The sequence below is a fragment of the Plantibacter auratus genome, from assembly GCF_050587365.1.
GTDB classification, from domain to species: domain Bacteria; phylum Actinomycetota; class Actinomycetes; order Actinomycetales; family Microbacteriaceae; genus Plantibacter; species Plantibacter auratus.
The window spans coordinates 1252144-1309814 of record NZ_JBOBFV010000001.1; the positions used below are offsets into that span (position 1 = coordinate 1252144).

Annotated in this window: 47 protein-coding genes and 1 pseudogene (2 of these 48 only partly in view); 1 reads left to right on the forward strand and 47 read right to left on the reverse strand. The window is 68.5% G+C overall.

Going from position 1 to position 57671, the window contains the following annotated elements; all coding sequences use genetic code 11:
* The 41 genes and pseudogenes from rplE to ACQ3HE_RS06075 all read right to left on the reverse strand — a co-directional run.
* Positions 1 to 31, reverse strand: the start of a protein-coding gene (gene rplE, locus ACQ3HE_RS05875) for a 50S ribosomal protein L5 (protein ID WP_056008119.1). It extends 554 nt beyond the left edge of the window; 31 of the gene's 585 nt are visible here — the first part of the coding sequence; the start codon lies at positions 29 to 31; its stop codon lies off the left edge, out of view.
* The gene (rplX, locus tag ACQ3HE_RS05880; RefSeq protein WP_056008121.1) at positions 31 to 390 is read right to left on the reverse strand and encodes a 50S ribosomal protein L24; all 360 of its coding nucleotides are present in this window, start codon (positions 388 to 390) and stop codon (positions 31 to 33) included. Before rplX ends, rplE begins: the two co-directional genes overlap by 1 nt.
* 3 nt (positions 391 to 393) lie before the next feature.
* The gene (gene rplN / locus ACQ3HE_RS05885) at positions 394 to 762 is read right to left on the reverse strand and encodes a 50S ribosomal protein L14 (RefSeq protein ID WP_064296696.1); all 369 of its coding nucleotides are present in this window, start codon (positions 760 to 762) and stop codon (positions 394 to 396) included.
* A 31-nt stretch (positions 763 to 793) separates the two neighbouring features.
* Positions 794 to 1114 (reverse strand): 30S ribosomal protein S17, encoded by a 321-nt coding sequence (gene rpsQ, locus ACQ3HE_RS05890; RefSeq protein WP_056008125.1) that lies wholly within the window; start codon positions 1112 to 1114, stop codon positions 794 to 796.
* A 2-nt stretch (positions 1115 to 1116) separates the two neighbouring features.
* Complete coding sequence (gene rpmC / locus ACQ3HE_RS05895; RefSeq protein ID WP_079705264.1) at positions 1117 to 1452, reverse strand: 50S ribosomal protein L29; 336 nt, start codon at positions 1450 to 1452, stop codon at positions 1117 to 1119.
* Entirely contained in the window at positions 1452 to 1871 is a 420-nt protein-coding gene (gene rplP / locus ACQ3HE_RS05900) for a 50S ribosomal protein L16 (RefSeq protein ID WP_056008131.1), read from the reverse strand. The genes rpmC and rplP overlap by 1 nt, the downstream gene beginning before the upstream one ends.
* A 2-nt stretch (positions 1872 to 1873) precedes the next feature.
* Positions 1874 to 2662, reverse strand: a complete 789-nt coding sequence (rpsC, locus tag ACQ3HE_RS05905) for a 30S ribosomal protein S3 (protein ID WP_064296699.1) — start codon at positions 2660 to 2662, stop codon at positions 1874 to 1876.
* Positions 2662 to 3054 carry a 50S ribosomal protein L22 gene (gene rplV / locus ACQ3HE_RS05910; protein ID WP_056008137.1) on the reverse strand — a complete coding sequence of 131 codons (393 nt, stop codon included), beginning with the start codon at positions 3052 to 3054 and terminating at the stop codon, positions 2662 to 2664. The genes rpsC and rplV overlap by 1 nt, the downstream gene beginning before the upstream one ends.
* Positions 3055 to 3080: 26 nt before the next feature.
* Positions 3081 to 3362, reverse strand: coding sequence for a 30S ribosomal protein S19 (rpsS, locus tag ACQ3HE_RS05915; protein ID WP_064296700.1), 282 nt, complete (start codon positions 3360 to 3362; stop codon positions 3081 to 3083).
* Positions 3363 to 3374: 12 nt separating this feature from the next.
* Complete coding sequence (gene rplB, locus ACQ3HE_RS05920) at positions 3375 to 4214, reverse strand: 50S ribosomal protein L2 (protein ID WP_064296701.1); 840 nt, start codon at positions 4212 to 4214, stop codon at positions 3375 to 3377.
* Between the two features lie 28 nt (positions 4215 to 4242).
* Entirely contained in the window at positions 4243 to 4542 is a 300-nt protein-coding gene (gene rplW / locus ACQ3HE_RS05925) for a 50S ribosomal protein L23 (protein WP_056008147.1), read from the reverse strand.
* Entirely contained in the window at positions 4539 to 5204 is a 666-nt protein-coding gene (gene rplD, locus ACQ3HE_RS05930) for a 50S ribosomal protein L4 (protein WP_079705263.1), read from the reverse strand. Before rplD ends, rplW begins: the two co-directional genes overlap by 4 nt.
* A gap of 4 nt (positions 5205 to 5208) precedes the next feature.
* Complete coding sequence (gene rplC / locus ACQ3HE_RS05935; protein ID WP_056008154.1) at positions 5209 to 5862, reverse strand: 50S ribosomal protein L3; 654 nt, start codon at positions 5860 to 5862, stop codon at positions 5209 to 5211.
* Positions 5863 to 5886: 24 nt separating this feature from the next.
* Positions 5887 to 6195 (reverse strand): 30S ribosomal protein S10, encoded by a 309-nt coding sequence (gene rpsJ, locus ACQ3HE_RS05940; protein ID WP_005050520.1) that lies wholly within the window; start codon positions 6193 to 6195, stop codon positions 5887 to 5889.
* Positions 6196 to 6664: 469 nt separating this feature from the next.
* Positions 6665 to 8485 (reverse strand): DUF4012 domain-containing protein, encoded by a 1821-nt coding sequence (locus ACQ3HE_RS05945; RefSeq protein WP_430891669.1) that lies wholly within the window; start codon positions 8483 to 8485, stop codon positions 6665 to 6667.
* A 170-nt stretch (positions 8486 to 8655) separates the two neighbouring features.
* Positions 8656 to 9846 (reverse strand): elongation factor Tu, encoded by a 1191-nt coding sequence (gene tuf / locus ACQ3HE_RS05950; RefSeq protein WP_064296705.1) that lies wholly within the window; start codon positions 9844 to 9846, stop codon positions 8656 to 8658.
* A 141-nt stretch (positions 9847 to 9987) separates the two neighbouring features.
* Entirely contained in the window at positions 9988 to 12102 is a 2115-nt protein-coding gene (gene fusA, locus ACQ3HE_RS05955; RefSeq protein WP_079705261.1) for an elongation factor G, read from the reverse strand.
* An 87-nt stretch (positions 12103 to 12189) separates the two neighbouring features.
* Positions 12190 to 12660 carry a 30S ribosomal protein S7 gene (gene rpsG, locus ACQ3HE_RS05960; protein ID WP_064296707.1) on the reverse strand — a complete coding sequence of 157 codons (471 nt, stop codon included), beginning with the start codon at positions 12658 to 12660 and terminating at the stop codon, positions 12190 to 12192.
* Positions 12660 to 13034, reverse strand: coding sequence for a 30S ribosomal protein S12 (gene rpsL / locus ACQ3HE_RS05965; RefSeq protein ID WP_056008169.1), 375 nt, complete (start codon positions 13032 to 13034; stop codon positions 12660 to 12662). The genes rpsG and rpsL overlap by 1 nt, the downstream gene beginning before the upstream one ends.
* 347 nt (positions 13035 to 13381) lie before the next feature.
* Positions 13382 to 14848 (reverse strand): hypothetical protein, encoded by a 1467-nt coding sequence (locus tag ACQ3HE_RS05970; protein ID WP_430891671.1) that lies wholly within the window; start codon positions 14846 to 14848, stop codon positions 13382 to 13384.
* Between the two features lie 120 nt (positions 14849 to 14968).
* Positions 14969 to 15610 (reverse strand): spermidine/putrescine ABC transporter substrate-binding protein, encoded by a 642-nt coding sequence (locus ACQ3HE_RS05975; protein WP_079705259.1) that lies wholly within the window; start codon positions 15608 to 15610, stop codon positions 14969 to 14971.
* 37 nt (positions 15611 to 15647) lie between these two features.
* The gene (locus ACQ3HE_RS05980) at positions 15648 to 18101 is read right to left on the reverse strand and encodes a transglutaminase-like domain-containing protein (RefSeq protein ID WP_430891673.1); all 2454 of its coding nucleotides are present in this window, start codon (positions 18099 to 18101) and stop codon (positions 15648 to 15650) included.
* Positions 18098 to 19477 carry a DUF58 domain-containing protein gene (locus tag ACQ3HE_RS05985; RefSeq protein ID WP_192018638.1) on the reverse strand — a complete coding sequence of 460 codons (1380 nt, stop codon included), beginning with the start codon at positions 19475 to 19477 and terminating at the stop codon, positions 18098 to 18100. Before ACQ3HE_RS05985 ends, ACQ3HE_RS05980 begins: the two co-directional genes overlap by 4 nt.
* On the reverse strand, positions 19474 to 20442 hold the full coding sequence (locus ACQ3HE_RS05990) for an AAA family ATPase (protein WP_079001701.1): 969 nt from the start codon (positions 20440 to 20442) through the stop codon (positions 19474 to 19476). The genes ACQ3HE_RS05985 and ACQ3HE_RS05990 overlap by 4 nt, the downstream gene beginning before the upstream one ends.
* A 48-nt stretch (positions 20443 to 20490) precedes the next feature.
* Positions 20491 to 25749: an Ig-like domain-containing protein gene (locus ACQ3HE_RS05995; protein WP_430891675.1), complete on the reverse strand. Its 5259-nt coding sequence runs from the start codon at positions 25747 to 25749 to the stop codon at positions 20491 to 20493.
* Between the two features lie 102 nt (positions 25750 to 25851).
* Entirely contained in the window at positions 25852 to 26613 is a 762-nt protein-coding gene (locus ACQ3HE_RS06000) for a hypothetical protein (RefSeq protein WP_079705255.1), read from the reverse strand.
* A 39-nt stretch (positions 26614 to 26652) separates the two neighbouring features.
* On the reverse strand, positions 26653 to 28296 hold the full coding sequence (locus ACQ3HE_RS06005) for a serine/threonine-protein kinase (protein WP_430891676.1): 1644 nt from the start codon (positions 28294 to 28296) through the stop codon (positions 26653 to 26655).
* A gap of 1 nt (position 28297) precedes the next feature.
* Positions 28298 to 29656, reverse strand: coding sequence for an FHA domain-containing protein (locus ACQ3HE_RS06010; protein WP_139382412.1), 1359 nt, complete (start codon positions 29654 to 29656; stop codon positions 28298 to 28300).
* 10 nt (positions 29657 to 29666) lie between these two features.
* Complete coding sequence (locus ACQ3HE_RS06015; protein WP_159877938.1) at positions 29667 to 30488, reverse strand: PP2C family protein-serine/threonine phosphatase; 822 nt, start codon at positions 30486 to 30488, stop codon at positions 29667 to 29669.
* Positions 30485 to 30886, reverse strand: a complete 402-nt coding sequence (locus tag ACQ3HE_RS06020) for a hypothetical protein (protein ID WP_164486925.1) — start codon at positions 30884 to 30886, stop codon at positions 30485 to 30487. Before ACQ3HE_RS06020 ends, ACQ3HE_RS06015 begins: the two co-directional genes overlap by 4 nt.
* Positions 30887 to 31026: 140 nt before the next feature.
* Complete coding sequence (locus ACQ3HE_RS06025) at positions 31027 to 32685, reverse strand: hypothetical protein (protein WP_079705250.1); 1659 nt, start codon at positions 32683 to 32685, stop codon at positions 31027 to 31029.
* Entirely contained in the window at positions 32682 to 33626 is a 945-nt protein-coding gene (locus ACQ3HE_RS06030) for a hypothetical protein (RefSeq protein WP_430891677.1), read from the reverse strand. Before ACQ3HE_RS06030 ends, ACQ3HE_RS06025 begins: the two co-directional genes overlap by 4 nt.
* Positions 33626 to 34123: pseudogene (locus tag ACQ3HE_RS06035) on the reverse strand (putative T7SS-secreted protein); the annotation flags it as partial. The pseudogene ACQ3HE_RS06035 and the gene ACQ3HE_RS06030, both read right to left, overlap by 1 nt.
* A 119-nt stretch (positions 34124 to 34242) precedes the next feature.
* On the reverse strand, positions 34243 to 34539 hold the full coding sequence (locus ACQ3HE_RS06040; protein ID WP_056008215.1) for a WXG100 family type VII secretion target: 297 nt from the start codon (positions 34537 to 34539) through the stop codon (positions 34243 to 34245).
* 121 nt (positions 34540 to 34660) lie between these two features.
* Positions 34661 to 39181 carry a type VII secretion EssC family protein gene (locus ACQ3HE_RS06045; protein ID WP_430891678.1) on the reverse strand — a complete coding sequence of 1507 codons (4521 nt, stop codon included), beginning with the start codon at positions 39179 to 39181 and terminating at the stop codon, positions 34661 to 34663.
* Between the two features lie 65 nt (positions 39182 to 39246).
* Positions 39247 to 39930 carry a hypothetical protein gene (locus tag ACQ3HE_RS06050; RefSeq protein WP_430891679.1) on the reverse strand — a complete coding sequence of 228 codons (684 nt, stop codon included), beginning with the start codon at positions 39928 to 39930 and terminating at the stop codon, positions 39247 to 39249.
* Positions 39930 to 42254: a hypothetical protein gene (locus ACQ3HE_RS06055; RefSeq protein ID WP_430891680.1), complete on the reverse strand. Its 2325-nt coding sequence runs from the start codon at positions 42252 to 42254 to the stop codon at positions 39930 to 39932. The genes ACQ3HE_RS06050 and ACQ3HE_RS06055 overlap by 1 nt, the downstream gene beginning before the upstream one ends.
* Positions 42254 to 42529, reverse strand: coding sequence for a hypothetical protein (locus tag ACQ3HE_RS06060; protein WP_079705244.1), 276 nt, complete (start codon positions 42527 to 42529; stop codon positions 42254 to 42256). The genes ACQ3HE_RS06055 and ACQ3HE_RS06060 overlap by 1 nt, the downstream gene beginning before the upstream one ends.
* A 135-nt stretch (positions 42530 to 42664) precedes the next feature.
* Positions 42665 to 43987 carry an FHA domain-containing protein gene (locus ACQ3HE_RS06065; protein WP_430891682.1) on the reverse strand — a complete coding sequence of 441 codons (1323 nt, stop codon included), beginning with the start codon at positions 43985 to 43987 and terminating at the stop codon, positions 42665 to 42667.
* 129 nt (positions 43988 to 44116) lie between these two features.
* Positions 44117 to 44605, reverse strand: a complete 489-nt coding sequence (locus ACQ3HE_RS06070; protein ID WP_411557984.1) for a DUF6121 family protein — start codon at positions 44603 to 44605, stop codon at positions 44117 to 44119.
* Between the two features lie 2 nt (positions 44606 to 44607).
* Entirely contained in the window at positions 44608 to 45642 is a 1035-nt protein-coding gene (locus ACQ3HE_RS06075) for a hypothetical protein (RefSeq protein ID WP_426737289.1), read from the reverse strand.
* Between the two features lie 261 nt (positions 45643 to 45903).
* Here ACQ3HE_RS06075 and ACQ3HE_RS06080 point away from each other — a divergent pair, with 261 nt between their 5' ends.
* Positions 45904 to 46899, forward strand: coding sequence for an amidase domain-containing protein (locus ACQ3HE_RS06080; protein ID WP_430891683.1), 996 nt, complete (start codon positions 45904 to 45906; stop codon positions 46897 to 46899).
* A 14-nt stretch (positions 46900 to 46913) separates the two neighbouring features.
* Here the strand turns inward: ACQ3HE_RS06080 and ACQ3HE_RS06085 are convergent, their stop codons facing one another.
* The 6 genes from ACQ3HE_RS06085 to ACQ3HE_RS06110 form a co-directional block, all read right to left on the reverse strand.
* The gene (locus tag ACQ3HE_RS06085) at positions 46914 to 47681 is read right to left on the reverse strand and encodes a hypothetical protein (RefSeq protein WP_430891684.1); all 768 of its coding nucleotides are present in this window, start codon (positions 47679 to 47681) and stop codon (positions 46914 to 46916) included.
* 142 nt (positions 47682 to 47823) lie between these two features.
* Positions 47824 to 51705, reverse strand: a complete 3882-nt coding sequence (locus ACQ3HE_RS06090) for a DNA-directed RNA polymerase subunit beta' (protein ID WP_079705238.1) — start codon at positions 51703 to 51705, stop codon at positions 47824 to 47826.
* A gap of 45 nt (positions 51706 to 51750) precedes the next feature.
* Entirely contained in the window at positions 51751 to 55242 is a 3492-nt protein-coding gene (gene rpoB / locus ACQ3HE_RS06095) for a DNA-directed RNA polymerase subunit beta (protein WP_079705237.1), read from the reverse strand.
* Positions 55243 to 55478: 236 nt separating this feature from the next.
* Complete coding sequence (locus tag ACQ3HE_RS06100; RefSeq protein WP_430891685.1) at positions 55479 to 56348, reverse strand: 5-oxoprolinase subunit C family protein; 870 nt, start codon at positions 56346 to 56348, stop codon at positions 55479 to 55481.
* On the reverse strand, positions 56345 to 57040 hold the full coding sequence (locus ACQ3HE_RS06105) for a 5-oxoprolinase subunit B family protein (protein ID WP_430891686.1): 696 nt from the start codon (positions 57038 to 57040) through the stop codon (positions 56345 to 56347). Before ACQ3HE_RS06105 ends, ACQ3HE_RS06100 begins: the two co-directional genes overlap by 4 nt.
* Positions 57034 to 57671, reverse strand: the 3' portion of a protein-coding gene (locus ACQ3HE_RS06110; RefSeq protein ID WP_430891687.1) for a LamB/YcsF family protein. 151 nt of this gene lie beyond the right edge of the window; only the last 638 of its 789 coding nucleotides appear in the window; the start codon falls outside the window, past its right edge; the stop codon is at positions 57034 to 57036. Before ACQ3HE_RS06110 ends, ACQ3HE_RS06105 begins: the two co-directional genes overlap by 7 nt.

A 57671-nucleotide genomic window follows, 5' to 3' on the forward strand; every position in this document is an offset into this window, starting at 1 on the left:
TTTTGCCAGTCGCCACTTCTGTGTCGGTCATTACAGGTCCTTACCTGACTTCTTGGCGTAACGAACGCGGACCGTCTTGGTGACGCCGTCCTTCGTGACTTCCTCGTTGCGGTGGCCGACCTTGGTCGGGCCCTTGGTCTCCGGGTCGACGAGCGCGACATTGGAGATGTGGATCGAAGCCTCGACGGTCTCGATGCCGCCGGTCTTCGTTCCACGCTGGGTCTGGCCGACACGGGAGTGCTTCGTGACGTAGTTGACGCCCTCCACGATCACCCGGTTCTTGTCCGCCAGGACCTCGATGACGCGACCCTGCTTGCCGCGGTAACCACCGCGGTCCTGCTTCGGGCCGGAGACGACCTGAACCAGGTCGCCCTTCTTGATCTTTGCCATGACTTAGATAACCTCCGGCGCCAACGAGACGATCTTCATGAACTTCTTGTCACGAAGCTCGCGGCCGACCGGTCCGAAGATGCGGGTACCACGGGGGTCCCCGTCAGCCTTCAGGATGACAGCGGCGTTCTCGTCGAACTTGATGTACGAACCGTCGGAACGACGGGTCTGCTTGCGGGTGCGGACGATGACCGCCTTGACGACGTCGCCCTTCTTGACGTTGCCACCGGGGATCGCGTCCTTGACGGTCGCGACGATGGTGTCACCGAGGCCCGCGTAGCGGCGGCCGGAGCCACCGAGCACGCGAATGGTCAGGAGCTCCTTGGCGCCGGTGTTGTCGGCGACCTTGACTCGTGATTCTTGCTGAAGCATTGTTCGCTTTCCTCTCAGTAAGCCGCGAGGCCTACTTGGCCTTCTCGAGAATCTCGACCAGACGCCAGCGCTTGGTGGCGCTGGTGGGGCGGGTCTCGCTGATCAGGACGAGGTCGCCGATGCCGGCGGAGTTCGCCTCGTCGTGAGCCTTGACCTTGGAGGTGCGGCGGATGACCTTGCCGTAGAGCGGGTGCTTCACGCGGTCCTCGACCTCGACGACGATGGTCTTCTCCATCTTGTCGCTGGTCACCAGACCACGGCGGGTCTTGCGGTAGCCACGAGCAGCGGCGTCCTTGACGTCGTGCTCGGCCGACTCGTGACCCTCGGGGGCCTTGTCAGTAGCGGTAGCCATGTCTAGGCCTCCTTCGTGGTCTCGGCGTCGGCTGCAGCGGTGTCCTCGGACTTCGGTGCGGCCTTGGCCTTCTTGGTCTTCTTCTCAGCCTTGGCCTCGACGACCTCGACGGTCGGCGTGGCACGGATGCCGAGCTCGCGCTCACGGATGACCGTGTAGATGCGAGCGATGTCGCGCTTCACGGCGCGCAGGCGGCCGTGGTTCTCGAGCTGCCCCGTGGCCGACTGGAAGCGCAGGTTGAACAGCTCTTCCTTGGCCTTGCGGAGCTCCTCGAGGAGGCGCTGGTCTTCAAAGGTGTCGAGCTCGACGGGGGTGAGCTCCTTGGATCCGATCGCCATTATGCGTCGCCCTCCTCGCGCTTGATGATGCGTGCCTTGAGGGGCAGCTTGTGGATTGCACGGGTGAGCGCTTCGCGGGCCAGGGTCTCATCGACTCCGGCGACCTCGAACAGCACACGACCCGGCTTGACGTTCGCGACCCACCACTCGGGCGAACCCTTACCGGAACCCATGCGGGTCTCGGCGGGCTTCTTGGTCAGCGGACGGTCGGGGTAGATGTTGATCCACACCTTTCCGCCACGCTTGATGTGACGCGTCATGGCGATACGAGCGGACTCGATCTGACGGTTGGTCACGTAAGCGGGCGTCAGGGCCTGGATACCGTACTCACCGAACGACACCTTGGTGCCACCGGTCGCCTGGCCGGAACGGCCGGGGTGGTGCTGCTTCCGGTGCTTGACTTTGCGTGGGATCAACATGGTTATGCCTCAACTCCTGCGGCGGCGGGCGCCTCAGCAGCTGCCTTGGGGGCGCTGCTCGGACCGGCGTTCCGACGGGGGCGGTCGCCACCGTCGCGACGTTCCGGACGCGTCGACTTCTGGTTGGCCTGCTCGCGAGCAAGCTCCTTGTTGGTGATGTCGCCCTTGTAGATCCAGACCTTCACGCCGATGCGGCCGAACGTGGTCTTCGCCTCGTAGAAGCCGTAGTCGATGTTCGCGCGGAGCGTGTGCAGCGGCACACGGCCTTCGCGGTAGAACTCGGAACGGCTCATCTCGGCGCCGCCGAGGCGGCCGGACACCTGGATGCGGACACCCTTGACGGTGGACGTGCGCTGAGCGCCCTGCAGGCCCTTACGCATCGCGCGGCGGAAGGCCACACGTGCGGAGAGCTGCTCGGCGATGCCCTGCGCGACGAGCTGTGCGTCGGCCTCGGGGTTCTTTACCTCGAGGATGTTCAGCTGGATCTGCTTCTTCGTGAGCTTCTCGAGGTCGGCGCGGATGCGCTCGGCCTCGGCGCCACGGCGACCGATCACGATGCCCGGACGGGCGGTGTGGATGTCGACGCGGACGCGGTCACGGGTGCGCTCGATCTCGATGCGACTGACACCAGCGCGGTCGAGCGAGGTCGCCAGCAGACGGCGGATCTTGACGTCTTCCGCGACGAAGTCGCTGTAACGCTGACCCTTCTTCGTGCTGTCGGAGAACCAACGCGACACGTGGTCGGTCGTGATTCCCAGACGGAAGCCGTATGGATTGACTTTCTGACCCATTACTTGCTCACCTTCTTGGCCTTGGCAGCGCCGGCAGTCTCATCAGGCGTCGAGAGCTCGACGGTGATGTGGCTGGTGCGCTTGAGGATGCGGAACGCGCGGCCCTGTGCGCGGGGACGGAAACGCTTGAGGGTTGCACCCTCATCGACGTACGCCTTCGCGATGTACAGGTCCTGCTCGTCAAGGAACACGTTGTCCTTGTCGGCCGTGACGCGAGCGTTCGCGATGGCCGAGGCAACGAGCTTGTAGATGGGCTCGCTGGCGCTCTGTGGTGCGAACTTCAGGATGGCCAAGGCCTCCTGAGCCTGCTTGCCACGGATGAGCGCGACGACACGACGGGCCTTCTGGGGGGTGACGCGGATGTGTCGCACGCGGGCGATCGACTCCACCATTTCTCTTCCTCCTTCACGTCACCGCGTTAGCGGCGACGGCCCTTCTTGTCGTCCTTCACGTGTCCACGGAAGGTGCGGGTGGGCGCGAACTCGCCGAGCTTGTGCCCGACCATCGTCTCGGTGACGAACACCGGGATGTGCTTGCGACCGTCGTGGACGGCGATGGTGTGACCCAGCATCGCCGGGATGATCATCGATCGACGCGACCAGGTCTTGATCACGTTCTTGTTGTTGGCCTCGTTCGCCGTGACGACCTTGCGGAGCAGGTGGTCGTCGACGAAGGGGCCCTTCTTGAGACTGCGTGGCATCTTCTCTTACTCCTACTTACGCTTCTTGCCGGCGGTACGACGACGAACGATGAGCTTGTCGCTTTCCTTGTTGGGGTGGCGCGTGCGGCCTTCCTTCTGGCCCCACGGGCTGACCGGGTGACGTCCACCGGAGGTCTTGCCCTCACCACCACCGTGCGGGTGGTCGATCGGGTTCATCGCGACACCACGGACGGTCGGGCGGACGCCCAGCCAGCGCTTACGGCCGGCCTTGCCCCAGTTGATGTTCGACTGCTCGGCGTTGCCGACTTCACCGATGGTGGCGCGGCAGCGCAGGTCGACGTTGCGGATCTCACCGGACGGCAGACGGAGCTGCGCGTACGGGCCGTCCTTCGCGACGAGACGCACCGATGCACCCGCGGAGCGGGCCATCTTCGCGCCGCCGCCGGGACGGAGCTCGATCGCGTGGATGACCGTACCGGTGGGGATGTTCTTCAGCGGCAGGTTGTTCCCGGGCTTGATGTCCGCGCCGGCACCCGACTCGACCACGTCGCCCTGGCTGAGCTTGTTCGGAGCGAGGATGTACCGCTTGGTGCCGTCCACGAAGTGGAGCAGCGCGATACGCGCGGTGCGGTTGGGGTCGTACTCGATGTGAGCGACCTTGGCGTTGACGCCGTCCTTGTCGTTGCGACGGAAGTCGATCAGACGGTACTGGCGCTTGTGGCCACCACCGATGTGACGCGTCGTGATGCGGCCCTGGTTGTTGCGACCACCGGTCTTCGACAACGGACGAAGCAGCGACTTCTCCGGCGTGGTGCGGGTGATCTCCGCGAAGTCCGCGACAGACGAACCGCGACGACCAGGAGTCGTGGGCTTGTACTTACGAATAGCCATTTCTTATTCCTCTTCGTTCCCGGCCGTCTTAGCCAACAGCCGTGAAGATGTCGATGGAACCCGACTTGAGCGACACGATGGCGCGCTTGGTGTCCTTGCGCTTGCCGGTGCCGAACTTGGTGCGACGGGTCTTGCCCTGACGGGTGAGGGTGTTGATCGAAGCGACCTCGACACCGAAGATCTTCTCGATGGCGAGCTTGATCTCGGTCTTGTTCGAGCGCGGGTCGACGAGGAAGGTGTACTTGCCCTCGTCGATCAGGCTGTAGCTCTTCTCGGAGACGACCGGCGCGAAGATGACGTCGCGGGGGTCCTTGTTGATCGCGGTCATGCCGAGACCTCCTCGGTTGCGGCCGTGTTGCCGGTCTTGCTGGCGACGAATGCCTCGAAGGCGGCCTTGGTGAAGACGATGTCGTCGGAGACGAGCACGTCGTATGCGTTCAGCTGGTCGTACGACAGCACGTGCACGTTCTGCAGGTTGCGGACGCTGCGGAGGCTGACCTCGTCGTCGCGCTGGAGGACGATCAGGACGTGCTTCGAGGAAGCGACGTTCGTCAGGTACTCGGACACGGCCTTCGTCGACGGCTTCTCACCGATCGAGAGGGAGTCGACGACGTGCAGGCGGCTGCCGCGTGCGCGGTCGGAGATGGCGCCGAGGAGAGCCGCGGCGATCATCTTCTTGGGGGTGCGCTGTGCGTAGTTGCGGGGCACTGGACCGTGGACGATGCCACCGCCGGTCATCTGAGGTGCACGGATGGAGCCCTGACGAGCGTTACCCGTACCCTTCTGCTTGAACGGCTTGCGGCCGGCACCGGACACTTCGCCGCGGCGCTTGGTCTTGTGCGTCCCCTGGCGGGCGGCAGCGAGCTGCGCGACGACCACCTGGTGGATGAGCGGGATGTTGGTCTGAACGTCGAACACCTCGGCAGGAAGGTCGACGGTGCCGGCCTTCTTGAGCTTGGTGTCGAGCACGTCGAGAGTAGCGATAGCCATGGAACTACGCTCCCTTCACTGCGGTGCGGACGAATACGATGCGGCCACGAGCGCCGGGAACGGCACCCTTGACGAGCAGCAGGCCCTTCTCGGCGTCGATGGCGTGAACCCGGAGGTTCAGCACGGTGACGCGCTCGCCACCCATACGACCGGCCATGCGCATGCCCTTGAAGACACGGCTCGGGGTCGAGGAGGCGCCGATGGAGCCCGGCTTGCGGTGGTTGCGGTGAGCACCGTGAGATGCGCCCGTTCCCTTGAAGTTGTGACGCTTCATGACACCGGCGAAACCCTTACCCTTCGAAGTGCCGACGACGTCGACCTTCTGGCCGGCCTCGAAGACACCGTCGACGGTGAGCTCCTGGCCGAGCGAGTACTCGGATGCGTCGGCGGTGCGGACCTCGGTGAGGTGACGACGCGGCGTCACGCCGGCCTTGTCGAAGTGACCCGCGTCAGGCTTGCTGACCTTGCGGGGATCGATCTGGCCGTACGCGATCTGCACGGCGTCGTAGCCGTCGACCTCGGGGGTGCGAACCTGCGTGACCACGTTGGGCGTGATCTCGATGACGGTGACGGGAACGAGCTTGTTGTTCTCGTCCCACACCTGGGTCATGCCGAGCTTGGTGCCGAGCAGACCCTTGCTGGTCTTCGTGTTAGACATGTCTTCCTTCCGTCTCTACCGAGCTCAGAGCTTGATCTCGATGTTGACGTCCGCCGGCAGGTCGAGACGCATGAGCGAGTCGACGGCCTTCGGGGTCGGGTCGATGATGTCGATCAGACGCTTGTGGGTGCGCATTTCGAAGTGCTCCCGGCTGTCCTTGTACTTGTGCGGCGAACGGATCACGCAGACCACGTTCTTCTCCGTCGGAAGCGGCACGGGGCCGACGACGGTTGCGCCTGCACGGGTGACCGTGTCGACGATCTTGCGCGCCGAAGTATCGATGACCTCGTGGTCATACGACTTCAGTCGGATGCGGATCTTCTGTCCCGCCATGTGTGACTCACTCTCTGTCTCGCGTCGTGCGGATCGCTCCGTATTGGACGCATATCGTGCGCTTTGCAACGTTCGGTTGCTCCGCGCCATTGGCACTACTGGTGTCGCACCACTGTTCTGCTGTCAACGACCACTCGTGTCTTGCGACCCTCGTGGTCATCCACCGGCATCCACCCCGACTCGTGGTCGGCGCTGGGCGTAGCACTGCTACGACCTGGATTGCGATGAAGTGATTGGTGTTCTGCTACCCGCGGCCTAGGCTCGATCCCTGTCGCGTTGCCGCGTCTGGGAGCTCCTATGCACTACCTGGCAGTGATCCGCCGGAGCGCGCACAGGCACGCTCGTCCGAAATACTGAACTGGACTAGTTTGCCACGGATCCACCATGCGTGCAACCCGGGCGTGTCGCGGTCGGCGGATGGTCAGGATCCGCCCAGTCTCGGGCGTCGTGAGCACCGAGTCGCGGCTGTTCAGCAGGGCTCGACGACGTTGTCGACCTCGACCGCACGCACCCCCGGGGTGCCCTCGAACCGCACCGCGTCGACCGTCGCGCCGGACACGTCCGCATCGACGTCGAGCGTCACCGTCGCGCCCGGCGCGATCGCCACCACCACATAGGCCACCGGGCGTCCGTCGTCCGATCCGGCCGCGTACGGGACCTCGACGCCGTCAACCCGGACCGAGCGGATGACGGCGCCGTCGGGCGCGTAGGCCATGACCCGCAGGCGCATCCAACCACGTGGGAGCCCCTCACGCTCGTGGAACCCCGCGATGTAGTCGAACGCCTCCGTGTCGAGCTCCGGCTCCGTGTCGATCGTGTTGGAGAGTTCCGACGTGACCATCACCGTGCGGGTTCCGTCGACGTCGCACGACCCCGCACGGACACGGACCTGCTGTCGGAGGTAGTACTCGAGTTTGGACCCGACCGCGTCCGAGAGGTACAGCCCGAACGGCACCGAACGAGACGAACGCTCAGGCAGGGCTCCGCCGACCCCGGCGAGCACCAGCGCCCGCTCCTCGACGCGGTCGGGACTCCAGGCGAGCAGACGCCGGTCGTCGACCGCCTGGACCCAGCCGTCGATCGCCCGGGGCACCTCCATGGACCCCGCCTGCAGCTGCGACGTGAGCGCCTGCACGACGGCGGTGAAGGTCGCGTCCTGGGCCCGGTTCGCCTCGTCGCTGAGACCGGGGTGGTCTCGGTACACGCCGTTCAGGAGCTCGTCGACCACCGTCTTGCTCGACACCTCCGTGCCGTCGGCCAGCTCCACGGGGCCGGTCGCTCGCAGCAGGTGGGACAACGCGACCGGATCCACGGCCAGCACCAGGTCCGGTACGACGCCCTGGCTCTCCTCCCACAGCCGCGAGGCCACCTGCGCACCGTACGGGAAGTCCGGCCGCGCCGTCACCTCATGGATGGAGGTGCCTGCGGCGGCGTAGCCCTCGGTCCGATAGAGCGCGTCGGCATCGGCCGGAAGGGGCACCACCGGATCGGCGTGCGACACGAAGTCCGCGCCGCCGAGGGTCCTGGTCACGCTGAGCACCCCCTCCTCGACGTGCACGAGCACCGAAGCTCCTGCGATGCCGCCGAGGGCCCGGCTCTCCGCCGAGTTCTGGAACAGCACGACAACGTCTCGCGGACCCTCCTCCCCCAGGAACCCGGGCAGCGCCCGAAGCACCGGTGCGAGCCGCGCGGCGAGCGATGAGGCCTCGCGCAGCGGTCCGTCGAGTCCACCGAGCGCCGACACCACCTGCGGCAGGAGCACCGAACGGTCGAGACGGTCGAGGCGCGCCACCTGCTCCTCGAGTCGCTCGAGCGCACGCGCCGAGCTCCGGGCGAGTCTCCCCACCCGCTCCGTGTCCAGTCGCCCGTCGACCGCCAGTCCGTCGAGGGATAGGGCGAGGACCGGCTCGACGACCTCGTCGACGACCACGTGCGCCGCCTCGACGGCCGTGCGCACCGCCTCGAAGTTCGCCCCGGAGACGGGCACGCGTTCCGCAAGCCACCAGTCAGGCCGCTGCGTCGACGCCAGTGCCCGCTCGAGCGCATCTCCTGCACGCTCCACGGCGGCAGGATCGATCGCGTCGGTGCCGCCGCCATCGCCGCCCGCCCGAATCGTCTCGAGCTCCGGCAGGACCGACTCGAGCTCCTCCCGGACGGACATGGCCTCCACCGCCGCCGACACGGAGGCTCCAGCGATGCCGAGCAGGACGGACAGGGCGACGGCGCTCGGGATCAGGACACGTGGGCGCGACAGACGACGCGGGCGGGTGGAGGAACGGGACACGGTCACCTCGGGCGGCTCGATGCAGAATGGGTCGCCCGATATCTTACATATGAGTCGCTGGGTTGCCGACCGGCCGACGGCGCGCGCGACGAAGGGCCCGGAGCGAAATGCTCCGGGCCCTTCGTGTGGAACCGTGCCGACCCTGAGGTCGATCAGGGGTTCGCGTCAGCGGATGCTTACGCGAGCACCTTGGTGACGGTGCCGGCGCCGACGGTGCGGCCACCCTCGCGGATGGCGTAGCCGAGGCCGACCTCCATGGCGATGGGCTGGATCAGCTCAACGGTCATGTCGGTGGTGTCGCCGGGCATGACCATCTCGGTGCCCTCGGGCAGCGTGATGACGCCGGTGACGTCGGTGGTGCGGAAGTAGAACTGCGGACGGTAGTTCGCGTAGAACGGGTTGTGACGCCCACCCTCATCCTTGGACAGGATGTACGCGGTGCCCTCGAAGTTCGTGTGCGGCGTGACCGAACCCGGCTTCACGACGACCTGGCCGCGCTCGACGTCTTCACGCTTCGTGCCACGGAGCAGGAGACCACAGTTCTCGCCGGCCCATGCCTCGTCGAGCTGCTTGTGGAACATCTCGATACCCGTGACGATCGTCTTCTGCGTCGGGCGGATGCCGACGATCTCGACCTCGGAGTTGATCGCGAGCGTGCCACGCTCGGCGCGGCCCGTGACGACGGTTCCACGACCGGTGATCGTGAAGACGTCCTCGATCGGCATGAGGAAGGGCTTGTCCTTGTCGCGCACGGGGTCGGGGACGTTGGCGTCCACGGCGTCCATGAGGTCGAGGATGCTCTGCACCCACTTCTCGTCGCCCTCGAGCGCCTTGAGGCCCGAGACGCGGACGACCGGTGCGTCCTCAGCGAAGCCCTGCGAGGCGAGGAGCTCGGAGACCTCGAGCTCGACGAGCTCCAGGATCTCCTCGTCGTCGACCATGTCGGACTTGTTAAGCGCGACGAGCAGGTAGGGGACGCCGACCTGCTTGGCGAGCAGCACGTGCTCACGCGTCTGAGCCATCGGGCCGTCAGTGGCGGCGACGACCAGGATCGCGCCGTCCATCTGCGCAGCACCGGTGATCATGTTCTTGATGTAGTCAGCGTGACCGGGGGCGTCGACGTGCGCGTAGTGGCGCTTCGGGGTCTCGTACTCGACGTGCGAGATGTTGATCGTGATACCACGCTGACGCTCTTCCGGCGCGGAGTCGATCGACGCGAAGTCGCGCTGCACGTTGGTCGCGGACGGGAACTTGTCCGCCAGGACCTTCGAGATCGCCGCGGTGAGCGTGGTCTTGCCGTGGTCGACGTGACCGATCGTACCGATGTTGACGTGCGGCTTGGTCCGCTCGAACTTGGCCTTTGCCACTGTGAGTCCTCCTCAGGACGTTGTGCGGGACGCCGGGCACCATTCGATGCCCGACGCACTGCAGGGATGTGTATTCATGTTACGCGATCCGCCCGGGTGTTCGCACACCCGGCCGGACCGCGGTGAAGAGAGAGTGAGTGACTACTCGCCCTTGTTCTTCTGGATGATCTCGTCGGCGACAGCCTTCGGGACCTCCGCGTAGCTCTCGAACGTCATCGAGTACACGGCACGACCAGAGGTCTTCGACCGGAGGTCGCCGATGTAGCCGAACATCTCGGAGAGCGGCACGTTGGCACGGATGACCTTGACGCCGGTGGCGTCGTCCATGGACTGGATCTGTCCACGGCGCGAGTTGAGGTCTCCGATGACGTCGCCCATGTACTCCTCAGGAGTACGCACCTCGACCGCCATGAGCGGCTCGAGGAGGACGGGGTTGGCACGCGAGTAGGCCTCCTTGAGACCCATCGAGCCGGCGATCTTGAACGCCATCTCCGAGGAGTCGACGTCGTGCGCCGCACCATCGGTGATGATCGCCTTGACACCCACGACCGGGTAGCCCGCGAGGCCACCGACCTGCAGGGCGTCCTGGAAACCGGCGTCGATCGACGGGATGTACTCGCGCGGGATGCGACCACCGGTCACGGCGTTCACGAACTCGTAGGTCGTCTCCGGAGTGACGTCCATCGGCTCCAGATCGAACTGGATCTTCGCGAACTGACCCGAACCACCGGTCTGCTTCTTGTGCGTGTAGCCGTACTTCTCGACCTTGCGCTTGATGGTCTCGCGGTACGCGACCTGCGGCTTGCCGACGTTGGCCTCGACGTTGAACTCGCGCTTCATGCGGTCGACGAGGATGTCGAGGTGGAGCTCGCCCATGCCCTTGATGACCGTCTGGCCGGTCTCGGTGTTCTGCTCGGTGCGGAACGTCGGGTCCTCTTCGGCCAGCTTCTGGATCGCGGTGCCCAGCTTCTCCTGGTCGGCCTTGGTCTTCGGCTCGATCGCGACCTCGATGACGGGCTCCGGGAAGCTCATCGACTCGAGGACGACCTGGTTCTGCGGGTCGGACAGGGTGTCACCGGTGGTGGTGTCCTTCAGGCCGATGACCGCGTAGATGTGACCGGCGGTGACGAAGTCGACCGGGTTCTCCTTGTTGGCGTGCATCTGGAAGATCTTCCCGATGCGCTCCTTCTTGCCCTTGGTCGAGTTGATGATCTGCGCACCCGAGTCGAGACGACCCGAGTAGACGCGGACATAGGTCAGGCGACCGAAGAACGGGTGCACCGCGACCTTGAACGCGAGCGCGGTGAAGGGCTCGGTCGAGTCGGGGTGACGCTCCACGACCTTCTCCTCGTCGCGCGCGTCGTGGGCCTCGATGGCCGGGACGTCGAGCGGGGAGGGGAGGTAGTCGATGACGGCGTCGAGCATCGGCTGGACGCCGCGGTTCTTGAACGCGGAGCCACAGAGGACCGGGTACATGGTGCTCGTGATGGTGAGGTGACGGATCGCGGCCTTGATCTCCGCGACGGTCAGCTCTTCGCCACCGAAGTACTTCTCCATGAGTGCGTCGTCGGTCTCGGCGACGGCCTCGAGGAGCGCGGTGCGGTACTCGGCCGCCTTCTCCTTGAGGTCTTCCGGGATCTCCTCGATGGCGTACTTGGCGCCCATCTCGACGTCACCCTTGGCGTCTCCGCGCCAGGTGAGCGCACGCATCTCGACGAGGTCGACGACGCCCTCGAAGTTGGACTCGGCACCGATCGGCAGCTGGATGACCAGCGGCTTCGCGCCGAGGCGGCTGATGATCGTGTCGACGGTGAAGTAGAAGTCGGCGCCGAGCTTGTCCATCTTGTTGACGAAGCAGATGCGCGGGACGTCGTACTTGTCGGCCTGACGCCAGACGGTCTCGGACTGGGGCTCGACGCCCTCCTTGCCGTCGAACACCGCGACCGCGCCGTCGAGGACGCGGAGCGAACGCTCGACCTCGACCGTGAAGTCGACGTGGCCGGGGGTGTCGATGATGTTGATCTGGTTCTTGTTCCAGAAACAGGTCGTCGCGGCGGACGTGATGGTGATGCCGCGCTCCTGCTCCTGCGCCATCCAGTCCATCGTCGACGCACCGTCGTGGGTCTCGCCGATCTTGTGGTTGACGCCCGTGTAGAACAGGATGCGCTCGGTGGTGGTGGTCTTGCCGGCATCGATGTGGGCCATGATGCCGATGTTGCGGACCTTGTTCAGGTCGGTGAGCACGTCTTGTGCCACGGGGTCCTCCGGGGATAGGTAGGGGTGAGCTGATTCACTCGGTGACGCGAGGGCGGGCGGATCGCCCGCCCTCGCATCGGGCGGCGACTACCAGCGGTAGTGCGCGAACGCCTTGTTCGACTCGGCCATCTTGTGCGTGTCTTCACGACGCTTGACAGCTGCACCGAGACCGTTCGATGCGTCGAGGATCTCGTTCTGGAGACGCTCGGTCATCGTCTTCTCGCGGCGGCCCTTCGCGTAGCTCACGAGCCAGCGCAGGGCGAGGGTGTTGGCGCGGTGAGGCTTGACCTCGACCGGCACCTGGTAGGTGGAACCACCGACGCGGCGCGAACGCACCTCGAGGGTCGGGCGGACGTTGTCGAGCGCCTTCTTGAGCGTGACGACGGCGTCGCCCTGGTTCTTGGCGGTGACGCCTTCGAGTGCGTCGTAGACGATGCGCTCAGCGAGGCCCTTCTTGCCGTCCAGCAGGATCTTGTTGACGAGCTGGCTGACGATGGGGGCGCCGTAGACGGGATCGGCGACGACGGGACGCTTCGGAGCTGGACCCTTGCGAGGCATTACTTCTTCTCCATCTTCGCGCCGTAGCGGCTGCGAGCCTGCTTGCGGTTCTTGACGGCCTGCGTGTCGAGGGCGCCACGGACGATCTTGTAACGGACACCCGGGAGGTCCTTCACACGACCACCACGGACCAGGACCAGCGAGTGCTCCTGGAGGTTGTGGCCCTCACCGGGGATGTACGCGGTGACCTCGGTGCCGTTGCGCAGCTTCACGCGGGCGACCTTGCGCATCGCCGAGTTCGGCTTCTTCGGGGTGGTGGTGTACACGCGGGTGCACACGCCGGCCTGCTGGGGGTTGCTCTTCAGGGCGGGCGCCTTGGTCTTGACGACCTTGGGGCTGCGGCCCTTCCGAACCAACTGCTGAATGGTTGGCACTACTTGCTCCTTGATGATGACTGCACGGTGACAGTGGTACTGCAGCATTCGTGGACCGGTCTCCCGGATCACGAGGTCGTATGGACCCACCGGCGCCGCGCGAGTGCGCGTCGCTTTCGTGGTGGGTATGCCGTGGGGGCGATCGGCAACCGGGACCAGCCCGGCGGGGATCAACCCGATGGTGCAAGACTGCTGTCCACTCCCCCGAGCCAGGCTCCGGAGAACGTGGACAGCACGAGAGCGCACGACAGCGCGCACACCCAAACAAGACTAGCCCGCCGACAGGCTGTGGTCAAACGACGACGGCCCCTGGGAGCATCGCTCCCAGGGGCCGTACAGCTCGGCGTCTACGGGGACGGGACGAAGGTCGCGCCCTCGTCGGTGAAGCCCTCGATCGTGCCGCCGACGACGAAGTCGACGGGGTTGATGCTGTAGCCCGGACCGGTCTGGCCAGTGGCCGGGTCGGTCAGCGTGCAGGTCATCGACATGCGTCCGACGGTCTCGGAGTCGACGGTCCAGCCGCCTCCCGCGAAGTCACCGATCGTGAAGGTCGGGCGCGTGTCGAACTTCCAGGTCACACCGGAGGGGGTGAAGCCGGTGTCGTTGCGGATCTCGAAGGGGCACCCCTCCGGGGCGAGCTCCGTCGCCGCACCGCAGCCGTCGATGTACGCGTTGACGGCCTCCTCGACGGCGGTCGTCCCGGCGTCGGTGAGGGCGACGGCGAGCGTCGCGGGTTCCGCGGCCTGACCGAAGCCCACGGCCGTCGTGGTCGTCGCCTCGGCGGTGTACCAGTCGCTCTCGCTGAGGGCGACGTCGTAGGTGCCCGGGAGGGCACGCAGCTGGTACGAACCCTCGGCGATCGGTTCGACGTCGGTGAGGTCGACGCCGCCGACCGTCGCGACCGCGTCCTCAGGGGCGACCACATCGACCTGGACCGTGCTGAGTTCGGGAGCCTCGAGCTTCCACTTGTCGAAGAGCACGGCGTCCTTGCCCACCTTGGTGAGCGTGAACTCCTGGTCGACGCTCTCGCCGCCCTGGGTGAGACGGGCCTCGACGGTCGCGGTGTTCCCGCTGGTCGTCGTCTTCCCGATCGTGTAGCCGGAGACCTTTCCGGACGCCGCCTTGTACGCGTCGTCGGTCAGCAGCACGTCGGCCGCCGACACCTCGGTACCGGACAGCTTGAGCGCCTGTTCGGCGTCGCCCGACTTGAGGGCGTCGAGGTAGCTCTTGACCGTCACCTCCGGGGCGTGGAGGGCGTTGCCGACGCTGACGCCGACGATGCCACCGACGATGATGAGGAGGAGGGCGCTACCACCGGCGATGATGCCGGTGAGCCCCTTCTTCGAGAGCTTCTTCTTGGGCGGCTGCTGGCCACCGCCGTACCCGCCGGCGCCCTGCGCGTAGGGCGCCTGGCCGTACTGCTCCGTGGGCTGCTGGCCGTACTGCGCCGTGGGCTGCTGGCCGTACTGACCGGTGCCCTGCTGACCGAACTGCTCGGTCGGCTGCTGGCCGTACTGCGCCGTCTGACCGTACTGACCGGTCTGCTGGCTGTACTGACCGGTCTGCTGGTCGTACTGGCCGGTCTGCTGGCCGGACGACTGCTCACCGTACTGGCTGGACTGCTGCCCGTACTGCCCTGACGGCTGCGTCGGCGACTGCCCGTACGGCGACTGCTGTCCGTACTGACCCGTCTGCTGCTGGCCTGAGCCCGACTGCTGCGGACCGTTGCCCTGCCATCCCTGCTGTGGGTCGGGCTGAGCGGGTGGTCGCTGCCACTGGGGCTGCTGCGGGTTCTGATCTCCGGGATCGGTCATGGTGTTGCGCCCCCAATGAGCATGGATCGTGCTGATGACAAGTGCTCGAAAGTATAGTGACGGGTGTCGGACAACACGATGGGGAGATCTCCCCTCCTGCGTCCGGGTGAACCCCGACAGCTACCAGGGCGAGGTGGGGGAATCCAGCTCCAGCGCGAGGTCGTCGAGGAGCGCGGTGACCTGCGGTTCGACGTACCGCTCCACGGCGTCGTGGATGGCGAGGCGGTGCCCGACGAGGAGTTCGCAGATGCGGCGCCCGGTCTCGTTCGCGCACTGGTCGGCGAGGGCGATCTCGGTGCGCAGCGCCTCCTTCGCGTCGTCCGACAACGGCGGGGGTGGCGGGACGGCCCTCGCCTGGGATTCGCCGAGCTCCGCGAGGGTGAAGAGGTAGGGCTGCTCGGGATCCGGGTCGGGGTCGAGCTGCAACCCGTCGAACTCCGGGTCGAGCCCCTCCCCGGGGCGGTAGGCACGCTGCGCCTCGCGCAGGTCCGCCGCGCGCAGTTCGGCGCGGAGGACGGGGAGGTTCCGCTCGGTGTACTCCGCCACCGCGTGGTCGACGAGGGCCTTCATCCGGGTGGCCAGGCCGTGCTGCACCTGGTGCGGGACGTCGTCGACGAGGCCGGCCGCCCGGAGGATCGGCGACCCGATGCACCGGCGGCAGATCCGGGTGCGTCCACGGTGGGCGGCGGGGTGCCAGCGCGGCAGCCACCGGAGCCAGGCGTCGACGGCCTGGCTCACGCTGGTCTCGAGCGAGCGCTCCATACTCACCGAGGGTAGCGCCTCGGCGGTCGTATCGGCCTCAGCGCCGCCCGGCGGCGCGCTGGTCCCGTGCTGCTCGACGGGCGAGCGCACCGGACGGCTGCAGCCGGCTCACGAGACTGCGCTTCGCGCGGTAGCGGAACCGGCTCCGCTGGCGGGCGAACCAGCCGAGCGCTCCCTGTGCCCGGGAGGCCTCGGCCTCCGACCGCTGCCACAGCTCGTCGGCCGTCGTGTCGTCCACGTCACGACCGGAGAAGACGACATCGTCGGTCGTCCCCGCGAGCACGGTGAGCGTGGTCGCGCCCTCTGGTTCCTGGGCACCGAGCATGGACGCCGTGGCCGACCGCGTGGCGGCCGGGGGCACCGTGTACCCGAGCTCGGCGTAGCGGTCGATCAGCTCGTCCCACGCGCCGGCGGCGCTGCGGTCACCACTGCCCGCGCGGCGACGCTTCGTCCGCCGACGCTTCGCGCCGGAGATGGCGAGGAGCGGGATGAAGTACAGCGACACCGGGACACCCACGATCAGCGCGAGCCACCAGACCCACTCCGGGATCACGAGTCCGTCGTTCTTGTCCTTGTCGTCGCCATCGTCGATCGAGGCCTCGGTGAGGAGGCTGTCGTCGAGGTTGTCGCTGCGCGGCGGCTGACGCACCTGCGGCTGCGGCTCGGTCTTGGGCTTCGGGTCCTGGTCCTGCGGGATCTCGGTCTCATCGGGGGTCGGTGAGAACGCCACCCAGCCGTAGCCCTCGAAGGGCACCTCGACCCACGCCGTCACGTCGTCTCCGACGACCTGCACCGAACCCTGGCCCTCGGTCACCTCGGGCGCGAAGCCCATGACGACCCGCGCGGGGTAGCCGAGCGAGCGGGCCATGAGCGCGAACGCCGACGCGTACTGCTCCTCGTCGCCGACCATCGGTGTGCGGGTGAACAGCTCCGACATCCGGTCGGCACCGTGGCCGGCGCGTGACGGAGAGCTGTCCGAGGCGAGCCCGTGGCTGAGGAACCCGGTGGTGCGGAGGGTCTGCTCGATCGCGCGCAGCTGCCCCATGGGCGTCGTCTCGGTTCCGACGAACTCCGAGGCCTTCGCGACGACGATGTCGGGGATGTTCGTGACGGGCGGCAGCTCGACCGCTGCGGTCGGTGTCGTCGCGAGGGCCGTGTCGCTCGGGACGGCCTGCGTCGTGGTCCGCTCCTCGTAGTCGTCGCCCGTGCCGATGCCCGAGGTGATGACGGCCGCGCCGCTCTCGGCGTTGTAGCGGATGTCCTCGGATCGCTCGGACGCCTTACCGTCGAGGGTGAGCGCGCTCGGATATCCGACACTGGGCACCCAGATGTCGTCGTAGCCGGTGATGTCGATCGACACCCGACGGTCGCCACCGGCCGTGATGAGCTTCGGTCCGGGCAGGTGGTCGCCGACGAGTTCGAAGGCACCGGAGCCGTCGGTCGCCGTGGACGGTCCCGAGACGGTCCACAGGCGTCCGTCGTAGCTGTCCATGGCCGCCAGACGGATCCGATCCCCCGGCTTGAGGCCGGTGGCGGTGAAGAGCTTCGTCTCGGCGAGGTCCTTCGTGTACTCGCGGAACCCGGCGAGCGGGCTCGGGTACTCCAGGGGGTCGAACGGCGGGGTGACGACCTCGCGGAGGACGAACCGGGAGTCCGTGGGCGGTGAGGCGACCACGGCCGCGCCGCCGCCGACGACGACCGCGACGGCGGCGAGGACGGCCGTGCCGATGATCTTCTTGCGACGGAGGACGGCGGTGGTCGACGCCGCCGCGTTCTCGCCACGACCGGCACCCGGCCGCCACCCGAGCCAGAGGAGGGCGATCAGCGCGAACGCGATCCCGCGGACGGCCGCCAGGAAGGGCGTCTGCGTGCCGAGGAGGACGCCGAGCGCGTACAGTACGGTCGGGCCGACGAGCAGGACGGCGCAGCGCACGGCGACCTGCGGACGGCGCGGCAGCCAGCGGACGGCGAGCACGGCGGAGACCACCCCGACGAGCATCCCCGCGACGTAGGGCAAGGTCATGATGTAGGCGGGCGCGCTCAGCGGGGTCTGCAGGGTGACGAAGTCCTTCCACCCGAACACCGCCCCGATGCTGATCCCACCGAGGGTCCGCAGGTTCGGGAGGACCGCGAACGTCGCGACCGACGGCATCGCCAGGGCACTGCCGAAGACGTAGAAGACGAGGACGGTCGAGAGACCGGTCAGGAGGGCGTTCAGCCGGAGCGCGTGGGAGGCGACACCGACCGCCATGCCGAGCGCGAGACCGCCGAGGCCGGCGAGGAGGAAGCCGGTGCCGCTGAGCGCCGCACCGAAGCCGAGCAGGCCGAGGGCCGCGAGGACGAAGACGACGACGAGGTCGATCCAGGAGCGGCCGGGCAACGGCCACGGCGCGACGAAGGTCGGGACGATGCCCTGGACGTCGACGTCCGCGGCCGAACCGGCGGGAACGCGTCCGGGGCGCACGGTCGTGCGCTCGTCGACCCCGCTCACAGGGCCCTCGACATGACCTTGGCGAGGTCGCTCAGTGCCCCGACCGTCATGACGTTCATCCCGGCGACGTCCTTGATGCCGGCCCGTGCACCGCGTTCGACCCGGATGCCGAACACGTTGACGTCGGGACCGAAGAGGCGTTGGATCCCCCGGTACTCCTGTGCCTCGAGCCGCGAACCGGCGACGATGATGACGACACTCGGTGCAGGCAGACGCTTCGTGGTCTCCCGGGCGAAGGTGCGTGGGGTGTCGAAGGTGCCCTCGGCGAGCTGCAGCCTGCAGCTGTCGTCGAGGAAGGAGGTCACGGTGTGGGTCCGCAGCGCGAGCCGGTCGGTCACGACGCTGATCGGCACCTGGTCGAGGATCACCTGGGTCGCGATCGACGCGGTGAGCGACACCGCCAACTCGAACTCGTCCTCGTCGTCGGCGTAGTAGCGGGAGTCGGTCGTCATCACCATGGTGAGCTGCGACCGCCGAGTCTCCTCGAACTGCCGCACCATGAGCTGGCCCGTCTTCGCGGAGGACTTCCAGTGGATGTAGCGGCGGTCATCACCGGGGACGTACCCGCGGAGCGCGTGGAAGGAGATGTCGTTGTTCGTGATGGTCTTCGTGACGAGGCCCTCGAGGTCGCGGATGAGACCGGCGGCCGTCGGGTGGAGCCGCGTGGTCTCAGGGTGCACGAAGAGCTCGACCGGTTCCGTCCAGCGCACCTCGCGGCGCAGCAGACCGAGCTGATCACCACGGACCGACACGGCAGGCCCGGCCGGGATGACTGCTCGCCGGTTCGTCGGGACGGCGAACAGCTCCTCGTGCTCGCCGTCCTTCGGGATCGCCGGGATCGCGAACTCCGCGAGGCCGTAGCCCACGGGGACCTCGAGGCGCGTGGGCGTCGTGGCGCGGTTGCCGGGGTTGGCGATGAGGACCTGCCCGATCGCGCGCTCCCCGACGGTGACGCGGCTGGGGTTCAAGTGGATGGAGATGCGGAAGGTCGACCGCCCGAAGAGGTACGCGACGGAGGCCAGCAACGCGGCCAGCGGCACGAAGCCGAGGAAGACGAGCTCCGCCCACCCCAGGATGAAGCCGGCGACGGTCGCGATGACGCCGATCGCGAGCACGACCCAGCCGAGGCCGCTGACGACAGCGAGCACGGGCTGCGCAGCCGACCAGACGACCCTGGCCCAGGGCACGACGACGGCACCGACGCCGTCGAGCGCGCTGCGGAACGGGTTCGGCCGTCGAGCGGGAGCCGGCGCGCCATCGATGTGCGCATCGGGACCCTCGGGCCCCGCCTCGGCAGGCGCGCCGACCGTCGCCGTGCGGACCGGATCGGATCCGTCCGGCGCGGCGGCGGCGCGCTGCTCGAGGGTCTCGCTCATGCTGCGCGGTACGCCGGCGGAGCGATGCTGACGAGGACCCGGGCGACGACGTCCTGCGCGGTCACGCCGGCGAAGTCGGACTCGGGGTCGATGATGATGCGGTGCGCGAGGACGGCCTGCGCGAGGTCGTTGACGTCGTCGGGGGTGACATAGGTGCGTCCCTGCGAGATCGCCCAGGTCTTGACGGCGCGCACGAGGGCGAGCGCACCACGCATGCTCACGCCGAGCGCGACGTCCTGGTCGTCCCGCGTCGCCGCGACGACGTCGGCGACGTACTCGAGGATGCTGCCGTCGACGTGCACCTCGGTGGCGAGCTGCGCCATGGTGATGACCGCGCTGGAGGCGATGATCGGCTGGACCTTGGTCGCGCGCGCCCGGTTCGAGGCGTCGAGGAGCAGGTTCACCGAGGTCTGGCGGTCGGGGTAGCCGAGCGTGGTCTTGATGAGGAAGCGGTCGAGCTGCGCCTCGGGCAGTTTGTACGTCCCTGCCTGCTCGATCGGGTTCTGCGTCGCGATGACCATGAACGGCTTGCCGGCCTCGTAACTCGTGCCGTCGATCGTGACGATGCCCTCCTCCATCACCTCGAGGAGCGCCGACTGCGTCTTCGGCGAGGCGCGGTTGATCTCGTCCGCGAGCACGATGGAGGCGAAGATCGGTCCCTTGTGGAACTCGAAGATCCCCTTGCCCTGGTCGTAGATCGTCACACCGGTGACGTCGGACGGCAGGAGGTCGGGCGTGAACTGGATCCGCGAGCTCGTGCCGTCGAGCGTGTTCGCGAGCGCCTTGGCGAGCACGGTCTTGCCCGTGCCCGGGTAGTCCTCGAGGAGCACGTGGCCCTCCGAGAGCATGGCGGTGACGACGAGCTTGATGACGTGCTCCTTGCCGAGGATGGCCTGCTCGACGTTGCCGACGAGCTTGCCGAACGCGTCGGCGAACCAGGTGGCCTGTTCCTGCGTGACAGTCATGTGCGTGGGGGTGCTTTCGGGTCGTGGGGAGTCGAAGGGGAGGCGGAGCTACATCGCGTTCCACGCGGCGGCTGAGGTCGACGCAATGGTGAACGTGTCGCCGGTGGCGGTGTTGCGGAAGAAGGCCGTGATGGTCTCGCCCGCGGGGATCACGCCGAGGTGGTTGTTGTGCGTGAAACTTCCGGAGCCACCGACGGTGACGTTCGAGGTCGAGCCGACGGCGGAACCGTTCCGCTGGATCTGCACGTCGTAGTTGCCGGTCGGCACGTTGTCGTACCGGACGCCGACGTCGTAGCACCCGTTCCCGCCGCTCTGGCAGGCGTGCGGCCCGGTGGACTTGAACAGCGATCCGCTCGGCTTCGGCGGCGGCGGATCGTTCACCGTCACCTGGACGGGGCCGGCCTCGGGCCCGGTGCCGCCCGGCCCGGTCGCGGAGACGTAGAGCTGGTAGGTGCCGGATGGGACCTGGCCCTGCATGACCTTGCTGCCCGTGGATTCGCCGGAGTACACCGCGCTCGAGCCCTTCATCACCCGCCAGGTGTACTTGTCGACGCGACCGCCGGTGTCCGCCGGGGCCGACCACCGCATCGTCAGCGTCGACGGGGCGTCGCCCGACGAGTCGATCGAGGGGTTCTGCGGCGCGCTCGGGACGCCGTATGCGGTCGCCGTCTCGGCTCCCGAATCAGCGCTGTTCCCGACCGCGTTCTTCGCGTAAGCGCTGAAGGTGTAGCTCTGCCCGTTGGTCACGTCGAAGGAGCAGTCGTTCCCAGGAGCGCACTGCCGGTCGCCGCCGCCCGTCCACTTCACCCAGTGCGACTCGATCGGCGAACCGTTGCTCGCCGGCGAACCGCCCACCACGACGACGATCTTGCCGCTCTTCGCGCTCTTCACGCTGATGGTCGGCGGATCGGGCACGTCCTTCACGATCACCGTGATGCGACCCTGGACCTTTCGGTTGGGGTCGTTCGTCGCGTCCTGGACCGTGTAGATGACGCTGACGGTCCCGCTCTTCGACGAGCCGGGGGTCACCGTCACCGTGCTCCCGGAGAAGGTCGCCGTCGCGCCGCCGGCCGGCGCGCTCTCCACGGTGGCGTCGACGATCTTGAGGGGGGTGTCGGGGAACGGGTTGTAGTCGTTCGCGAGCACGCTGATCGACTCGGCCTTGTTCTTGCGGCCCTCTTCGACGCGGTCGTCGATGGCACGTGGGAGCGGCCTCGTCGAGGAGACGACGCGGACGTTGATCGACCCCGGGACGGAGTACTCCTTGTAGTTCACGGTGAACGTCAGCGTGGCCGAGGTGCCGGGTTGCGTCCCCTGAGGAGCGGAGATCGAGACCTGCGAACCGGAGAGGCTGCCCTGGACGCCCGCGGTCGTGCCGCCGAAGCCCTGGTAGGTGAGCGCCGCGAGGATCTTCGGGTTCGGGTGGTCGCTCGACGCCCGCAGGTCGACGGTGATCGGCGCCTCACCGGCCTCGATCGTCACCGTCGGCGGGGTGAACGTCGGCGGGACGTCCTCGAGGTCCGGGTCGCCCACCGTGATCGGCAGTGTGAGCAGCTTGCTCTCGCGGCCGTCGGTGGCTTCGAAGCTCACCGAAGCGGGTCCGCGGTAGTCCTTCGCCGGGGTGAAGGTGATCGTGGCGTCGTCGATGTAGCTGGAGGTGCCGTTGCTCCGGAAGTTGACGACACTGCCCTCGGAGGCGATCGTGACGGGCTTGCCCGAGGGCGCCTCGGTGATGTCGGAGAGCTTCCAGGTGCGCGTCTCGTTGACCTTGACGATCTGCTCCGGCAACGGACTCTTCATCCGCGGTGGCTCGCCGTCGGTCGCGGCCGGCACGATGATGAACGCGGCACCGCTCAGCTGCGTGACCGGGTCCGTCAGGCGGTAGGCGATCGCCTGGCGTCGGTCGGTGAGGGTCACCCGGATCGTGCCACCGTCGCGGACCTCGCCGGAGGCGGCGTTCACACCTTCGAGGCTCGGCTGCAGGTCGTCGATCAGCCCACCGGGGTTCTGCGCGCCGTCGAGCACGTCGATGTCGATGGTCTTCTTGCCGACGATGTCAGCGTCCTCGAGGACGTGGTCATCCGCCTCGGGGAACTGCGGCTTCGCGTCCTTCGTGACCTTGACCTGGATGTAGGCGCTGTCGATGCCACCCTTGCCGTTGGTGATCTGGTACCGGACCGTGAAGAACGCCTCCTCCTCCGGCACTTCGATGACGACACGGCTCTTGCTGACCTCGGCGGTGAGGCCGTCGTCCACCGAGAGCAGCTTCGGTTCGAGTTTGAGCTTGTACCCGTTCGGGTCGGAGTCGTTCGAGAGCACCGGCACGGACGCCACCTTGCCCGGCAGGACCTCGATGTAGTCGTCGACCGCGTTCGGCTGGCCGTCGACCTCCGGGCGTCCGATGACCCCGATCTTGATCGTGCCGACCGCGACCGCGCCGTAGGTGTCCTTGACCCGGTACTGGAAGGTGTCGGTGCCGGAGGAGTCCGGAGCCGCCTCGTAGACGAACCAGGTGCTCCCCTGATCGATGACGCGACCGAGCAACGGTGCCGAGGCGATGTCGTCGACGACGACGGAGTCACCGTTCGGGTCCAGGCCGTCGAGCGGGACGTCCACACGGACCGTCGCACCCGCGAACACGCGCGAGGTGAGCAGCTGCGGTACGGGCGGCTGGTTGTTCTTCTTGTCCTCGCCGACCACGTTGAAGGTGACCGTCGCCGTGTCGGCCTCGCCGAAGGTGTCGTACACACGGTACGTCGTCGTGTAGGTGCCCGGTTCGCTCGGCGCCTGGAAGCGGACCTCGTCGTCGTCGACGAAGGCGAGGCCGGCGGTCGGATCGTCGACGAGCTGGCGGTCGACGAGCATGACCGCCGCGTCCGGGTGGTAGTCGTTCTCGAGCACCGCGACGTTGGCGATGTCGCCCGCGCGGACGACGACGGCATCGTCGGTCGCGACCGGTGCCTGATGCTTCGGCAGCGGTGGCACCGGGACGACCGTCACGGCCGCCTGAGCCGACGAGGTGCCGTCGGACACGACGTAGGTGAACTGCAGCTGCTGCTCGATCGGCGCGGAGGAGGACACGCGGATGACCGCGCTGTCGAGGACCTCGACGGACAACGAGGTGGACTCGTCGGGAACGGAGACGGACTGCACGGCGAGCACCTGCCCACCCGGCGACTCGTCGTTCGCGAGGACCGGGATCGTGATCGTCTCGTTCGGACGCAGATAGCCTTCGTCCTTCACGGCGACCGGCGGACGCACGTCAGTCGGCTTCTCGAGGACGTCGACGCGGATGAGCCCGATGCTCGAGGCGATACCGGCGCCGAGCGTGTACTTCAGGTAGTAGGTGCCGGGCTCGTTCGAGGAGACGGTGACCGACTGCTTCTCGAGGCTCGGCGAGGACACGAGACCGCCCTGCAACGCTTCGACGCCGATGAGACCGAGCGGGGCCCCACTCGGTGACTGGTCGTTCGCCAACGGCTGGACGAGCGCGGACTCGCCGACGAAGGTCGAGACGAAGTCGGGTGTGCCGATCGGGCTCAAGGCTCCGGCGGGCTGGACATCGACCTTGAGGGTGCCCTCCGCCGAGTTGACCCCGTCGGACACGACGAACTTGACGTCGCGCGGGCCCATTTCGGGCGAGGCGTGCGTGAACGTGACGAAGCCGTCCGGGGTGAACCGGACGAGGTCGCTGGACGCCGGTGAGGCCGACTGGACGAAGATGTCGTCGCCGTCGGGATCACGCCAGTCGGCGAGCACGTTGTAGGTGACCGTCTGCCCGGCCTCGACCGACACTGCGGCCTCGCGATGCGACGTCGGCGGCTCGTTGACCTCGGGTGGCTTGATGGCGATGCTCACGTTCGCTTCGGCCACGCCGCCTGGGCGGCCGTCGTTGACGGAGTATCGGAACGACGTCGTCCCGGCCACGAAGCCCTCGGCCGGGGTGAACTGGAGCGCGCGCCCGCCGTCGATGTACTCCAGCTTGCCGGTCTCGGCCGCGACGTCGCTCGTGTTCTGGATCGTCAGGACGTCGCCGTCGGCGTCGGAATCGTTGTCGAGCAGTGGAAGAACGGTCGCGCGACCCGGGCGGACGCCGAACGCGTCGTCGCGGGCGATGGGCGGACGGTTCTCCTCGGTGCGCTCGGCGAGCGTGTCCTCGAAGGACTGCTCGGAGGCCTTCTCATCGCCGTCCTCGCCGTCCTCCTCCTGCGGGGGCGTCACCTCGTCCCAGTTGTCGACGAGACGCATGTTCGCCTGCACGAGCCAGGAGTTGCCGGTCTGGACGTTGTTGAGGGCGATGACCGAGCGGTTGACCCGGAAGACGAGCTGCTGGCCGATGGTCTCCGGGTTGATGTCCTCGATGACGGGCTTCTTGTCGGCGCACTCGGCTGCGTAGCGGCTCGATGAGGCCCAGGCTCCGTGCATGCAGCCGTCGAGGTTGACCGGTGCCGTGACCTCGGCAGCGCTCGTCGCCGCCGTCGTGACATCGGCGTCGAGCACCTCGGGGTCGCCGCCGCCGAGCGGGACGCGGACGAGCGAGTCACCGGTGGCGATGACGGCGGCGTCGTCCGATGCCGACGGCTCTTGGATCTTCAGCGGTTTGCCCGGCAGCTCGACGACGGAGCCGTCCTGCTTCACGAGGTCGCCGGACTTCACGTCGAGGATGACGGCCTGCTCACCGGCCGCACTCAACTGGTAGTCGTCGAGCTTCGGGAGCTTCGACTCGGTCTTCGTGCCGTCGGGCAGGATGCGGTAGAGGCGCCCCTTCGCGGGTGCGACCGCGAGGATGGTGCCCGTCGAGGTGACGACCGCTTGACCGGCCTTGCCGATGGACACGATCGGCTTCGTCTCCGTGGGGTCGAAGCGGAGCTCGCCCGCGGCGTCGACGGACCAGAGCTTGCCGGTCTCCCCCGCCACGACCGAGAGTCGGTCGCCGCCGTAGTGCACCGTCGCGCCGGTCGGCAGCGAGACACGCTGGATGAGGCTCGTGAAGGCCGGGTCGATGCGCTCGAGCGAGGACAGCGCCTTGTCCTGGAGGAAGACGTCGTCGCCGTCCTGCAGCACGTCGGCGTTGTTCGACGCCGTCGACACCGCACCGTCGAGTTCGGAGATCTGATCGTTGAGACGCCCCGCGAGGAGCGACTCGCCGTTGGTGACCCAGACGTCGCGGGACTCGAGGTCGACCTCCGTGACCGGGAAGCCCTGGTGGATGAGCGCGGCGGTCACCGGTACGGCGACGAGGACCGACAGGGCCGTGATGGACGCCGCCGTCTTGCGTTTGCGCAGCCAGGCACTCCAGTTGCTCACGGTCCCCCAGGTGATGTTCGGTCAAGCATCGGTCGATGCGCCACGCTGCAAACGCGGAGTCACTCTAACAAAGAAGTCCGTCATGGAAAACGGTTGCGAGGGTCAACCACGAACCGGTTGTCCCCCGCCGACGTCCGCCTGATCTGCGTGGTCGAGGAGCGGGAGGTCACTGGCGTCCACGAGTCGGGTCGAGACCGCGTACTCGACCAGCCGTGCACGACGGCCGGTCGCGAGCTTCCCCGGCCCACCGCGGAGCCCCTGCACCCCGAACTTGTCGAGCTTGTCGCAGACGTTGTCGAGCTTGCGGTTGAAGGTGGTCTGGCTCCAGCCGAGGCGGGCGGCAGCGGCGGCCGACGCCGGGATCTCGCCGCGACCGGGCGACGCCTGGCGCAGGACGTCCTCCGCCAGGGCGACGATGAGGAGGCGCTGGCTGCTCGTCAGGTGGATCGGCCCGACCGTCGTGGTTCCGGCGGTGGTCGTCGAGAGCTGCGACGGACTGAAGTACTCGAGGTCCGAGGTGATCGTGAAGTCGTAGGTCGTCGTCCCGGCACTGAACAACACCTGCAGCTCGGGGAACACGATCGGGAGCCGGGCACCGGGCGCGAGCCACGCCTGCACGTTGCCGGTCGTGTCCGTCACCGTCGCGGAGAGGGTGTTCCCGATGTTCGTGAGCCACCAGAGCCCGGCATCGAAGGTGACACTGAGGAAGGTGCGATGCAGGAAGGGGTTCTCGTCGACGACGAGGTCGCCCTCGCGCCCGATCAGGAACGGCTTGCGTGCGTCCACGGCGTACTCCTCGCCGCAGAACTCGACGCGCACCGCCGTCTTCGTCGTCGCCGTGTCCGTCGCCTCGTCCGTGGTCATCGTCTGGTCCCCCTGTGGTCGGTCATCGTCTCGCTCCAGCTACTGCTGCGAGCACATCTCGAGTGGATCGGGTGAGGTGACGCCGCCTCGGACGATCACCACCTCGATGCACAGCTGCGCACCCGGAGCGCTCGGCTTCAGGTCGACCGCGTACGTCGAGGTCGGTACCTTCGGCGAGTTCTTGCCGCTGCTCGTCACCTGGTAGATGTACGAGTCGCCGTCCTGCGGATCCGGGTTGTCCCAGATGAACGTCACGACGCTGCCGTCCTCGCTGATGTTCACCCCGAACGGCTTCGGCGAGGGGACGTCGCTCAGTTGGATGGGCGCCCCGGTCGCCGCGGCCGTCGGCTTCGGGTCGGCGGCGGCGCCCTGCCAGATGATCCCGGCCGCGATACCGCCGACCGCGAGCACCGCGACGCCGCCCGCGACGAGGAGGCGGGTCAGTCGGCGACGTCTGGCCCGTCCGGCGGCGTCGGCATCGGGATCCTCCGTGGGAACTGCAGCCGCGGTCTCGAGGCGGTCGCGGCGGATCGTCTCGGAGGGCACCGAGGCCGCTCCGACGGTGATCGGCGCCGACGGCTGGATCGGTTGGACGAGCGGTCCGGCCGAGCGCACGACCGTCTCGTCTTCGATGGACGGCTGCACACTCGGCACGCCGGGTCGGGGCTGGGCCTCGACCGTCGGGACCTGCCGGACCCGCGTCTCGTCCGACGCACTGCTGGACGTGTCCGGTCGGGGGGCCTGCGACTGCGGCTGTACGAGGTTCGGGATGTCGATGGGCGTCGGCGCGTAGGCCAGCTCCATCTCGACACGCTGCAGCGCCCGCGCGAAGTCGACGGCGTTCTCGAAACGGTTGGCGCGGTCCTTCGCGAGGCCCTTCTGCAGCGTCGCGACGAGGGACGCCGGTGCGTCGTCGCGCCCGAGCGGGGTGACGGTCCCGCGCTCGATCCGGCTGATGAGGTCGGCCGCACCGTTCGACTGCCCGGGGATCTCGAACGGCGTGCGTCCGGCGAGCAGCGTGTAGACCGTCGCGGCCAGGGAGAAGACGTCGGATCGGACGTCGGGATGCGGCTCGTCCTCGAACATCTCGGGCGGTGACCAGGGGATGGAGAGACCCACCGTCTGGGTACCCGAGGCGCCTGTCGAGCCGACGTCGCCCGGCCGCCCGGGGCCGGCCGTCGACGGCACCTCGAGTTCGACGGCCTGCGAGATGCCGAAGTCGGTCAGCGCCGGCCAACCGTACGCGTTCGTGAGCACGTTGGCCGGCTTGATGTCGCGGTGGAGGATGCCGGCCGCGTGAGCGGTCGCCACCGCACTGGCCAGGCGGACGCCGGTCCGCAGCGCGTCGGCGACGGCGAACCGCCGCAGCTTCGCCTGCTCGGCGAGGCTCGGCCCCGCGCAGTACTCCATCGCGAGGTACGGTCGGCCGTCCGGGGCGACGTCCGCCGTGTAGATCGTGACGATGTACGGGTGCGCGGAGAGCTGCGCCATGAGGTTCGCCTCGGCGACGAAGGCCTCGCGGGTCTGCTCACTGAGGTGCTCGGCGAGAAGCACCTTGACGGCGACCTGACGCCGCGGCAACTGCTGCTCGTACAGGAAGACGTCGGAGAACCCACCGGCTCCGAGCTGTCGTTCGAACCGCAGCCCGGGGATGGCCGGCGGTTGCGAAGGTGAGCGGCGCACGTCAGCCCTCTCGGACGCGCAGCGCGACGCCGCCGCCGAGGTCGATGACGGTCCCGACGATCACCGGTGTCGGCTCCCCCGGTCGCAGGGACTGCGGCGCCTGACCGGGCAGGACGACCTGCGTGCCGTTCCGCGAGTGGAGGTCGGTGACGACGACCGTGCCGCCCTCGACCGCGACGCGCACGTGGCTCCGCGAGATGTCGTCTCCCGTGAGCGTGACGAGCGTCGGGACGACCGACGCCGGGACCTGCGAGACGCTCGGCGCCCGGCCGAGCACGACGGGTGAGGCCAGCGACTGGCGAGTGCCGCCGGGGAGCTCGAGGTAGGTGAGCGGCGTGGCCGACGGGGTGGTCGATCGAGCAGGCGGGGTCTCGGCCGCGCGACGCGCACGCAATGCGGCGAGATCCTCGGCGAGGATCGTGTGGCCGTCGTGGTCGCCGAGGTCCGATGGTCCGGCTGCTGCGGGTTCCGGCGCGGCGACTGCGGTGGGGGCCGCCTGCTGGTGCGCCGACGCCTCGGCCGCCGCGCGTTCGGCGTCGCCGGCCTCGTCGACCGCCGCCGCACCGACCGGACGGAGCACGGTCTGGCCGAACAGGAAGTCGTAACCCTCGTCGACGGGCTCCTCCGGGGTCGTCGGGGTCTCGTCCGGGTCGTCCTCGTCGTGGAAGAACTGGGTGTCGGAGACGGACGGCACGACGTGGAGCGGTTGAACGGGCTCGACGTGCGCAACCGGGGTCGCCTCATCGCCGTCCGTCCCGTCGTCCGCGTCGTCCGAGGTCGCCGCGGATGCAGCGGGCTCGGCGGGGGCCGGGACGGGCGGGGCCGCGAGCTGCTCCGCCGCGGTCGGCGTGCTCGTGGACGACTCGGTCGGCCGGCGCTCGTCGGTGGTCGGAGTGGCGAGGGAAGCCGTGGCCTCCTCGTCGAGGGTCGCCGTGATGGAGGTCGTCCAGACGGCTCCCGACCCGAGCGGGAGGCGCACGCCGGAGGGGTTCGGCTGGTCGCTCCGGAGCGTGACGCTCACCGCGTCGGCGTGGTGTTCCTCGACCCAGGTGGTCGCGCGGGCGCCCAGGACCGTCTCGGTCCCGGCGGCGCTCGTCACGACGGCGGCCGCGAGCCCGCGCACGATGACCGTCGCGCCCGATTCGTCCCAGACGGCCGCGGCGAACGCGGGCGTGTTCGAGAGACCGCCGGCCGCGAGGCGGTCGACGATCAGCGACAGCGACGCGTCGCCCGGGAGGTCCGCGGCGAATGCGGCAGCGGCGGTGTCGTCGCCCTGGGCGTCGACCAGCACCAGTCTTCCGGGCCCCGCCACAGCGAGCCAACGGCGGACCTCGGCCGGTTCCATTTCGTACGAGTACACGGCCACTCCTCTAGCCTCGCGGCATCGTCTCTTCAAGATACCCGAGACCACCCGCGTCATCGTAGCCGGGGCCGCTGGACATCAGCGAGGTCGACACGACGTCGACGACGAGCGCGGTCACGTTGTCCCGTCCGCCGGCGGCCAGCGCGAGCTCCACGAGGCGGTCGGCGGCACCCTCGAAGCCCTGCGACAGGACCTCGGCGATCCGTTCGTCGGACAGCTCACCGGTGAGCCCGTCGGAGCAGAGGAGGAACCGCTGCCGCCCGGCGACGGGGAGGAGCCAGACGTCCGGGTCGATGCCGGCCTCGACACCGATCGCCTTCGTCACGATGTTGCGGTCGGGGTGTTCGCGCGCCTCCTCCTCCGTGATGGAACCGGCGTCGACGAGTTCCTGCACGGCCGAGTGGTCGACGGTGATCCGACGGAGCGCGCCATCGGCCCAGGTGTACACGCGAGAGTCGCCGACGTTGAACACCATCCAGTGCAGATCGGTCTGCGGCGACAGCGCCACGAGCGCGAGACCCGCGACGGTCGTGCCGATGACCCCGTTCGGCGTGGGGATACTCCGGATGACCGCGTTGGCGGCGACGATCGTGGTCACGACCGCCTCGGTCGTCGTCGGCATGCCGATCGGGATGCCGCGTTCGAGCGCCGCCGCGACCTCACGGCTCGCGACCTCGCCGCGTTCGTGCCCGCCCATGCCGTCGGCGACCACGAAGGCGGGCGCGCCGGCGTAGAACGCGTCCTCGTTCAGGCGTCGGACCAGCCCGGTGTCGGTCCGGCCCTCGCTGCGCAGGGTGTGCGTGGACCGCGCGGTCTCGATCGTCGTCATCCCGTGCCTCCGAACGTCGCGGGCAGTTCGGGGACTGCTCCCGGCCAGCTACCGTAGCGCGACTCGAGGTCGGCGAGCTTCAGCGAGACCGACTGCCCCGAGTACGGGATGGCAGAGACACCGATCTGGGCGAGAGCCGCTGTGACGGCGGCCTGGTCACGACCCGCACCCGTGACGCCTAACGTCACGTACTGCTCCGGTGACTCCTCACCCTGCGACCACACCTGTCCCAGAACGAAGTCGAGGAGAGCCGCGTCTCGTGTCTCGCCATCCCCCGCCGCGATCTCCGCGGTGAACGCTTCGTCGAGTTCCACGTTGACCGAGAGGTACCCCCTGGATCCGTCGTTCGCTCGCGCGATGCGAGCAGTCACACCGTCGATGGCCTGGATGGCCTCCACCGACTCGTCTATGGACCGAACCGGACCGGACGGGGACGGATCGCCGGCCGGTGGGCGCTGAGCGCTCGGCATGAACGTGCACCCTGCGAGGAGTCCGCTCAGCAGCACCGATGCGATGAGCGATGCCGTCGTCCTGCGCCTCACTGGCGGGTCCCCCGGTAGTCGACGACGGTCTGATCGCCGCTGAAGAACGGGTCCGCTGAATCGACGAAGGCATCGACACTCGGGTCGCCAGCGCTCGCCACATGATCGGCGAACTCCTCGTACCGATGCGAATTGTGCGAGAACGCGATTCCCGGGCCATCCTCCTCGAGCTCCTGCGTCGCCGGGTCGATCAACCGTGGTGCGTCGCCCTGCACCGTCGTCCAATTGGCCCTGTCCGGATTGTCCCGTCCGTCCAACCGTGCCACTGGGTCCTCTTCGAACTCGAGTGACAGCACCTGGACGTCATCGGGGATGTCGTATCGCGCGACCGGCGAGCCCGCGGTGGCGACATGGGTGATGTTGAAGGGTACCGACGGGTCCGAGGCGATCAACCCGGCCGTGATCCCGCCCAGGCTGAACCCTTCCAGCATGACCGGATCGGTCGATGAGATGCCCGCGGCGCGCATGGCGTCGAGCACCGCGGAGGCCAATGCGGTCTGCTCCCCCTGCATGGCGACGACGTCGGAGGTGGAGTCGTTCGCGGCGGGCCCCGCGTCGGGATTCCACACCTGGGTACTGGGTATCTGCACGATGTACGACTTCGGCGGGCCAGCGCTCTCCACGATCCGGATGTCGCTGAAGTCGTCGCCGCCGATCCGATCGATTTCGCTCGAACCGTTCATGAGATCGCCGAGCCCCCGCACGTCCGTGTCCGGGACGGCATGAGGCTTCGGCTTCCCGTCGGCACCGACCTCGAGAGCGGCGGTGCCATCCTCGAAGAGGCCGAACCGGCCGCCACCGGTGGCGATGGCGTCGATCGCCTGCTCATAGGTGAGCGGCGGCCAGCCCTGGCCGGTCACGACCGACATGAGTCCGTTGAAGCCGGGCAACAACCCGGGGAGGAAGGTGAGGCCGGCCAGCAGGCCTGGAGCGCCGTCCGTGAGGATGTCCTCGATCCACGCGTTGTCGCCCAACCATTCGTTGGCCGCCTGACCTGCGATCGGAGCGAGTTCCTGCAGTCTCGCGAGTGCGTCCGCATACGTCGCGGCGGTCCGGTCGATGACCTCCTGCGGTGAGTAGGCGGCGATCGAGTTGGCGGTGAACAGTCCCGCGACGCCGGCCGGCGAGAGCAGCAGCCAGGGGTTGTCGCCGATCTGGTCCAGCGTCTGCTGGGCGCCCTCGACCAGCGAGTCGACACCCTCGACGACGACGTTGACGCCTGCCACGGTGAGCATCCACGCCCCGCCCACCACCGCCACGCCCGCAGCTGCGACGAGGCCCACCGGCACCGCGAGGACGCCGATGACGAAGGCGACCCCGTTGTGGAGGGCGACGGTCGCTGCGGCGATCAGCTGGTCGGCGGTCTCGTAGGCGACCACGGCGCCCTCGAGGAAGACGGCCGAGACGCCGGTCTCGGTCGCCACGAGGAGCAGGGAACCGGAGGCGAGGACGATGGCGCCTTCCGCAGCCGCCCCCGTCACCGGCGACAGGATCATGGATTCGAGCAGGTCGCCGTCGACCGCTTTCGCAGCGGCCGTGCCCGAACGCCCGATCAGCTCGGTCGACAACGTGGCGAGTTGCTGCGCCTGCAGTCGCATGTCGTCGAGCTTCGCGCCGACGCCTCCGGCTCCACCGGAGACCGTGATGCCGCTCATGCCCGTGCTCCCTGGATGGTCGCGGCGATCGCCAACACCTCGGCGACGATGTCCGCGCGACGGACGGCCCGGAGCGAGACCCGGGTCCCCTCGGCGACGGTGGACGGGTCCATACCCGCCGCTTCGACGTCCGGAGTGTCGACCGACACGGCGACCCAGCCGTCGGCACCACGGAGCCACGTGTCCGTCCACCGTCTCATGGGCTCCCCGCTCCGCGAGAGTGCGTCGAGCCGGAAGCCGCCGTCGATCCGCTGGGCGACGCCGCCGAGGAGCACTGCGGCCTGCGGGCTGTGGAGCTGTCCGACGACCGCGCCGACGACGTCCGGTCGGTCCTGTCGGAGCGCGAGGACGAGCGCCTCGGCGTCCGCGAGCGGGAGGACGACCACCTCGGTCGAACGACCCCGCGTGTCGGGGACGTCGTGGAGCGCGGAGAGGGGTCGCAGGAGTTGCTGCGCCAGGCCGGCGGTGTCGAAGGCGCGGATCTCGACGGCGTCCTCGTCGCGCGAGGCCGCGCCGTGCTCGGCGACGGACGCGTCCGAATGGTCGACCCGCTGCGTCCGCAACAGCGCCAGAGCGTGCGCGCCGATCACGGAGACGGACTGGATCGCCGTCCGGTCGAGGGTCCAGCAGGAGGCGTCGACGGCCGCCGTCGCGAACTGCGGCATCGACAGGAAGGCGGCGAAATCGGGATCGACGTCAGCGGTGAGGTCGTCCGGGAGGGTGTCGTCGCCACGGGCGAGGAGTCGCCGCTCCCGGAGCCGCGCGACGGCTCGCTGCTCGCGCTCCCGGACCTCGGCGGGCTGCACGTCCGAACCCCATTCGGTGTGGAAGGCGGGTGGCAGCACGATGTGCGGGGTGCGGTGCTCCAGGACGTGGAGTTCGTCAGCGGTCAGCAGGAAGGCTGCCGCTGCCGGAGCCGGGCGGGTACGGGTCATGGGCATCAGGGGGTCCATCCTCGGCTGCGGTAGAGGTCTGCCAGGTCCAGCCAGCTGCGGTCACCGGGTGTCGGAAGCGATGGCGTGGAGGCGACGATGTCCTTGGCCTGGTGCACGAGGAAGTCCGGGACCTCCTGGCCGAAGAACTCGAACACCTTCGCGGCACCGTCCTTGACGGTCTCGACCGCGCCGGAGACGAGGTTCACCGCGTCGTTCCAGCGGTCGCCCACCCAACGCGCGGCATCTTCGATGAGCTGCTTCACGTGTTCGACGGCGGTCGCGTGCGCGTCGAGCTTGTCGGCCGCGTCGTCGAGCTGCGTCGCCGAGTTCTCGAGCGAGACCGCCCGGGTGCCGAGCTGCTCGATGAAGGTCTCCGCCGCGGTGGAGGTCCACGCGAGCTCGGCGGCCGAGCGGAGGTCTCCGGCACGGCTACGGACCTCGGTCGCGAAGGTTCGTAGCTCCGTCGCGCGGAGGCGGATCTGTTGGGTGTCGCCGTACACTGCTCGCTCCTCGTCGCGTGGTGCTGCGTCGCTGTCGCCGTGGGTCGCCTTCGCCGGAAAACCCGCGCGCCCTCACCGACACCTGGTCGGGAGGGCGCGCAGAGCGAAGCCGACGGTGGTGACTACTGGCCGGCGCCGGCAGCGAGCGCTGCGTCGGTCTGCTCGAGCGTGGTCACAGCGTTGTTGAGGTAGCCCGACAGCTTGTCGAGGTGCTGGATCGTGACCGTCGCGCTCTGCGTGAAGGCCGTGTAGGTCTCGTTGAAGGTGCCGGACGCGGTGTCGGTCTGGAACCCGGAGGACACGAGGTTGTTGATGAGGGTCTGGAGGCGGTTGAGCGTGGTCTCGACCTCGCCCTTACCCGTCGTCAGGTTGACGGCGGCCTGCTTGATCTCGCTGTAGTTGACGTTGATGTTGGCCATGAGTCTTGCTCCTTCGTTGTGGTCACCGGCACCGTCGGTGCCTTCATCATGTAACCACAACGCCTCGCGGGAGCACATGGGGAGCACTCCCCATGCAGTCCCCACCCAGGGACGACGCCGCTCAGGCGACGGGGAACTCGGGCGCGATCGGCAGCTGCACGCGCGACAGTGCACCGCGGTTCGCGTAGATCCCGCGCCCCTGCGGGAAGTCCTTGCGCGCGAGCCTGGGGAAGGTCGTCCGGAGGACGAGGTCGCCCTCCATCTGCTCCGGCTGCAACAGGATGCCCCGCCTGGCGCTCTTGATCTCGCCCATGAGCGGCCAGGACGACGACCAGCCCGACACCTCGTTCTCGGCGATGACGAGGTGGTCGCTGCGCTTGATGGCCTTGATGAGCTCCACGAGCGGTGGGTCGGCGATGCCGTTGAGGTAGTCCGACAGCGTCTCGATGACGACGACCGTCCGGCCGGTCACCGTCTCGGACGCGATCGCCGCGGACAGCGCCTTCGCCTGCTCGGCGATCGTCTCGGGGGTGACGGCCGACTCGTCGAAGCGCAGCTCCCGCAGCAGTTCCGAGCGCTTGGAGCCGAAGTAGACGAAGCGCGTCGACGGATCGAAGCGTCGCATGGCGCCGACCAGGGATGCGACGGCGTTCGTCCGACCGCTGCCGGGAGGGCCGCCGACGAGGAACGCGCCGGACGGGTCGAACCCGATCGGTGCGAGGTCGGCGTCGCCGATGCCGAGTACGGGGCGGTCGCCGACCCGCTCGGGCAGTTCGCGCGCCTCGATCTCCTTCGGCAGTGCGCCGATCGGCGGGGCCGTGATCGTGGCTCCCGCGCGGGACATGGCCTCCGCGAGCCGGACTGTCGCGACCGACTGGTCCGAGAGCACCGGCGAACCACCGAGGATCGCGACCTGGACCTCGAGTCCGTCGACGATCGCCCGGCCGGCGGGCGACTCGGGGCCGAGGATGTCCTTCGGCACGCCGAGGAGCTGGTAGCCGGTCTCGTCCGCGAGGCGCAGCACCACGCGTCGCTGCACACCGGAGCTGATGTTCGTCGGGACGGAGCCCGGGCGGTCGGCCGAGAACGCGATGTTCACGCCGAGCTGCCGGCCGTCGGTGATGAGCTGCTGGAACAGCGTGTACCACGAGGACAGGCCGAGCGTCGTCTCGTACTCCTGCCGGAAGGACTGGAAGCCGTCGACGAGCAACAGGATGCGGCGCTCGTCGTTGCGACCCGAGACGCGGCGGTAGTCGGTGATGGACGACGCGTTCGCCTCGGCGTACCGGACGCTGCGCTCGTCGACGATCTCCTTGATCCGGCGGAGCAGTCGGATGACGCGCTCCTGGTCGTCGCCGGGGATGATCGAGCCGACGTGCGGCAAGGCCTCGAGCATGCGGAGGCTGCCCGCGCCGAAGTCGAGGCCGTACACCTCGACCGGACCGCCACGCGGCGTGATGCCCGCCGCGGTGGCGAGGGTCCGCAGGACGGTGCTCTTGCCCGATCCGCCGGTGCCGAACACGGCGATGTGGCCGTCGACGTCAGGCCGGAAGTAGACCGGGCGCTGCTCCTGCGAGTCCGGGAGGTCGGCGACACCGATGAGCAGTTCGGCGTCGGACCGTTGACGGAGCTTGCTGAGGTCGTAGACGGGCGCCAGCTCGTCGAGCCAGGGCCGTCGCGGCGCCGGGATGGATGCGCGGTCGGCTGCGGCGATGATGCTCGCGACGAGCCGCTGCTGGTCGGTGGGGCCGAGGTCGCGCTCCTCCTCGGCGTCGGCCGCGCGGGGCTCCTCCCAGCGCGTCTCACCGCCGAACCGCAGCTCCCGGACCTCGATGTCGGAACGCTTGGGCTCGTCGCTCGTCCAGCCGCCCGCATAGCCGGACTGGAAGATGCTCAGGCGACCGGGACCGGTCTTCGCGATGCCGCGGCCGGGGACGCCCGGGTCGAAGTGCGCCGCGTCCTTGACGCCGACCACGTCCTGGCTGTCGGACTCGTCGGCCATGCGCAGCGCGACGCGGAGGTTGGTGTTCGCGCGCAGGTTGTCCTTGATGACACCGGCGGGTCGCTGGGTCGCCATGATGAGGTGGATCCCGAGCGAGCGACCGCGCTGGGCGATGTCGACGACGCCGTCGACGAACTCCGGGACCTCGCCGACGAGCGCCGCGAACTCGTCGATGACGAGGACCAGGGCGGGTGGTGAGTCGGGGTCGCCCCGCTTCTCGAGCTCGAGGAGGTCCTTGGCCTTCTTCCGGTTGAGCAGGTGCTCGCGGAAGTGCAGCTCGGCGCGGAGGCTCGTGAGCGCCCGGCGGACGAGGTGCGGGCTGAGGTCGGTGACGAGTCCGACGCAGTGCGGGAGCGTCACGCAGTCCGCGAAGGCCGAGCCGCCCTTGTAGTCGACGAAGAGGAACGAGACGCGGTCGGGGCTGTACTCGGCCGCCATCCCGAGCACCCAGGCCTGCAGGAACTCGCTCTTACCGGCACCCGTCGTCCCGCCCACGAGGGCGTGGGGGCCCTGGGCGCGGAGGTCGAGGTGCATGGCGTCGACACCGCCCGATCCGACGGTCGCGCGCAGCTGGCCGGCCCGTCGGGGCTTCGGCGGGAGCCCGGGCGTGCGGTCGTGGATCGAGGAGTTCTGCCGCCAGCGGTCGACCACGGCGTCGCTCGAGGTCGTGAGCTCCGGCCCGAGCAGCGTCACCATCGACACCGACCGCGGGAGGTCGCTCGAGTCCTCGACGAGGGCGCCGGCGTCGATCACGGACGCCATGCGTCGCGCGTAGTCGAGGGCCGTCACCGGGTCGACGAACTCCGGGCGGGCGTCGTCGACGGAGTAGCCGAGGCGGACCATGCCGACCGTCGCCGGCGCGTCGACGCCGGCCCCGGCCTCCGGGACCTGCAGGAAGGTGCGGCAGGCGGCGGGGAGCGAGACGACGTCGTCGGCGATCCAGATCGGGAAGACCCCCGCGTCCGCCGCGATCTCGGCGAGCTGGACGAGGCGTGCGCGGTCGACGCCGACGTCGTCGGAGATGAGCAGGACGATCGCGGGGATCGGGGACTTCGTGCCGGTGTCGTTGGAACTCTTCGTCCCGATCTCCGCGCCGCGCTCCTGGGCTGCCTGCTTCTCGGAGATGGCTCCGCGTCGGGCGTCGCCGGCCCGGGCCGCCTGCAGGCGGGTCTGGACGAGCTCCTCGATCGCGGCCAGCAGCAGGTTGCCGCTCGACACGCTGTCGGCGAGGTGGCCGACGTCGAGCGGGCTGTTCGGCGAGGACGCGTGCGGGAGCCACTTGACCCACGAGAGGGCGTTCGACCACGCGGGCGAGACGATCGCCGAGACGACGACCTCGGCCGGCGAGTGGAGGGCGGTGAGCTGGACGAGGATGCCGTTCACTGCGCCCCCGGCCGTCTGCGGTGAACCGGCGATGCCGAGCGCGCCGGCGTCGTAGAGGTTGTCGATGATCGGCACGTCGGCGACGGTCGCGTACTGGTCCTTGAGCTTCTCGAGTCGTTCCTGGAACTCCGGCAGGAAGCTGTCGCGGGCCTTCGCCGAGACCTCGTTGCGCGACGGCATCGTGCCGACGCCGAGTCGGAGGTTCAGGAAGGACCAGTGCTCGGGGCGCCTGGTCCACAGCAGCGGCCCCCGTGTGAGCGCGTGCTTGAGCGCCTCGGAGGTGGACGGTGCCTCGCGCATGCGGACGTCGTGCTCGATCTCCCGCTCGGCCGCGAGCTGCTTGCCGAGGGACTCGAGCCGCTCGTCGAAGATCTTGATCTGCTGCTTGAGCTTGCGCTTGTTGCGCCCGCGACCGGTGAAGTAGTTGCCGATGAGCATGAGCGGCGTCATGGCGATGAAGATCAGTGACAGCGGGTTCTTCGTGAAGAAGTACATCGCGCCACCGAGGAGCATGGGCGTGAGCATGCCGAGGAGCGGGAACGGCTGGTTCTCGCGCTCGGTCGGCGGCTCGGGAGCGGGGAAGGTCTCCCCCGCGTAGCGTTGTTCGACGCGCGGCGAGCGGTTGAAGTACACGGGCCCGGCCTTCGGGACGACACCCGCGCGACCGACGGTCCCGGCGAAGCCGATTTCGACCTCGGTGTCGCCGATGAGCACGCGCTCCGGCTCGATGACCTTGAGTCGAGGCACGATGCCGCCGTCGACGACGATGCCGTTGGCCGCGCCGAGGTCGACGAGTTCGATCTCGCCGCCGACCTCGAGGCGTGCGTGACGCTTCGAGACGAGCGGGTCGTCGAGGACGATGTCGCAGCTCGCCTCACGTCCGATGGTCCAGCTGCCGGCCGGCAGGGTGAACTCACGGCCGGCGTCGTCGCCGGAGAGGACCCGCACGACGGCGACGGCGGGCGCCTGGCCGGTGCGCGCCGCGGAGTAGTAGACCCCCGCGTCGGCGAGTTCGATGACGGCACCCGAACCGACCCACGCCTCGCCGATGGGTGCCTCGGGCGGGAGCGGCAAGGTCTCGGTGGATCCCGGCAGGCGCGCGTGCAGCGTGAAGTCGGCGTTCGCGGAGTCCGGCCCCTGCGGGTCGACGCGCGCGATGGTCGACGCGACCTCCGCGATGCTCGCCGCCGCGTCCGTCGTCACGACGATGTCGGCGGACGACCCCGACGGCCTGGTCAACGTCAGCTTGATGCGCATGCAGGATCCCCTTGGAAGTGCGGGCCGCTGGACACGGCCCCGATCAGCCTAGCGACGGCTATCGGCTATCCGGCGGAGGGCGAAGCCTTGCTCTGCTCATCGGTCAGGGGCTTCTGAACATCCTCGGGGTCCGTGATCGTCGACGGGACCGGTGCCGGACTGAAGAACCCTTGCGCTGGCGCGGCCGACGAGCAGTCGTCCTGCGTCGCGACGATGACCGCGTCGACCTTCAGCTTGCCGTCGACCGTGGTCAGCCGGAACTCCCTGCCACTCATCGACCCGGTTCCAGGAGTGGACGGCGGGGGCGTTCCGTCGGCCGACGCCCAGTCGTCGAGAGCGCACCCACGTACCCGCGATCCGTCGCCATCAGCGGTCACGGACGTCACCTCGAACGGCAACGGGCCGGGAGACAACTCGGTCGCCTCGCCGTCTTGCAGGCGCTGCTCTGCAGCGCTCCACAGCTCGGTGCGCACCTCGTAGCCGACCGTGTCGACGAGTTCGGGCAGACGGAAGTCGTTGCGGTTCGCGGCGACGGCCATCGCGATGAGAGCGTCCCGCGTGGCCTTGACCGCCGCGTCCGCTTCATACGGCCCTGACGGCTCGCCATCCGGCCAGGACACCTCCGGGTACGGCTGTTCTGCCGGAGCCGGATTCGGCGTGCAACCGGCGAGCGCCACAACGAACACGACGACGGGAACGACGGAGGCGAGACGTCCGATCCGGGGGCGACCATGAGCGCGTGCGGTCATCAGTGCTCCGAATCGTTGTCGCTCTGGGCGTTGGCCGAGCCGTCGCGATACGCTCTGGCCAACGAGTCGAAGGTGGAACCACCGCGCTCCTCATCGAGGGCGTCGAGCAGTTCGTCGTTCCAGTCGTCGAACCACGTCTGCAGGTCGGTGGCGTTCAGCCCGCTCGGATCCGGCACTGCTGCAAGCGGACCCCCTGGGGTGTCGTGCTCGAGCTCCCAGACGAGTTGAGCCGTCTGCAGGCGGACTGCGTCCAGGCTCGCGTCCTGATGGCCTTCGAGGTCTTCCAGCAGCGCCGCGTGGTTCGACGCGAACCCGCCGTCGAGCGTGTCGCCACCCCATCCGATCAATTCACCGAGCGCGTAGCTCTGCCCGGCATCGATCACCGCACCGGCGGCGCCCCCGACCACCCCACCGAGGCCGGGGATCGGGATGAGCCCCACTGCCGTCTCGAGACTGTCGATCGCATCCATGATCGCCTGATCCTCGCGTGCCGCTTCGCCGAGTTGTTCGCCGGAACCCGCGCCGTCGACCATCCCCTGGAGAACGGCGATCCGCTCCGCCAGACCGTGGACCGAGGTGTCCTCGACATTCGACGCCGCGCCGACCAAGGCATCTTGATACTGCGACACGACTGATTCCAGGGCCGAGTGGCCATAGGGATCTGAGGCGGCGGCTCCGAGGACCTTGGCCAGGACGTCCTGCGACACGTTCGCGTAGACGCCCTCCTGGTCACTGATGCCGAAGAAGCTCACGGTCTGCGTCGGACCGTCTTGGCTGGTCTCCGAGTAGAGGGGTGCCTCGACGAGGCCGGGCATCTGCGGCGCGAGCGCCCGGACGATCTCGACCGAAGCGTAGCTGCTGACGTTCTCCCCCTCGAAGGACTCGTTGCCGGCGAGTTCTTCCATGATCTTCGTCGACAGGGTCGCGGCATCGACCCATGCGGGGCCGGTGGTGTCCACCGGCTGACCCGTCGTCGCGCCCGGCCCGCCTGTGGCGTACTGCGTCCCCGCCCACAGACCCGCTGGTCCGGCGAACTCGTCGTACTGCGACCAGTCCCGGTCTCCGTACCAGTATTCGACCCGGTTCTGTCCGAGAGAGCCCTCGCCTGTGACGTCGTCTCCGGAAGCGTCGGTCAACCAGTCGAGCGCCTCGTCCGGGTACTGTCCGAGGGTCTCGAGCACGCGCCCGGCCAGGTCGATGACACGAAGCCCGGGGACACCGGTCTGCTCCTCCTCGAGCAGCGCCAGCGTCGTGCCTCCAGGGAGCGGGGAGTTGTCCTGCCAGATGTGGTAGTTCCCGCGCTCCTCCTGGTCGATCATGTCGGCGAGCGCGAGCGTCGTGGTGACACCGATCGGGGCGTTCGCCGGATCGCCGAACAGGAAACCGATCGCCGCAGGGTCGCCGCCCACCCCCGTGCTGGCGTTCGCCATCATCTCCTCGGCGAAGTTCTGCCCTGTCAGCGGGGACCATCGTTCCGAGCCGACCGACAAGCCGCCACGCACGCTCTGCGCCAACGCGAGAGCCGCGGCAGCCGGGATGCTCCCATCCACCACCCCCCGGCCGAGCTCGTCGATGAGGCTGACGACGTTCTCGCCGCCCATGGCGAGGTTCATCTGGGCCATGACCTGCGGGTTCTTGCCGTACAGGTCGTAGAGCGTCTGCAGGTTCGAGACGTCGGCCTCGGAGTAGTCGCCGGAGGCGATCTGGTTCCCGAGCTCCGCCATGGCCTGCGCGACGGCCGTCGGCGTCAGCGAGCCGGAGTCGGTGATGCCTATCGCTGCGAGTGCCTGGCGCTGCGCCTCCCACGCGGTCGCGTTCGGCGGGGTCAGCGCGAGGACCAGGGTGCTGTCGGCCAGGGTGCGCTCATCGGCCAAGCCTTCGAGCGCGCTGCGGGCCAGCGTGAGATCGCCCATCGCCGCCTGTTCCTGAAGCTGGCGGTGCTGCGCCTGCTCCGGAGTCGGGCCACCTGCGGGGTCCGCGTACTGGCGGTTGATGACCTGGTTCGACTCGAACATGGTCTGCTTCACCGACGCGGCACGTGTGGCGATTCCGGACACGGTCTCGGAGTACGCGCCGATGGCCGTCCGAGCTGCGCTCAGGGCGGTGGTGACCGCATCGATCGTGGCCACCGGAGTGTCGAGGGAGGCCGTCCAGGTGACCGGCGCGTCTCCGCTCCAGACCTCCGCGGTCATGCCCGCCTGCGAGTTGGTCGTGACCGTGCGAGCCTCGCCGAGCGTCGTCTCCACCGTCTGCAGGCCGGTCGCGGCCGTTCCGAGCGATCCGGCGTCGAACAGTCCCGGGTCTTCCCTCGTCCAGTTGCCCATCAGCTGGCTCCTTCATCAAGCAATGCCTCGGTCTCCTGCCACGTGGCTGCGGCGTCCCTGGCGATCTGCGCGGCGTTCGTGATCTGACCCGACGCGAGCATGGTCTGCACCGTCGCCCACATGGCGAAGCTCTCGGCGGCACCAGAGACACTCGAGCTGGAGCTGCCACTCAGGTCGACGGCAACCTCGGTCGGAAGGCTGTATCCGCTCGTCTCCAGTCCGGACGCGATCGTCCGAATGGCTTCGACGTCGACGAAGAGCTGATCCCCGGCCATAGTTCCCCTTGGGTCGTCACGGAACCGGCGACCGTCTGACAGTCACCGACAGCAGGTTTCGCCCCGCCGGCCACCAGCGTATCCGAGAGCACGGGGCGGGACGATGGGGAGCGCTCCCCATGCCCGACGGCGTTCTCAGCCGACCACGACGCGGATCGGGAACTCCCCGATCCCGATCGTCGAACCGGCTTCGACGACGTAGGCCTCGCCTGGCTGGCAGACGGTGACCGCGCCGGACGCGTCCGTGATCGTCGTGCCGTTCGTGGAGTGCAGGTCCGTCACGCGGAGCGACCGCCGACCGGGTACGACGACCGTGTGCGTCTTCGAGACGGACATGCGCGGGTCGACGAGTGAGCGCAGCTCGGCGTCGGGCTGTTCCGGCCGCGCCGCAGGGTTGCGGCCGAGCAGGATCGGCCCGCGGAGCGGGATCCGCTCGCCGTCGGGCAGCTCGAGCGCGAAGTCCCCCGCTCGCAGCGACGCTGAGACGACGGTGGCACCGAGATCCGCTCCCGGTGTCGGGACGACGGTGTCCGCTGCTGGCCGGACCGGTCCCGGCACGTTCGGCTCAGGCGCACCCGGGGATACCGGCGCACCGGCGAACAGTCCCGGCGGAACAGTGATCTGCAGCTCCGGCGGGACCGAGGACGTCGATGTGGCCGGAGCGCGCGTCTGAGCGGGTGCGACCGGTGGCTCACGGAACTGCGGCTCAGGAGCGGGTGCCTCGACGACGAGCGGCGTCGGTTCAGGCGCGGACCCCGCGGGAGCCCACATCGGTTCGGGAGCCGGAGCTGCGGTCCCCGGGGCCCCAGGGACCGGAGTCTCGGGCATGGCACGTTCGGGAGCCGTCACCTGGGCAGCCGGAGCCTCGAAGACCGGAGCCGGCTCGGCGGACGTCGGGGTCGATACGGCAGGGGACGGTGTCGACACATCGGCCGTCGCCGGAGCCCAGCCCGGGGCGACCGACCCGTCCGTGACCGGGACGTGTGCGGATGCACCCGTAGGAGACACTTCTGCGCTGCCCGGCGCCGCTGCTGGACGCGGAGCGAGGACGGTCCGAGCGCCGTGCACCCGCAGGGTGGCGGAGGCGTCGGGGTCGGACTCGGTCACCAGCTCGGCGAGCGCGCGCAGGAAGCTCAGGAACGGCTCCTGCCCGAGCAACGAGCGCTGACGCCGACGCTTCTGGACGCCGTGCTGCATGATGAACGTCGCGGCGGCCGTTCCCCGTGCGGACGGGGCGGTCGTGATCGCGAACGCGAGCAGCGGAGCCGGATCGTCGACCGAGACGACCCGCAGGCGGATGTCCGCGCTCGTCCCACCGTCGATCGCGACGTAATGCCTGGTCTGCTGCGCATCCTCACCGGAGGCGGCGACCGCACGTTGGACGAGCGCGACGACGTCGTCAGCGGTCCCCGCGAGGTCGAGATCCAGACCGGTGTCGGTCAGGTCGGGTGATCTCATCGGTGGTTCCTCCCCAAGCGCCGTCGGCCGACGACGGCAACGGATCGATTATCGCCTACGCCGTCGCCCTCGTGGGGAGGGTCGAGCAGCGCACCGCGCGGGCGGGCCCGGGGTGGACGTCGCATCGGCTCACCGCGCGTCGTGCTCCCACGGCCAGCGCGGGGTCGGACGCCGCCCGGTCGACGACGTGGCGACGGCGGCGGCCGCGAGGACGATGACGAGCGCCAGCACACCGACGGTGACCGAGAACGGCCCGGTCAGTGTCGTCACGGCGAAGGCGGCGGCGTCCGCTCCGTCCCGGCTGGCGATCGCGTCGAACACGCCGCCGCTCACGCCGTACGCGAGCCAGGCGAGGAGCCCTGCGAGGACCGCGGAGCCGACCGAGACGCGCAGCGGGGTGCGGCGCGTCTCACGGATGATCCCCCAGAGGACCACGATCGTTGCGACCACGACCATGAGCGGACCGGTCAGTGGGCCGGCGTCCGGGTCGGTCACGACGTCGAGGTCTGCCAGCAGGCTGATGAACCCGAAGGCGCAGACGACGAGTGCCACGTAGGTGACCGCTGCGAACGGGGCGATCCACCAGGGACCGCGTGCTCCGTCCGCGTCACCGGTCATGCTCAGCGGGCGGTCGTCGGTCCGGCTTCGAGGACGCGCTCGTACTCGGCACGCGCCTCGAGGTTCGCCTCGCGCACCTTGCGGCCGCGGGCGGCGATCCAGCCTCCGAACCAGACGGGGATCTCGCGGGCGACGACGAAGGCGAGGACCGGCCCGAACGTGAAGGCGACTCCGGTGACCTCGGCGAGGATCTCGTCGATGCTGAGCGTCCAAGCGCGCTCCTGGATCAGGAACCCACCGACCCACGCGAGGAAGACGACCAGGCCGATGATGAAACCGCCGAGCACCCAGTGCACCCAGCCGGAACGGTTCACGATGGTCGCGGTCACGACCCAGGCCAGGAAGAAGCCTGCGGCGGCCATGAGGAACGGCCAGCTGGTGGCGATCTGGATGAGGTTCTCGACGAACGTACCGTCGCCTTCCAGCACCAGCTGCAGGCCCGCGACGGCGGCCGCGTAGAGGCCGGCGAAGATGATGGTGCCGAGGAGACCGATGAGGATGCCGAAGCCGCGGTTGCCGCGGACTTCCGGCTCGGACGGTGCCTGGACGTACAGCGGGAAGGCCTGCTGCTGTTCGGTCTCGGCAGCGGTGGCGGTCTCGGTCGCGCCGGAGCGGGCGACCGGCTCGTAGGCCGCGGCGGGGTACGGGTGGGCACCGGTGTCGGCCTGCCGGGTGGCCGCCGTCGACGTCGGGGTGCCGGCGGTGTCGTCGTCGTCGAAGTCGATGTTCGAGTACGCGCGCTGCGGCGTGTGCGGCTGGTACGGACGCGTCTCGCGCACCCCGGCGTCCGAGGCCGTGTCGGCGCGGTCTGCGACCCGACGGTCGTCGACGACCGGGTCCGCGCCGACGCCGTCCGCCGTGGTGATGGTGTCCTGCTGCACGGTGTCCTCGGAGAGGATGTCCCGCTCAGCCACGGGCCTCTCGGACGCGGGCTGCTCGGACGCGGTCGTGGGACGCGCGGAGCCAGACGCGGTCTGGGCAGCCGCCGGAGTGCTCGGGTCGGTCGGCGATCCGGGCTCGGGGTTCTGGGTGCTCATCGCGTACTCCTTCGGCGGAAGCCAGTTCAGGAGCGCCCTCACGGCACTCCGCTCGCCACGGTAGCAAGCCGGGGCACGGATGCTCGGCAACCTCGCCGGGACTCGCTCACTCCCGTCGACCCGATTCAGGTCTGATTCATATCCGGAGGAAACGGTCTCCTCAGCTCCGCGCGGTTGAGTGGGACTTCTACCAGACATCTGTCGGATCACTGCCGATCCCGCGACGCCGACCCCCCACGGCGCATCCCCCGGAAAGGCCCCATGCCCGAGCAACTCCCCCACGACCGTCACGCCGACGCCCGTTCCCCGTTCAGGCGGCTCTCCTCCCGCTACCGCGCCCTTCCCATGCGCGGGCGACGCGTGGTCGCCGGTACCGCTGCCGGAGCCGTCCTGCTCCTCGCCACCGCGGTCATCGCCCCGATCGCGCTGCAGCAGTCCGACACGACCTCCTCTACACCGGCCGCGCAGGCGGTGGACGACACGACGTCCACGGTCCCGGCCTCCACGGTCAACGCCACGGCGGTCACCGCGATCTCCGCGACGACCGGTTCCGTCGCGGGTGGCAGCACCCTCACCGTGAGCGGTGTCGACGTGGACGGCGTGACCCGCGTCGTCTTCGGTGAGCAGGAGGCCCGGATCCTGTCGGCGACGAGCACCGAGGTGACCGTCGCGGTACCGGCAGCCACCGGCTTCTCCCCCGCCGACGTCGGTGTCGCCGTCTACGCGGACGAGCTCCGGGTCGACGGTGACGCGCTGAGCTACAGCTACGACATCACGAGCCCCGTCGACGCGCAGATGGCCTACGTGTTCACGCACTGGAACGGCTACAACCTGGCTGAATACGGCTCGCTGGTCGACACCGACTGCGCGAACTTCGCCAGCCAGAGTCTGCTGGAACGCGGGTGGACGATGGACGAGGACTGGTGGGCCGAGGGAACCGGCGACGACTTCGACTTCTCGAAGGCCTGGGTCAGCTCGACGTTCTTCATGAACTACGTCGAGGAGCACCCCGAGCTCGCCACCGCTCTCGACGACACGCAGCGCGACCAGGTCAAGGTCGGTGACATCGTGCAGTTCGACTGGGACAACAGCGGGGACCGCGACCACACGGGCATCGTGTCGAAGGTCGAGACCACCGACGCCGGCACCCAGGTGTACTACGCGGGGCACACCGACGACACCGACTACCGCACCGTGGATGAGGCGATCACCGTCATCCACCCCGGCGCCTCCGTCTACTACTGGAGCATCGCCTAGCCCGCTGTTCGGTGTCAGGCGGGGAACAGCGTCGAGACGATGGTCTGCGTCCAACCGGTGATGGCGACATTCGCCCAGCGGGTGGCCACCCAGGTGCCGTCACGCAGGAAATGGCGCTCACCGACGGTGTTCCCTGAGGGGTCGGCACGTTCCGTGAAACACATCGTCCCGCCGGTCTCCTCGGAACAGGTGAACCCGGCTTCGGACATCCTGGCCACCGCCGCCGCTTGGACGTCCCCCTCCACCTGGGCCACGTTCGTGAGGATGAAGACCTCACCGGCACCACTCGCCTTCGTGAGGTCACACGTGAGTCGGTCCGTCGGGGTGAGCAAGGCCACCAGGGCCTCGTCGTTCGACCCGAAACTCTCGGACAACAGCGGCTGCGACCAGGCGGGATTCAACTCGAGGAAACCGTCAGCGGTCAGTGACTCGATGTAGCCGGCGGGGAAGAGCTGCGTGCATTCGGTCGGACGCACCGGTGCAGCAGGGGTCTCAGCGGTGTCCGTCGTGGTCGGAGCAGGAGTGGAGCCGGCGGTCGCCGTCGCACTCGGTGTACGGGTCGAGTCGGCGGCGGGGGTGCCGCCCGGGCCGACGACCAGGAGCCCGATGACGACGATGAGCGCGATCGCCAGCACGCCGGCGAGCACGCTCAAGCCGATCACGACCGGATTGCGCTTCCGCTTGGGTGCCGGAGCTCCGTAGCGGCCGTCTGGCTGCACCGGGGTCGCGTCCGGCTCCAGCGGCTGGAACTGGCCGGTGGGCTGCTCGGGCTGATCACTCATCGGACCAGCATGTCGTGCAGAGGCCCGCCACACAACTCACCGATGCCTGGTTCGTTCGCCCAGGAATGGGCGAACGAACGACGGAGGGCCCGTCCCGATCGAGAAACGATCGGGACGGGCCCTCCGGGTGAGTCGTTCAGCCCTAGTTGTAGTTACCGGGGGTGAAGTCGTCGGAGCTGAAGCTGTCGAAGTCGACGAAGCTCAGGTCGGACTCGTTGAACGCGCCGTCCTCACCGAAGATGCGGTTCGGGTAACGCTCCGCCTTCGCCTCCTCGGTGGCCTCGACCGTCACGTTGCGGTAGCGCGCCAGGCCGGTACCGGCCGGGATGAGCTTACCGATGATGACGTTCTCCTTGAGGCCGACCAGCGGGTCGCTCTTGCCTTCCATGGCGGCCTGCGTGAGGACACGCGTGGTCTCCTGGAAGGAAGCGGCCGACAGCCACGACTCGGTCGCGAGGGACGCCTTGGTGATACCCATGACCTCCTGGCGAGCCGATGCGGTGCGACGACCCTCCGACACGGCCGAGCGGTTGAGCTCGGCGTAGCGCAGGCGGTCGACGAGCTCACCGGGCAGCAGGTCGGTGTCGCCGTGGTCGACGACGGTCACCTTCCGCAGCATCTGGCGCACGATGACCTCGATGTGCTTGTCGTGGATCGGGACACCCTGCGAGCGGTACACGCCCTGGACGCCACCGACGAGGTGCTTCTGGACCTCGCGGACGCCCTGCACGCGCAGGACCTCCTTGGGGTCGACCGCACCGACGTGGATCTTCTGACCGAGCTCGACGTGCTGTCCGTCCTCGACGAGGAGGACCGCACGCTTCAGCACCGGGTAGACGACCGGCTCGTCGCCGTTGTCGGGCGTCAGGATGACCTTACGAGCCTTGTCGTTCTCGTCGATCGTGATGCGACCGGCGGCCTCGGCGATCGGGGTCGCACCCTTGGGGGTACGAGCCTCGAACAGCTCCTGCACGCGGGGCAGACCCTGCGTGATGTCGTCCGCCGATGCCGAACCACCCGTGTGGAAGGTACGCATCGTCAGCTGGGTACCGGGCTCACCGATCGACTGGGCCGCGATGATGCCGACGGCCTCGCCGATGTCGACGAGCTTGCCCGTGGCGAGCGAGCGGCCGTAGCAGGCTGCACACACACCGACGGTCGACTCGCAGGTCAGGACCGAGCGCACCTTGATGTTCTCGACACCCGCGGAGACGAGCTTGTCGATGAGCACGTCACCGACGTCCTCGCCGGCCTCGGCGACGACCTCACCCTTCGGGTTGACCGCGGCTGCGGCCAGCGAACGGGCGAACACGGAGTTCTCCACGTTCGGGTCGCGCACGAGCTCACCCGAGCTGTCGGCGTTCGCGATCGCGAGCTCGAGACCCTTGGTCGTGCCGCAGTCGTCTTCGCGGATGATGACATCCTGCGAGACGTCGACGAGACGACGCGTGAGGTATCCCGAGTCGGCGGTACGGAGCGCCGTGTCGGCCAGACCCTTACGAGCACCGTGGGTCGCGATGAAGTACTCCGCGACCGACAGGCCCTCACGGTAGGAGGAGATGATCGGGCGAGGGATGATCTCACCCTTCGGGTTGTTCACCAGGCCTCGCATACCCGCGATGTTGCGGATCTGCAGCCAGTTACCACGAGCACCCGACGACACCATGCGGTTGATGGTGTTGTCCGCCGGGAAGTTCGCGCGCATTGCCTCGGCGACCTTCTCGGTGGCCTCCGTCCAGATCTTGATGAGCTCCTGACGACGCTCGGCATCCGTGGTCAGACCCTTGTCGAACTGGCTCTGGACCTTGGCGGCCTGCTTCTCGTAGCCCTGCACGATCTCGCGCTTGTTCGGCGGGGTCAGGACGTCGCTGAGCGCAACGGTCACACCGGAACGCGTCGCCCAGTGGAAACCGGCGTCCTTGATGTTGTCGAGCGTGGCGGCGACGACCGTCTTCGGGTACCGCTCCGCGAGGTCGTTGACGATCGAGGACAGCTTGCCCTTGTCCGCCACGTCTTCCACGTATGGGTAGTCCGCCGGCAGCGCCTCGTTGAAGAGTGCGCGACCGAGGGTCGTCTCGACGAGCGCGACACCCGAACCCTCGTAGCCCTCGGGACCCGTGCCCTCGGCGAACGTCACGTCGGTCAGACGGATGCGCACCTTGGCGTTGAGGTCGAGCGAGCCCTGGTCCTTCGCGAGGATGGCCTCGGCGACGGACGAGAAGGCACGGCCCTCACCCTCGACACCCTCCTTGAGGGTGGTCAGGTGGTGGAGGCCGATGATCATGTCCTGCGTGGGCAGGGTGACCGGGCGGCCGTCGGACGGCTTCAGGATGTTGTTCGACGCGAGCATCAGGATGCGCGCCTCGGCCTGGGCCTCGACGGAGAGCGGGAGGTGGACAGCCATCTGGTCGCCGTCGAAGTCCGCGTTGAACGCGGCGCAGACGAGCGGGTGCAGCTGGATGGCCTTGCCCTCGACGAGCTGAGGCTCGAACGCCTGGATGCCGAGACGGTGCAGCGTTGGCGCACGGTTCAGCAGCACGGGACGCTCGCGGATGATCTCCTCCAGCACGTCCCAGACCTCGGGACGGCTGCGCTCGACCATGCGCTTCGCGGCCTTGATGTTCTGAGCGTGGCTCAGGTCGATCAGGCGCTTGATGACGAACGGCTTGAAGAGCTCCAGCGCCATCTGCTTGGGCAGACCACACTGGTGCAGCTTCAGCTGCGGGCCGACGATGATGACCGAACGGCCCGAGTAGTCGACGCGCTTGCCGAGCAGGTTCTGGCGGAATCGACCCTGCTTCCCCTTCAGCATGTCGCTGAGGGACTTCAGGGCACGGTTGCCGGTACCGGTGACGGGGCGACCACGACGACCGTTGTCGAACAGTGCGTCGACGGCCTCCTGCAGCATCCGCTTCTCGTTGTTGACGATGATCTCGGGAGCCCCGAGGTCGAGCAGACGACGCAGACGGTTGTTGCGGTTGATCACACGACGGTAGAGGTCGTTGAGGTCGGAGGTCGCGAAACGGCCACCGTCGAGCTGCACCATCGGGCGGAGCTCCGGCGGGATGACCGGGACCACGTCGAGCACCATCGCGGCCGGCGAGTTGCCGGTGATGAGGAACGAGTTGACCACGCGCAGACGCTTGATGGCGCGGATCTTCTTCTGACCCTTGCCCTCCGCGATCTGGTGGTGGAGCAGCTCGGACTCGGCCGCGAGGTCGAAGGACAGCAGGCGCTTCTTGACCGCCTCGGCACCCATGTAGGCCTCGAAGTACAGGCCGAAGCGGTCCTGCAGCTCGTGGAACACGGAGTCCTCGGGCTTGAGGTCGCCGACCTTGAGGTTGCGGAAGTCCTCCCAGACGCGCTCGAGGTGAGCGATCTGCTCGTCGTAGGACTTGCGGGTCTGGCTCATCTCCTTCTCGGCGGCGTCCTTGGTGCGACGCTTCTGCTCGCTCTTGGCGCCTTCCTCCTCGAGGGCGACGAGGTCGTCCTCGAGCTTCTTCAGGCGGTCTGCGATGCGCGAGTCGCGCTGGTCGCCGAGCGTCTTGATCTCGAGACGGAGCTCGTTCTCAAGGCCGGGCATGTCCTGGTGACGTGCGTCCTCGTCCACATCGATGACCATGTAGGCCGCGAAGTAGATGACCTTCTCGAGGTCCTTGGGCGCCATGTCCAGCAGGTAGCCGAGGCGCGAGGGGACACCCTTGAAGTACCAGATGTGCGTGACCGGGGCGGCGAGTTCGATGTGGCCCATGCGCTCACGGCGCACCGACGACTTCGTGACCTCGACACCGCAGCGCTCGCACACGATGCCCTTGAAGCGGACCCGCTTGTACTTGCCGCAGGCGCACTCCCAGTCGCGGGAAGGACCGAAGATCTGCTCACCGAACAGACCGTCCTTCTCGGGCTTGAGGGTGCGGTAGTTGATGGTCTCGGGCTTCTTGACCTCTCCGTGCGACCAGGCACGGATGTCGTCTGCGGTGGCCAGACCAATGCGAAGCTCGTCAAAAGTTGTGACGTCGAGCAATGTATCTCCTATGAAAGGTTTCGTCAGTCTCTACAGTGGTCAGGCTTAGATCTCGTCGATGGACGACGACTCGAACCTGGAGGAAATGTTGATCCCGAGCTCCTCGGCGGCGCGGAACGCGTCGTCGTCGGTGTCGCGCAGGCTCACCGCGGTGCCGTCGGCCGAGAGGACCTCGACGTTCAAGCACAGCGACTGCATCTCCTTGATGAGCACCTTGAAGCTCTCGGGGATACCCGGCTCCTGGATGTTCTCGCCCTTGACGATGGCCTCGTACACCTTGACGCGGCCGAGGATGTCGTCGGACTTGATGGTCAGGAGCTCCTGGAGCGCGTACGCGGCTCCATATGCCTCGAGGGCCCAGACCTCCATCTCACCGAAGCGCTGTCCACCGAACTGAGCCTTACCACCGAGCGGCTGCTGCGTGATCATCGAGTACGGACCCGTCGAACGCGCGTGGATCTTGTCGTCCACGAGGTGGTGCAGCTTGAGGATGTACATGTAGCCGACCGAGACCGGTGCCGGGAACGGCTCGCCGGAGCGGCCGTCGAACAGACGGGCCTTTCCGGAGGAACCGATGAGGCGGTCGCCGTCGCGGGTGACGTTGGTCGAGTCGAGCAGACCGGCGATCTCCTCCTCGGAGGCGCCGTCGAACACCGGGGTCGCGACCTTGGTGTTCGGCTCGGCCGAGTGCGCGGCAGCCGGGAGCTTCTTGGCCCAGCTGGGCTTGCCCTCGACGTTCCAGCCCTGCTTCGCGATCCACCCCAGGTGGATCTCGAGGACCTGACCGAAGTTCATTCGACCGGGGATACCGAGCGGGTTGAGGATGACGTCGACCGGCGTGCCGTCCTCGAGGAACGGCATGTCCTCGACGGGCAGGATCTTCGCGATGACACCCTTGTTGCCGTGACGGCCGGCGAGCTTGTCGCCCTCGGTGATCTTGCGCTTCTGGGCGATGTAGACGACCACACGCTGGTTGACGCCCGAGCCGAGCTCGTCGTCGCCGTCCTGTGCGTCGAACACCTTGACGGCGATGATCGTGCCGGCTTCACCGTGGGGAACCTTCAGCGAGGTGTCGCGGACTTCGCGGCTCTTCTCGTTGAAGATGGCGCGGAGCAGGCGCTCCTCGGCGGAGAGCTCGGTCTCACCCTTCGGCGTGACCTTGCCGACGAGGATGTCGCCGGGGCGGACCTCGGCACCGATGCGGATGATGCCGCGCTCGTCGAGGTCCTTGAGCAGCTCCGGGCTGACGTTCGGGAGATCACGGGTGATCTCCTCCTTGCCGAGCTTGGTGTCGCGGGCGTCGACCTCGTACTCCTCGATGTGGATCGAGGAGAGGACGTCGTCCTTCACCAGGTTCTGGCTGAGGATGATCGCGTCCTCGAAGTTGTGACCCTCCCACGTCATGAAGGCGACGAGGAGGTTCTTGCCGAGCGCGAGCTCGCCGTTCTCCGTTGCGGGGCCGTCGGCGATGACCTCGCCGGCCTCGATGCGTGCACCCTCGGAGACGATGACGCGGTTGTTGTAGCTCGTGCCCTGGTTGGAGCGGTCGAACTTGCGCAGGTAGTAGGTCTGCGTGCCACCCTCGTCGAGCTGGATGGTGACGGACTCGGCCGACACCTCCTGGACGACGCCGGCCTTGTCGGCGGTGACGACGTCACCCGCGTCGATGGCTGCGTAGCCCTCCATACCGGTACCGACGAGCGGCGAGTCCGACATGAGGAGCGGGACGGCCTGACGCTGCATGTTGGCACCCATGAGTGCGCGGTTCGCGTCGTCGTGCTCGAGGAACGGGATGAGGGAGGTCGCGACCGACACCATCTGGCGCGGGGAGACGTCCATGTAGCCGATCTCCTCGGACGGGATGAGGTCGACCTCGCCGCCCTTCTTCCGGGCGAGGACGCGGTCCTCCTGGAAGTGGCCGTCGCTCTTCAGCGGAGCGTTGGCCTGCGCGACGATGTAGTTGTCCTCTTCCATCGCGGTCAGGTAGTCGATGTCCTCGGTGACCCGGCCGTCGACGACGCGACGGTACGGGGTCTCGATGAAACCGAACGAGTTGATCCGCGCGAACGATGCGAGCGAACCGATCAGGCCGATGTTCGGGCCTTCCGGGGTCTCGATCGGGCACATGCGGCCGTAGTGCGACGGGTGGACGTCTCGCACCTCGACGCCTGCACGCTCACGCGACAGACCACCGGGGCCGAGCGCCGAGAGGCGACGCTTGTGGGTCAGGCCCGCGAGCGGGTTGTTCTGGTCCATGAACTGCGACAGCTGCGAGGTCCCGAAGAACTCCTTGATCGCGGCGACGACGGGGCGCACGTTGATCAGGGTCTGCGGCGTGATGGCCTCGATGTCCTGCGTGGTCATGCGCTCGCGGACGACGCGCTCCATGCGGGACAGACCGGTGCGGACCTGGTTCTGGATGAGCTCGCCGACGGCGCGGATGCGACGGTTCCCGAAGTTGTCGATGTCGTCCGTGTCGAGACGGAGGTCGACGGGCTTGCCGTTGCGGACACCCGGGAGGGTGGCCGTGCCGCGGTGCAGGGCGACGAGGTACTTGATCGTGGCGACGATGTCGTCGGTCGTCAGGACGGAGTCGCTGAGCGGCTTGTCGAGACCGAGCTTGTTGTTGATCTTGTACCGGCCGACCTTCGCGAGGTCGTAGCGCTTCGAGTTGAAGTAGAAGTTGTCGAGGAGCGCACGCGCGGCCTCGGCTGCGACCTGCTCGCCCGGACGGAGCTTGCGGTAGATGTCGCGGAGCGCGTCCTCCTTGGTGAGGATCGTGTCCTTCTCGAGGGTGAGCTCGATCGACTCGTAGCCCTTGAACTCCTCGAGGATCTCCTCGCTCGTCATGCCGAGCGCCTTGAGGAACACGGTGACGGACTGCTTGCGCTTGCGGTCGATACGGACGCCGACCTGGTCGCGCTTGTCGATCTCGAACTCGAGCCAGGCACCGCGGCTCGGGATGACGCGAGCGGAGAAGATGTCCTTGTCGGAGGTCTTCTCCTGAGCCGACTCGAAGTACACGCCCGGGCTGCGGACGAGCTGCGAGACGACGACACGCTCGGTGCCGTTGATGATGAAGGTACCGCGCTCGGTCATGAGCGGGAAGTCGCCCATGAAGACCGTCTGGGTCTTGATCTCACCGGTGAGGTGGTTCATGAACTCGGCCTCGACGTAGAGCGGGGCCGCGTAGGTCTTGCCGCGTTCCTTGCACTCGTCGATGGAGTACTTCTCGGGCTCGAGGTACGGGTTGGCGAAGGAGAGCTGCATCGTCTCGCCGAGGTCCTCGATGGGCGAGATCTCCTCGAAGATCTCGTCGAGGCCGCTCTTCGTGGGCAGGTCCTGTCGGCCGGCCTGGGTGGCTTCTTCGACGCGTGCCTTCCACACGTCGTTGCCGACCAGCCAGTCGAAGCTCTCGGTCTGCAGAGCCAGGAGGTCTGGAACCGTGAGCGTGTCGGTGATCTTCGCGAACGAGAGGCGGGATGCTCCGCGGCCGTTCTTGGGTGAGTTGGTGGTTGCGTTGCGCGCAGCAGCCAAGGGGATAACCTCCGGAGGCCTGTTGGGGGCCGAGTTACTGGTCGTCAGTGGAGTTACTCACCAGAAAGGAACATGTGGCGGGTTGGACCCGCACACCAGCCGACCGCAATATGAAGGCATAGAGATTCTGGGAGCGCAAAGAACAACTATATGCCGGAATCTACGGCGTGTCTACTCTTTCCTTGACGAGTTTTCGACTTTCCGGTATAACCGCCGCGTCGCCCCCGGTGTTCCCGTCAACCCGTGCCGAACCGCAGGCGCTGACCGGGCCGGAGTTGCGCCAGGAGGTCGCGGTCCGCGGCGCGCACGACCGCGATGACCGGATACCCGCCGGTGACGGGGTGGTCGGCCGACAGGATCGTCGGCAGACCGCTCGGCGGCACCTGGACCGCCCCGGCGACCATGCCCTCACTCGGCAGTTCACGACCGGGATCGAGTCGCTCGAGCGGCGTCCCGTCGAGGCGCATCCCGATGCGGTCGGCGTCGGCCGTCACGCTCCACGACTGCTCGACGAGACGCTGCAGGGAGGCGGCGTCGAACCAGTCCCGGCGGGGTCCGGGCGAGACCCGTATGAGCCGCTCCCCGGCGTCCGGCCGCGTCCAGGGGGCGATGTCGAGCGGAGGGACGCGGCGGCGCGGGGTGGGGAGGACGACGAGTCGATCGCCGCCGACGACCGGTGCCGGGCCGAGGCCGGCCAGGGTGTCGGTCGACCGCGAGCCGAGGAGCTCCGGACCGTCGAAGCCGCCCCGGACCGCGAGGACGTACCGCAGCCCGTGCGTCGCCGCACCGAGCTTGAGCCGGGAGCCGGCCGGCACCCGCACGGCGCGATGCCCGTCGACGGGACGACCGTCCACGGCGATCGGTCCCCACGCGCCGGTCACGGCGATCCACAGGTCCACGTCGGGGACGGCCACGAACGGGCCCAGGACGACCTCGAGCGCCGCACGGCCCTCCGGGTTGCCGACGAGACGGTTGGCGAGGCGCAGGGCACCGCGGTCGAGCGCGCCGGACGGGCTCACCCCGAGGGCCGCGGCACCCGGTCGGCCCAGGTCCTGCACGGTGGTCGCCGGTCCAGCAGCCTCCACCAGCAGTGTCCCGCCCATCATGCGGGGACCTGTGCGAACCGAACCCGACCGCCGGGGACGAGGAGGGCTGGTGGATCCGCTGCGTCGTCCCACAGCACGGCGTCCGTCGTCCCGATGATGCGCCACCCGCCCGGGGAGGCTCGCGGGTAGACGCCGCTGAACGTCCCAGCGAGCGCCACCGAACCGGCGGGGACGGTCGTCCGCGGCACGTTCAGGCGCGGGATCTCGAGCTGCGGGCCGATCGTCTCGTCCTCCCGCTCCGACACGAGGTAGGCGAACCCCGGCGCGAAGCCGCTGAAGGCGACGGTCCATGCGTGAGCGGTGTGCCAGGCGATGAGACCGTCGGCGTCCATGCCGAGCAACGCCGCGGTCTCGGCGAGGTCCTGGCCGTCGTAGCGGACGTGGATGACGGTGTCCGACCGTCTCCCCGCCTCGTCGACAGCGCCGGTCGAGCCTCCCGCGCCGGGCGCGAGCACCCGTTCCCCGGTCGCGAGCAACCAGGCCCCCACCGCGGCGAGCGCCGGGCCCCGCGCGTCCGTCACGGCGAGCACGGTCCGGGCGGCCGGGACGAGGTCGACCAACCCCGCCGGGCGTGAAGCGGCGAGCGCCCGGTGCACGAGCAGGACGTCCTCGAGCGATGCGAGTTCGAGGAGTACGGCCTCCTCCCCCATCGCTCGGAGCACGGGTCCGGTGGAGGTGTCCGCGTTCACCACGGCGCGACCAGTTCGACGCCGGCGTCCAGCAGGGCGGCCCTGACCGCCGTGGCGAGCGACACGGCCCCCGGGGTGTCGCCGTGCACGCAGAGCGAGACCGCGTCGAGTTCCACGTCGGCACCGACGACGCTGGTGATGCGTCGGTCGAGAGCGAGGGAGACGGCCCGGCGGACGGCCACCGTCTCATCGGTGACCAATGCCCCGGGCGCGTCGCGCGGGACGAGCGAACCGTCGGAGCGGTAGCCGCGGTCGACGAAGGCCTCCGCGACGAAGCGGAGTCCGGCGGCGAGGGTCTCCTGTTCGATCACGGAGCCGGGCATCCCGAGCACGGGAAGTGGTCGCCCGAGCTCCTCGGCGGCCGCGACCACCGCTCGGACGACCGCCCGCGCCTGCACCCGGTCGTGCGCGATCCGGTTGTAGAGGGCGCCGTGCGGCTTCACGTAGGCGAGCCGTGCGCCGACCCCGTCGGCCTCGCCGACCTCGTCGACCGCTCGCTGCAGGGCGCGGAGCTGCTCCAGGACATCGGCCTCGAGCACCTCGGCCGGTACGTCCTGGTCGCGGCGCCCGAAGCCCGCCTCATCCCGGTAGGACGGGTGGGCGCCCAGCGACACCCCGTGGGCCGTCGAGCGGC

Coding starts and splice junctions, on each gene's coding strand:
- ACQ3HE_RS06075 (WP_426737289.1), bottom strand. CDS start 45,642: ATGAGCACCCAGAACCCCGAGCCCGGATCGCCGACCGACCCGAGCACT.
- rplV (WP_056008137.1), bottom strand. CDS start 3,054: ATGGTGGAGTCGATCGCCCGCGTGCGACACATCCGCGTCACCCCCCAG.
- ACQ3HE_RS06015 (WP_159877938.1), bottom strand. CDS start 30,488: ATGACGACGATCGAGACCGCGCGGTCCACGCACACCCTGCGCAGCGAG.
- rpsJ (WP_005050520.1), bottom strand. CDS start 6,195: ATGGCGGGACAGAAGATCCGCATCCGACTGAAGTCGTATGACCACGAG.
- rplB (WP_064296701.1), bottom strand. CDS start 4,214: ATGGCTATTCGTAAGTACAAGCCCACGACTCCTGGTCGTCGCGGTTCG.
- ACQ3HE_RS06025 (WP_079705250.1), bottom strand. CDS start 32,685: ATGAGCGGCATCACGGTCTCCGGTGGAGCCGGAGGCGTCGGCGCGAAG.
- ACQ3HE_RS06045 (WP_430891678.1), bottom strand. CDS start 39,181: ATGCGCATCAAGCTGACGTTGACCAGGCCGTCGGGGTCGTCCGCCGAC.
- ACQ3HE_RS05985 (WP_192018638.1), bottom strand. CDS start 19,477: ATGAGCGAGACCCTCGAGCAGCGCGCCGCCGCCGCGCCGGACGGATCC.
- ACQ3HE_RS06080 (WP_430891683.1), top strand. CDS start 45,904: ATGCCCGAGCAACTCCCCCACGACCGTCACGCCGACGCCCGTTCCCCG.
- rpsG (WP_064296707.1), bottom strand. CDS start 12,660: ATGCCTCGCAAGGGTCCAGCTCCGAAGCGTCCCGTCGTCGCCGATCCC.
- ACQ3HE_RS06055 (WP_430891680.1), bottom strand. CDS start 42,254: ATGGGCAACTGGACGAGGGAAGACCCGGGACTGTTCGACGCCGGATCG.
- ACQ3HE_RS06100 (WP_430891685.1), bottom strand. CDS start 56,348: ATGATGGGCGGGACACTGCTGGTGGAGGCTGCTGGACCGGCGACCACC.
- rplD (WP_079705263.1), bottom strand. CDS start 5,204: ATGGCTATCGCTACTCTCGACGTGCTCGACACCAAGCTCAAGAAGGCC.
- rplX (WP_056008121.1), bottom strand. CDS start 390: ATGGCAAAGATCAAGAAGGGCGACCTGGTTCAGGTCGTCTCCGGCCCG.
- ACQ3HE_RS06050 (WP_430891679.1), bottom strand. CDS start 39,930: ATGACCGCACGCGCTCATGGTCGCCCCCGGATCGGACGTCTCGCCTCC.
- ACQ3HE_RS06000 (WP_079705255.1), bottom strand. CDS start 26,613: ATGACCACGGACGAGGCGACGGACACGGCGACGACGAAGACGGCGGTG.
- ACQ3HE_RS05975 (WP_079705259.1), bottom strand. CDS start 15,610: ATGGAGCGCTCGCTCGAGACCAGCGTGAGCCAGGCCGTCGACGCCTGG.
- rplN (WP_064296696.1), bottom strand. CDS start 762: ATGCTTCAGCAAGAATCACGAGTCAAGGTCGCCGACAACACCGGCGCC.
- rpsQ (WP_056008125.1), bottom strand. CDS start 1,114: ATGGCTACCGCTACTGACAAGGCCCCCGAGGGTCACGAGTCGGCCGAG.
- rpsS (WP_064296700.1), bottom strand. CDS start 3,362: ATGCCACGCAGTCTCAAGAAGGGCCCCTTCGTCGACGACCACCTGCTC.
- ACQ3HE_RS06070 (WP_411557984.1), bottom strand. CDS start 44,605: ATGACCGGTGACGCGGACGGAGCACGCGGTCCCTGGTGGATCGCCCCG.
- ACQ3HE_RS05970 (WP_430891671.1), bottom strand. CDS start 14,848: ATGACCGATCCCGGAGATCAGAACCCGCAGCAGCCCCAGTGGCAGCGA.
- ACQ3HE_RS06085 (WP_430891684.1), bottom strand. CDS start 47,681: ATGAGTGATCAGCCCGAGCAGCCCACCGGCCAGTTCCAGCCGCTGGAG.
- rpsC (WP_064296699.1), bottom strand. CDS start 2,662: ATGGGTCAGAAAGTCAATCCATACGGCTTCCGTCTGGGAATCACGACC.
- ACQ3HE_RS05990 (WP_079001701.1), bottom strand. CDS start 20,442: ATGACTGTCACGCAGGAACAGGCCACCTGGTTCGCCGACGCGTTCGGC.
- rpmC (WP_079705264.1), bottom strand. CDS start 1,452: ATGGCGATCGGATCCAAGGAGCTCACCCCCGTCGAGCTCGACACCTTT.
- rplW (WP_056008147.1), bottom strand. CDS start 4,542: ATGACCGCGATCAACAAGGACCCCCGCGACGTCATCTTCGCGCCGGTC.
- rplC (WP_056008154.1), bottom strand. CDS start 5,862: ATGTCTAACACGAAGACCAGCAAGGGTCTGCTCGGCACCAAGCTCGGC.
- ACQ3HE_RS06060 (WP_079705244.1), bottom strand. CDS start 42,529: ATGGCCGGGGATCAGCTCTTCGTCGACGTCGAAGCCATTCGGACGATC.
- rplP (WP_056008131.1), bottom strand. CDS start 1,871: ATGTTGATCCCACGCAAAGTCAAGCACCGGAAGCAGCACCACCCCGGC.
- ACQ3HE_RS06040 (WP_056008215.1), bottom strand. CDS start 34,539: ATGGCCAACATCAACGTCAACTACAGCGAGATCAAGCAGGCCGCCGTC.
- ACQ3HE_RS06030 (WP_430891677.1), bottom strand. CDS start 33,626: ATGCCCATGACCCGTACCCGCCCGGCTCCGGCAGCGGCAGCCTTCCTG.
- ACQ3HE_RS06065 (WP_430891682.1), bottom strand. CDS start 43,987: ATGAGATCACCCGACCTGACCGACACCGGTCTGGATCTCGACCTCGCG.